At 60.0% G+C, this 57,671-nt stretch carries 47 protein-coding genes and 1 riboswitch (1 of these 48 running past the window's edge); of the genes, 20 read left to right on the top strand and 27 right to left on the bottom strand.

Translation table 11 applies throughout. From position 1 onward, the window contains the following. The 3 genes from BLW03_RS02850 to hemW form a co-directional block, all read right to left on the bottom strand. Positions 1-2,427: the 5' portion of a TonB-dependent receptor gene (locus tag BLW03_RS02850; protein WP_074652256.1), read on the bottom strand. The gene continues 15 nt to the left of window position 1, outside the view; 2,427 of the gene's 2,442 nt are visible here — the first part of the coding sequence; the start codon lies at positions 2,425-2,427; its stop codon lies beyond the left edge, outside the window. Positions 2,428-2,457: 30 nt separating this feature from the next. After that, a riboswitch (cobalamin riboswitch) is annotated at positions 2,458-2,672 on the bottom strand. Positions 2,673-2,739: 67 nt separating this feature from the next. Next, positions 2,740-3,792 (bottom strand): threonine aldolase family protein, encoded by a 1,053-nt coding sequence (locus BLW03_RS02855; RefSeq protein ID WP_074652257.1) that lies wholly within the window; start codon positions 3,790-3,792, stop codon positions 2,740-2,742. Positions 3,793-3,819: 27 nt separating this feature from the next. Then, on the bottom strand, positions 3,820-5,022 hold the full coding sequence (gene hemW / locus BLW03_RS02860; RefSeq protein WP_074652258.1) for a radical SAM family heme chaperone HemW: 1,203 nt from the start codon (positions 5,020-5,022) through the stop codon (positions 3,820-3,822). An 87-nt stretch (positions 5,023-5,109) separates the two neighbouring features. On the opposite strand from hemW, the gene BLW03_RS02865 reads away from it, so the two are divergent. The 4 genes from BLW03_RS02865 to BLW03_RS20765 all read left to right on the top strand — a co-directional run bounded on the left by BLW03_RS02865 (position 5,110) and on the right by BLW03_RS20765 (position 11,099). Further along, complete coding sequence (locus BLW03_RS02865; RefSeq protein WP_074652259.1) at positions 5,110-7,107, top strand: ABC transporter ATP-binding protein; 1,998 nt, start codon at positions 5,110-5,112, stop codon at positions 7,105-7,107. A gap of 42 nt (positions 7,108-7,149) precedes the next feature. After that, entirely contained in the window at positions 7,150-8,376 is a 1,227-nt protein-coding gene (gene lpxB / locus BLW03_RS02870) for a lipid-A-disaccharide synthase (protein ID WP_074652260.1), read from the top strand. 56 nt (positions 8,377-8,432) lie between these two features. After that, complete coding sequence (locus tag BLW03_RS02875; protein WP_074652261.1) at positions 8,433-10,415, top strand: M1 family aminopeptidase; 1,983 nt, start codon at positions 8,433-8,435, stop codon at positions 10,413-10,415. Positions 10,416-10,949: 534 nt separating this feature from the next. Beyond that, positions 10,950-11,099, top strand: coding sequence for a hypothetical protein (locus BLW03_RS20765; RefSeq protein WP_212733118.1), 150 nt, complete (start codon positions 10,950-10,952; stop codon positions 11,097-11,099). Between the two features lie 70 nt (positions 11,100-11,169). Here the strand turns inward: BLW03_RS20765 and BLW03_RS02885 are convergent, their stop codons facing one another. Beyond that, a complete protein-coding gene (locus BLW03_RS02885; RefSeq protein WP_074655729.1) occupies positions 11,170-12,270 on the bottom strand; it encodes a phospholipase D-like domain-containing protein in 1,101 nt (366 codons plus the stop codon). A gap of 153 nt (positions 12,271-12,423) precedes the next feature. Between BLW03_RS02885 and BLW03_RS02890 the strand changes: the two genes are divergently transcribed. Continuing rightward, positions 12,424-13,530, top strand: coding sequence for a hypothetical protein (locus tag BLW03_RS02890; RefSeq protein WP_074652263.1), 1,107 nt, complete (start codon positions 12,424-12,426; stop codon positions 13,528-13,530). 127 nt (positions 13,531-13,657) lie between these two features. Here BLW03_RS02890 and BLW03_RS02895 read toward each other — a convergent pair whose 3' ends face one another. After that, positions 13,658-15,472, bottom strand: coding sequence for an ABC transporter ATP-binding protein (locus tag BLW03_RS02895; RefSeq protein WP_074652264.1), 1,815 nt, complete (start codon positions 15,470-15,472; stop codon positions 13,658-13,660). A gap of 221 nt (positions 15,473-15,693) precedes the next feature. Then, the gene (locus BLW03_RS02900) at positions 15,694-16,761 is read right to left on the bottom strand and encodes a PLP-dependent cysteine synthase family protein (RefSeq protein ID WP_074652265.1); all 1,068 of its coding nucleotides are present in this window, start codon (positions 16,759-16,761) and stop codon (positions 15,694-15,696) included. A 62-nt stretch (positions 16,762-16,823) separates the two neighbouring features. On the opposite strand from BLW03_RS02900, the gene BLW03_RS02905 reads away from it, so the two are divergent. Next, complete coding sequence (locus tag BLW03_RS02905) at positions 16,824-17,384, top strand: Lrp/AsnC family transcriptional regulator (protein WP_083350278.1); 561 nt, start codon at positions 16,824-16,826, stop codon at positions 17,382-17,384. A 23-nt stretch (positions 17,385-17,407) separates the two neighbouring features. After that, positions 17,408-17,842, top strand: coding sequence for an NUDIX hydrolase (locus BLW03_RS02910; protein WP_074655731.1), 435 nt, complete (start codon positions 17,408-17,410; stop codon positions 17,840-17,842). A 115-nt stretch (positions 17,843-17,957) separates the two neighbouring features. Here the strand turns inward: BLW03_RS02910 and rho are convergent, their stop codons facing one another. From rho to BLW03_RS02925, 3 genes are all read right to left on the bottom strand, one after another. Next, complete coding sequence (gene rho / locus BLW03_RS02915) at positions 17,958-19,208, bottom strand: transcription termination factor Rho (protein WP_074652266.1); 1,251 nt, start codon at positions 19,206-19,208, stop codon at positions 17,958-17,960. 234 nt (positions 19,209-19,442) lie between these two features. Then, positions 19,443-19,670: a hypothetical protein gene (locus BLW03_RS02920; protein ID WP_014786149.1), complete on the bottom strand. Its 228-nt coding sequence runs from the start codon at positions 19,668-19,670 to the stop codon at positions 19,443-19,445. A 425-nt stretch (positions 19,671-20,095) separates the two neighbouring features. Then, positions 20,096-21,685 (bottom strand): YifB family Mg chelatase-like AAA ATPase, encoded by a 1,590-nt coding sequence (locus BLW03_RS02925; RefSeq protein ID WP_074652267.1) that lies wholly within the window; start codon positions 21,683-21,685, stop codon positions 20,096-20,098. A 112-nt stretch (positions 21,686-21,797) separates the two neighbouring features. Here BLW03_RS02925 and BLW03_RS02930 point away from each other — a divergent pair, with 112 nt between their 5' ends. From BLW03_RS02930 to BLW03_RS02945, 4 genes are all read left to right on the top strand, one after another. Continuing rightward, on the top strand, positions 21,798-22,709 hold the full coding sequence (locus BLW03_RS02930; protein WP_074652268.1) for a HEAT repeat domain-containing protein: 912 nt from the start codon (positions 21,798-21,800) through the stop codon (positions 22,707-22,709). Beyond that, complete coding sequence (locus tag BLW03_RS02935; protein WP_074652269.1) at positions 22,706-23,059, top strand: MmcQ/YjbR family DNA-binding protein; 354 nt, start codon at positions 22,706-22,708, stop codon at positions 23,057-23,059. The genes BLW03_RS02930 and BLW03_RS02935 overlap by 4 nt, the downstream gene beginning before the upstream one ends. A gap of 51 nt (positions 23,060-23,110) precedes the next feature. Then, entirely contained in the window at positions 23,111-24,541 is a 1,431-nt protein-coding gene (locus tag BLW03_RS02940; protein ID WP_074652270.1) for an L-serine ammonia-lyase, read from the top strand. 641 nt (positions 24,542-25,182) lie between these two features. Further along, on the top strand, positions 25,183-25,905 hold the full coding sequence (locus BLW03_RS02945) for an RsmE family RNA methyltransferase (RefSeq protein ID WP_074652271.1): 723 nt from the start codon (positions 25,183-25,185) through the stop codon (positions 25,903-25,905). 134 nt (positions 25,906-26,039) lie between these two features. On the opposite strand, the gene BLW03_RS02950 is transcribed toward BLW03_RS02945, so the two are convergent. The 4 genes from BLW03_RS02950 to hrcA all read right to left on the bottom strand — a co-directional run bounded on the left by BLW03_RS02950 (position 26,040) and on the right by hrcA (position 29,283). After that, complete coding sequence (locus BLW03_RS02950) at positions 26,040-26,240, bottom strand: hypothetical protein (RefSeq protein ID WP_074652272.1); 201 nt, start codon at positions 26,238-26,240, stop codon at positions 26,040-26,042. A gap of 4 nt (positions 26,241-26,244) precedes the next feature. Then, positions 26,245-27,393, bottom strand: coding sequence for a molecular chaperone DnaJ (gene dnaJ, locus BLW03_RS02955; protein ID WP_170834938.1), 1,149 nt, complete (start codon positions 27,391-27,393; stop codon positions 26,245-26,247). 129 nt (positions 27,394-27,522) lie between these two features. Next, positions 27,523-28,092 (bottom strand): nucleotide exchange factor GrpE, encoded by a 570-nt coding sequence (locus BLW03_RS02960; RefSeq protein WP_432279812.1) that lies wholly within the window; start codon positions 28,090-28,092, stop codon positions 27,523-27,525. A gap of 99 nt (positions 28,093-28,191) precedes the next feature. Continuing rightward, positions 28,192-29,283 carry a heat-inducible transcriptional repressor HrcA gene (hrcA, locus tag BLW03_RS02965; protein ID WP_074652274.1) on the bottom strand — a complete coding sequence of 364 codons (1,092 nt, stop codon included), beginning with the start codon at positions 29,281-29,283 and terminating at the stop codon, positions 28,192-28,194. Positions 29,284-29,426: 143 nt separating this feature from the next. On the opposite strand from hrcA, the gene BLW03_RS02970 reads away from it, so the two are divergent. Then, positions 29,427-30,191, top strand: a complete 765-nt coding sequence (locus BLW03_RS02970; protein WP_074652275.1) for a hypothetical protein — start codon at positions 29,427-29,429, stop codon at positions 30,189-30,191. Positions 30,192-30,200: 9 nt separating this feature from the next. Next, positions 30,201-30,731 carry a YceI family protein gene (locus BLW03_RS02975; RefSeq protein WP_074652276.1) on the top strand — a complete coding sequence of 177 codons (531 nt, stop codon included), beginning with the start codon at positions 30,201-30,203 and terminating at the stop codon, positions 30,729-30,731. Between the two features lie 3 nt (positions 30,732-30,734). Here the strand turns inward: BLW03_RS02975 and BLW03_RS02980 are convergent, their stop codons facing one another. Beyond that, positions 30,735-31,565 carry an Mrp/NBP35 family ATP-binding protein gene (locus tag BLW03_RS02980; protein ID WP_074652277.1) on the bottom strand — a complete coding sequence of 277 codons (831 nt, stop codon included), beginning with the start codon at positions 31,563-31,565 and terminating at the stop codon, positions 30,735-30,737. Between the two features lie 38 nt (positions 31,566-31,603). On the opposite strand from BLW03_RS02980, the gene BLW03_RS02985 reads away from it, so the two are divergent. After that, complete coding sequence (locus BLW03_RS02985; RefSeq protein ID WP_074652278.1) at positions 31,604-31,888, top strand: hypothetical protein; 285 nt, start codon at positions 31,604-31,606, stop codon at positions 31,886-31,888. Between the two features lie 25 nt (positions 31,889-31,913). Here BLW03_RS02985 and BLW03_RS02990 read toward each other — a convergent pair whose 3' ends face one another. Then, on the bottom strand, positions 31,914-32,432 hold the full coding sequence (locus BLW03_RS02990; RefSeq protein WP_074652279.1) for an acyl-CoA thioesterase: 519 nt from the start codon (positions 32,430-32,432) through the stop codon (positions 31,914-31,916). A gap of 62 nt (positions 32,433-32,494) precedes the next feature. On the opposite strand from BLW03_RS02990, the gene BLW03_RS02995 reads away from it, so the two are divergent. The 4 genes from BLW03_RS02995 (at position 32,495) to BLW03_RS03010 (ending at position 38,271) form a co-directional block, all read left to right on the top strand. After that, positions 32,495-32,806, top strand: a complete 312-nt coding sequence (locus tag BLW03_RS02995; protein WP_074652280.1) for a tetratricopeptide repeat protein — start codon at positions 32,495-32,497, stop codon at positions 32,804-32,806. A gap of 125 nt (positions 32,807-32,931) precedes the next feature. Next, positions 32,932-34,464 carry a magnesium chelatase ATPase subunit I gene (locus BLW03_RS03000; protein WP_074652281.1) on the top strand — a complete coding sequence of 511 codons (1,533 nt, stop codon included), beginning with the start codon at positions 32,932-32,934 and terminating at the stop codon, positions 34,462-34,464. Between the two features lie 183 nt (positions 34,465-34,647). Then, complete coding sequence (locus BLW03_RS03005; protein ID WP_074652282.1) at positions 34,648-35,898, top strand: vWA domain-containing protein; 1,251 nt, start codon at positions 34,648-34,650, stop codon at positions 35,896-35,898. A gap of 249 nt (positions 35,899-36,147) precedes the next feature. Further along, the gene (locus BLW03_RS03010) at positions 36,148-38,271 is read left to right on the top strand and encodes a catalase (RefSeq protein WP_074652283.1); all 2,124 of its coding nucleotides are present in this window, start codon (positions 36,148-36,150) and stop codon (positions 38,269-38,271) included. A gap of 50 nt (positions 38,272-38,321) precedes the next feature. On the opposite strand, the gene BLW03_RS03015 is transcribed toward BLW03_RS03010, so the two are convergent. From BLW03_RS03015 to BLW03_RS03050, 8 genes are all read right to left on the bottom strand, one after another. Next, a complete protein-coding gene (locus BLW03_RS03015; protein ID WP_083350280.1) occupies positions 38,322-39,845 on the bottom strand; it encodes a deoxyribodipyrimidine photo-lyase in 1,524 nt (507 codons plus the stop codon). 150 nt (positions 39,846-39,995) lie between these two features. Next, entirely contained in the window at positions 39,996-40,562 is a 567-nt protein-coding gene (locus tag BLW03_RS03020; protein WP_074652284.1) for an NUDIX domain-containing protein, read from the bottom strand. A gap of 173 nt (positions 40,563-40,735) precedes the next feature. Further along, positions 40,736-42,256 (bottom strand): GAF domain-containing protein, encoded by a 1,521-nt coding sequence (locus tag BLW03_RS03025; RefSeq protein WP_074652285.1) that lies wholly within the window; start codon positions 42,254-42,256, stop codon positions 40,736-40,738. Positions 42,257-42,352: 96 nt separating this feature from the next. After that, a complete protein-coding gene (locus tag BLW03_RS03030) occupies positions 42,353-44,344 on the bottom strand; it encodes a PAS domain S-box protein (protein WP_083350281.1) in 1,992 nt (663 codons plus the stop codon). Between the two features lie 410 nt (positions 44,345-44,754). After that, a complete protein-coding gene (locus BLW03_RS03035) occupies positions 44,755-46,704 on the bottom strand; it encodes a CocE/NonD family hydrolase (RefSeq protein WP_074652287.1) in 1,950 nt (649 codons plus the stop codon). 43 nt (positions 46,705-46,747) lie between these two features. Beyond that, entirely contained in the window at positions 46,748-47,005 is a 258-nt protein-coding gene (locus BLW03_RS03040) for a CDGSH iron-sulfur domain-containing protein (RefSeq protein ID WP_074655734.1), read from the bottom strand. A gap of 158 nt (positions 47,006-47,163) precedes the next feature. Then, on the bottom strand, positions 47,164-47,520 hold the full coding sequence (locus BLW03_RS03045; protein WP_212733119.1) for a hypothetical protein: 357 nt from the start codon (positions 47,518-47,520) through the stop codon (positions 47,164-47,166). Positions 47,521-47,802: 282 nt separating this feature from the next. Continuing rightward, on the bottom strand, positions 47,803-49,323 hold the full coding sequence (locus BLW03_RS03050) for a sigma-54-dependent transcriptional regulator (protein WP_244501934.1): 1,521 nt from the start codon (positions 49,321-49,323) through the stop codon (positions 47,803-47,805). Between the two features lie 263 nt (positions 49,324-49,586). On the opposite strand from BLW03_RS03050, the gene rph reads away from it, so the two are divergent. Then, the gene (rph, locus tag BLW03_RS03055; RefSeq protein WP_074652289.1) at positions 49,587-50,342 is read left to right on the top strand and encodes a ribonuclease PH; all 756 of its coding nucleotides are present in this window, start codon (positions 49,587-49,589) and stop codon (positions 50,340-50,342) included. Between the two features lie 128 nt (positions 50,343-50,470). Next, positions 50,471-51,478, top strand: a complete 1,008-nt coding sequence (locus BLW03_RS03060; RefSeq protein WP_074652290.1) for a tagatose 1,6-diphosphate aldolase — start codon at positions 50,471-50,473, stop codon at positions 51,476-51,478. A gap of 342 nt (positions 51,479-51,820) precedes the next feature. Here BLW03_RS03060 and guaA read toward each other — a convergent pair whose 3' ends face one another. The 4 genes from guaA to leuS all read right to left on the bottom strand — a co-directional run bounded on the left by guaA (position 51,821) and on the right by leuS (position 57,215). Continuing rightward, the gene (guaA, locus tag BLW03_RS03065) at positions 51,821-53,404 is read right to left on the bottom strand and encodes a glutamine-hydrolyzing GMP synthase (RefSeq protein WP_074652291.1); all 1,584 of its coding nucleotides are present in this window, start codon (positions 53,402-53,404) and stop codon (positions 51,821-51,823) included. A gap of 86 nt (positions 53,405-53,490) precedes the next feature. Beyond that, positions 53,491-53,664, bottom strand: coding sequence for a hypothetical protein (locus tag BLW03_RS20540; RefSeq protein ID WP_170834940.1), 174 nt, complete (start codon positions 53,662-53,664; stop codon positions 53,491-53,493). A gap of 63 nt (positions 53,665-53,727) precedes the next feature. After that, the gene (locus BLW03_RS03070) at positions 53,728-54,675 is read right to left on the bottom strand and encodes a hypothetical protein (protein WP_074652292.1); all 948 of its coding nucleotides are present in this window, start codon (positions 54,673-54,675) and stop codon (positions 53,728-53,730) included. Then, the gene (gene leuS, locus BLW03_RS03075) at positions 54,675-57,215 is read right to left on the bottom strand and encodes a leucine--tRNA ligase (RefSeq protein WP_083350283.1); all 2,541 of its coding nucleotides are present in this window, start codon (positions 57,213-57,215) and stop codon (positions 54,675-54,677) included. Before leuS ends, BLW03_RS03070 begins: the two co-directional genes overlap by 1 nt. Positions 57,216-57,671 lie beyond the last annotated feature (456 nt).

Raw genomic sequence — 57,671 nt, forward strand, 5'->3', positions numbered from 1 at the left:
TCGGACTTTTACACCGGCCCGCACGGTCAGCGGCAGGCCGGGATAGCCGAACGCGCCGATGTGCTGGTTGTTCAGCAGGTTTTCAGCCTGCGTGAAGATCGCTACGGACGGCTTCAGCTGATATGTAACGTTCGCGTCCAGCTTGGTGAAGCCGCAAGCCAGGTTACGGTTTGGCAGCAGCAGCGAATTATCGAAAGTGGAGCTGGAAAAAGCGTCGATGAAGGTGGAGTCATCCGACCGCGAGGACACCGCTCCTTTCAACGATGCGCTCAACTTGTCCGCCGTGTACTGCACTACGAAGAAGCCGGTGTTTGGCGCGCGCCGGAAGGGGCGTTGCCCAACCAGCGGCGAGCTGACACCGATCGCGATCCCCGGATACTTCGGGTTTACTGTCGCCGCTCCGCCCAGTGCCTGCAAGGCATCGGTCGAAAACGACTGCTTCACCGATGCATCCAGATAGGTATAACCAGCGCGCACAAATAGACGCTGCGAGATCTGATACTGCAGCTCCGCTTCAATGCCCTGCCCCTGGGTGGACAGTGAGTTCAGGTAGAAGCCGTAGAGTGCTGCGGGAAGCGTCTGGTTGAAATACTGGTTATAGAGCGAAGTCGAGACATACTCGATCCCGCGACCGTAAGTGCTGTGGAAGTAAGTCAGGTGCAAGATCGCACGATCACTGTAGATGTTCTGACTGATTCCACCCTCATAAGTCCGGCTGCGCTGCGCACCGATGGGACTTACATGGAACCTTGCGATATCGGCGGTGTCTTGGATCGCCTGCAGCGATGCATACAGCGATGAAAGCTGCGTGGACAGATTTGGCTCCTGTACGCCCTTTGCAAAGTTCGCACGCAGACGCGTGCCATGAAACCAGCCGCGACCGGGTTGAATGGCATAGTACGCGAGCCCAAGCTGAGGCTCGCCCTCAGTGCCATACAGTGAGTTACGCTGGATAGCGCCGCCCAGAGTATAGAAGAGCCGGTGCCCAATGCCGCCCTGCATCTGCAAGGTGTAGTCATAGTTGCTGCGACCAACCTGTTGATTGGTCCCAAAGACCGGGTAGCGATACGAGCCACGCTCATCCTGAAAGCGGAAACCACCGACAACCGTGAAGTGTTCGTTGAATTTATAGTCCGTGCGATAGCCGAGCCCGTTGCGATTGGATACCAGTTCATAGCGCGTCGGGAACGGGTCATACCCGACAATGCTGCTGCCCGTGGCCGAAGTCCCGTTCGCGCCCTTAATGGTCACAACCTTGCCATAGTAGTCGCCGAAGCCGTCGGGCGTGCCGTTGCTGGCGAACTGCTGAGACTGCTCCCGCTTGCGCGCGCCGATGTAACGGAAGCTGTTGTGCCATCCGCTGCGTCGCGTGTCGTCGATCACGCCGGAGATATAGGTATCCTGATCGCCCTGCTTACCGACCTGCGTCAATCCCTGGAAGTCATAAGGACCCGGCAGGCCGGTTGCCGATACGCCATTGCGAACGGTGCCCCGAATGCTTGTGCTTCCGGTGAAGCTGTAGCCAAGATTGGCCGCAGCCGTTGCTGCATAATACCGATCATTCGCAAGCGCATTGGAACTATCGAACCGCGAGAAAGCCGTGTAGTAATCGGCCTTGCCATAAGTTCCGGAAAGCGTCGCCTCATTCCGCCACGTGTGTAAGTTGCCGGCGTCGCCGGAGTACGTCAGGATCGGCCGAATGGATGTCCCATGCGGCGTCTCAAAACGCACGACACCAGCGCGAGCGTCAGTGCCGTAGAGAACGCTGTCGGGTCCGCGATGCGACTCAAGCGCACGAACTGCAGTGGAAGAGACAGTCCCAAAATCAAAGACACCGCCGACGTCATTCGCCGGCACATCGTCGATGACAACCTTGTTAGCGTCGGAGTTACCGCCACGCACAAACAAGGACGTTGCACCACCATACTGGCCCGTCTGCACGACGGAGACGCCGGGCTGCAGACGTAACTCCTGGGAGATATCGACGCGGGTACTGAGATCCTGCATGGGAATCAGCGTGACGCTGCCACTCGTCTGCTCGATTGCGGTGGGTACACCCGTGGCGGTTACGGTGATCTCGCTGCGGACGGGGTTGATCGTCAGTTGCAGATCTCGTGAGACGACGTCCAGTGGCCGGCCATAGAAGGGATCGCTGACCTGCACGGCAAAGGCCTGGGCGCTTGCCAGCAGCAGGAAGCGGCCATCATCCGCAGAGCGAATTTCGTAAGTGCCATCCGGCAACGTAACGGTGGATGCGACAACCTGCGTGCCCCTAATCAACTGGACGCGTGCGGATGGGATGGCGCGTCCAAGCGGATCGCGGACGCTGCCGCGAACGATAACGGCATGTGCTGTGAGTGATGTGGTGAATAGAACGGTGGCGAGCCACGCGCATGTGTGCGCGCGTCGCTTAGCGATGCGATGCATTTGAATCTCCTACGCTCCCCCTCGGGGCGTGGTTTGCTGTCAGCATCGGAATCGGTCTCCTGACTTACACGCTTGCGCAGGGCCTCGGTGGTGCTGCGCTGTTCGCCTTCCCGCTTTCGCAGTGACGACCGGCGCCTCGAAGCTCTGCGTCCTCCTAAAACTCTAGGAGAGCGCAATCACAGTTGCGGGGCAGTGGCGGACTTTCACCGCGCTTCCCATTGCATTCCAATGCGGTTGGCGTCTAAGTGGAACAGGGCGCCTTGGCGCGGTCTGTAAATGGGTGCAGAAGTACAGTTTACGCGCCCTTCACACTCAGGCCGCGGCGAATGTATCCAGTGCCACCGTGGACAGGATCTCCCCCGCACGCAGGCACGCTGCCGCGTCCACATCACGATGCGTCACCAGCCGCACGCTGTGCGTGCTGAGCGCGCTGGCGAGAACGCCCCTCCGCTTCAACGCAGCCACATAACCAGGAGCATCAAAAGTCGTCGTGAAGATCACGATGTTTGTCTCGACATCCGCAGGGTTGATCGTGATGCCTTCAATCTTCGCGAGTGCCTGTGCCAACTGTTTCGCGGTGGCATGATCTTCGTGCAGACGCTTCGGCATCTCCTCCAACGCGATCAGACCGGCCGCTGCCAGGATGCCCGCCTGGCGCATGCCGCCACCCAGAGCCTTGCGGACCATGCGTGCCTGCCGGATGAACTCCGCAGTGCCCACCAGCAGCGATCCCACGGGCGCGCACAAGCCCTTTGACAGGCAGAAGTTCACCGAGTCGTAGCCTTCCGTCAGCGTTGCAACGTCCGTCTCCAGAGCAGCCGCCGCATTGAAAATACGAGCACCATCCAGGTGAATCGGGAGCCCTCGATCATGTGCACCATCGCGCACCTCACGCATCACCGACAGCGGCGTCACAGTGCCGCCCGCCATATTGTGTGTGTTTTCCACCCAGATCAGGCCGGTCTGCGCCTTGTAATAGAGTCCCGTGGTCGCAAGCGCGGGCTCAATGTCCTTCCAACGCAGGATGCCGCGCTGCCCGGCAACCGTACGCAACTGGCAGCCGCTGAACATCGCGGCCATCCCCATCTCCCAATCCATGACATGCGCGCGGGACTCGCAGACGACTTCCTTACCCGGCTGCGTGTGCAGGCGTAGCGCGATCTGGTTGCCCATCGAACCGGTCGGCACAAAGATGGAGGCTTCACGTCCGAAGATCTCGGCGGCACGCGCCTCCAGCTTGTTGATCGTCGGGTCCTCACTGTAGACGTCGTCACCGACCTCGGCATTCGCCATGGCAGAGCGCATCTCGGGTGTCGGCTTGGTCACGGTGTCGCTACGAAGGTCGATGATGCTCTCGGTGCTCATGGTTCTCCTAAGGTCTTTGATCCTGCTCTAGACGGCGACTGGTTCTCCGGCGAGTAGCTCACCAAAGATGCTCGACGAGACAATGCGACCCGCCTGGGTCAATGCCACACGGTCCTGCGTGACGCTCATCAAACCTGAATCGGCAAGGGTGCGCGACGTTTCAACCATCGCATCAACCCATGCCGGAGGATAGTCGCGTTGCAGTGTTGGGATCGACACACCATCGATCAGACGCAGGCCGAGGAAGATGCTCTCCTCCCAGGCCTCCAGCGCGTCAACACGCTCGACATCAACGGCATCCGCAGTATTCATATAGCCATCAAGATCATCTGCGTTAGCGAAGCGAACGGCACCGCCGGTGACAGCGTCCAGCAGCATGGAATGCGCATCAAGCCCAAAGCCAAGATACGGTGCGCGTGTCCAGTACTTCAGGTTGTGCCGCGACGCATGGCCGGGACGGGCGAAGTTTGAGATTTCGTACTGTGCCAGTCCTGCGCCGTTCAAAGCCTCACAAGCCTGCGCATAGAGATCAGCGACAAGGGATTCAGTCGGCGCGGCGTTCGCGCCATAGCGCACTCCCGGGCCGATCAGTTCGCGCCCGAGCCTCGAATCTTCATCCACCTCAAGCATGTAGACGGAAACGTGGTCAACACCGCTGTTGATGGCCTGCTGCAGCGACTGCGCCCAGCTCGCTATTGTCTGGTGTGGCAGACCAGCGATCAGGTCCACGTTCAAGTCACGAACACCCGCGGCACGCAGACGCTCAAGCTCCAACAGGCACGAAGATCCGGTATGCGAGCGGCCCACGGCGCGAGACTCCGTATCGACGAAGCTCTGCACGCCCAGCGAGATGCGATTCACGCCGCTCGCAAGCAGCGCGTCCAGCAGCGCATCGGAGATCTGGCCGGGCGCGGCTTCGACAGTAATCTCAGCACTTTTGATGACTTCAAAGCCGGCACGCAGAGATCGGAAGAGCGCCTTCATCTGAGCCGGTTCCAGCAAGGATGGCGTGCCGCCGCCAAGAAAGATCGAATCCACTTGGGAAGGTACGGCCAGTCCGTGCTTTGCCGCGAAATCGTGCGAAGAGGCGACCTCTGAGACAACCTGATCGACGTACGCCGCCATCCGCTCGGGCGGGTACGCATCCGATGCAAAGTTGCAGAAGGTGCACTTGGCCTTGCAGAACGGCACCGACAGGTACAGCCCCAGCGTATTGTCGACAGCGCCCACGCTTCATTTTCCCACGTTGCTGCTCGCCTCCCCGCAGGAAAGCTGCACCGGAGCACGCTCGGCCGACATCTACAATGGGACAGACTCATGGCGAAACGCACCAAAGAAAAGCCCAAGCCCGCAGCGAAGTCCGGCGGCGACGAAGAGGTACTGGGTAAGGCCTATGACAGTCGGCTGATGCGCCGGCTGCTGACGTACATGCGTCCCTACACAGGCCACGCTGTGCTCAGCTTTGCCGCCATCCTGCTGAAGGCTGCCGCGGACGTCGCGGGTCCTTATCTCGTCCTCGTCGCGACCGACCGCTACATGACGGGCCGCTCCACCACCTTTGTGCCGCCCTTCCTGCAGCGCCATCTCAGCACCGCTCCGTTGACGGGCATTACGGAATGCGCCCTGCTCTATATGTGCGCGCTGCTGCTAAGCTACGGCCTGGAGTTCCTGCAAACGTACCTGATGCAGTGGACCGGCCAGCGCATTATGTTCGACATGCGCTCGCAGATCTTTCGCCATCTGCAGCGCATGCATGTCGGTTTCTATGACAAGAATCCCGTCGGCCGACTGGTCACACGCGTCACCAGCGACATTGACGCGCTCAACGAGATGTTCACCAGTGGCGTGCTGGCCATCTTTGAAGATGTGTTCGTGTTGCTCTTCATCGTAGGCATCATGCTTTGGATGAGCTGGCCGCTTGCCCTGCTGACGCTCTCCGTTCTGCCGCTGATCATGTATGCAACCCGGCTCTTCCGCATTGCCGTGCGTGCCAGCTACCGGCGCATCCGCGTCGCCATTGCGAAGATCAATGCGTACACGCAGGAACACGTCAGCGGCATGAGCGTGGTGCAGCTCTTCAACCGTGAAGACCGTGCCTACAAGGATTTCCAAAGTATCAACGCGGAACACCGCGACGCCTTCGTAGACCAGGTGCAGGCATATTCGCTCTACTATCCTGCAGTTGAGCTGCTCAGCAGCATCGCCATCGCCACCGTCATTTGGAAGGGTGGTCTGGGCGTTCTGCACGGCAGCACCTTCTTCGGGCGCACGGTCACGGTCGGCGTTCTGCTCGCCTTCATGCAGTATGCGCAGCGCTTCTTCCGGCCCATCATGGATCTGAGCGAGAAGTACAACATCCTTCAGGCTGCCATGGCCGCCAGCGAACGTGTCTTCAAGCTCATCGATACGGAGCCGGAGATTGTTTCGCCGGAAACCGTCACCGCGACACCCGACAGTGGATCGCCGTGCGCCATCGAATTCCGCGATGTCTGGTTCACCTACCAGACACTCACAGACGAGCAGCGCGACTGGGTCGCCGCTGCTTCAGACGCCGAGTTGGCAGCCTCGACAGACATCGAATGGATCCTGCGTGGCGTTTCCTTCCGGGTGGCGCGGGGTGAGACGGCTGCCATCGTCGGTCACACGGGCGCCGGTAAGACCACCATTACAGCGCTGATGATGCGCTTCTACGACGTGACCCGCGGCGCCGTCCTGATCGATGGTGTCGACGTTCGCGAAGTAGCACTCGATACCCTGCGGAAGCGCTTCGGCGTCGTTCTGCAGGACGCCTTCCTCTTCACCGGTACCGTCCGCTCGAACATCCGGTTGGGCAGCGAGTGGATTACGGACGCCGAAGTCGAGCACGCGGCCGACGAAGTCAACATCGGCGACTTCATCCGCACCATGCCGAAGGGCTTCGATGAGCCCATGCAGGAACGCGGCGCGACCCTCTCCACCGGCCAGAAGCAGCTCATCAGCTTCGCCCGTGCCCTGGCTCACCGCCCCGAAATCCTGATCCTGGACGAGGCCACCAGTTCCGTCGACACCGATACCGAACTGCGCGTCCGGCTTGCCCTGCAGCGCATGATCACCGGCCGTACCTCCGTCGTCATCGCGCACCGCCTCTCCACCATCCAGCGCGCAGACACCATCCTGGTCATGCACAAGGGCCAACTCCGCGAGAGCGGCACGCACAATGAACTGCTCACCGAGCGCGGCCTCTACTGGCGGCTCTACCGCCTGCAATACAAGGATCAGGAAGATACCGTGATTCCCATTCCTGCGGAACCGCTTCGACTGCAGCCGGGTGATTAGCGCCTCAGCGCATCCTGCAAGCCGCAGCTAAACTACACCTGCGTGCTAAAGACTCCACTTATCTTTCTCTCGGCCGGCGAAGCCAGCGGCGACCACTACGGCGCGGAACTCATCGCAGCCGTAAAAGCCGTCCTGCCACAGGCAGGCTTCACCGGCCTGGGTGGAGCTGCCATGGAAGCCGAGGGACAGCAGCGCGTCGTCCGTGCGGAAGATGTCGCCGTCATGGGCATCACGGAGATCCTGCGACACATTCCGCGAATTCTCGGCAGCTACTTCCGACTGGTCAAGGCCATCAAGAAGAATCGGCCCGACGTCGCCGTTCTGATCGATTTCCCCGACGTGAACTTCCGGCTCGCCAAGCACCTCAAGCGGCTCGGTGTGCCGGTCATCTGGTTTGTCAGCCCGCAGCTCTGGGCCTGGAAGCGCAGCCGCCTGCGCTGGGTGCAGCAACGCGTGTGGAAGATGCTGACCATCTTCCCGTTCGAAGAAACCTTCTATGCCAACCGAGGCGTCACGGCGGAGTTTGTCGGGCATCCACTCGCGGAACAAGCATTGCCGACGATCTCTCGCGAGGTATATGCCCGGGAGCAAGGTCTCTCTGAAGTAAAGCAGTGGGTCGCTTTGTTGCCAGGCAGCCGCGGTGGCGAGATCGACGCCAACCTCCCCGCCCTGCTGAGTGCCACCGCCCTGCTCGGACCGGCATACGAGTACCTGCTGCCAGTAGCACCCACTGTGAGTCGCGCGCGACGCCATGCAATGGAAGTTGCAACGAACGCGTCCGGTGTAAGGCTCGTATCGGACGCCCGCGCTGCACTCCTCCATAGCCGGGCAGCCGCAGTAGCCAGCGGCACCGCTACTGTGCAGGCCGCCGTTATAGGCACACCATTCGTCCTTGTCTATCGAGTCTCCAATCTCACCTTCAAGGCAGCCAAGCGCCTTGTCCGCTACCCCGTCGAAATCCATGCCGAGGAAGATGTCCGTGGCAATCTTCCCATCGGCATGGTCAACCTCGTTGCAGGCAGACGGGTGGTGCCTGAGCTTCTTCAAGAACACTTCACCGGCGATGCTGTCGCTGCTGCCCTGAAGCCGCTCCTCGAAGAGTCACCGGAGCGTGCGGCCCAGATCGCAGCACTCGCCGAAGTCCGTCACAGGCTGCAGTCGCCCAGCAGTCGCACCGGCATCGAGAGCCTGCGTAACGCCGTACTGGAAGCTCTTGAACTGCCAGCACCTGACCTCTCATACGCGGCGTCATCATCTGCGTCTAAATAACGGACAGCCCGGAATGGGCTACCCTTGCTCAGCTCCAACGAAGGACCCCCGCCAGCATGTTCGCGATCCGCAAGTTTGTAGTCGCCACCAGCGCCGCCGCTCTCACCCTCACTGCCGCCGCCCAGACCAGCGGAACGCGTCAGCCTCTGCAGGTGACTGGATACACCATTGACGCGCAGCTTGATCCCGTCGCCCAGCGCCTGACGGCTACTGCTGCCGTGACCTTCTTGGCGGTGCAGGATCTGACCTCCGCGACCTTCGAACTGAACAACGGCCTCCGCATCACGAAGATCACCGGTGCCGACGGCAAGACACTCGACAGCGATCGGGATGCTCGACGCTCCACCGTAACGGTGTCACTCCCGACGACGATTCCAAGCGGAACATCCTCAACCTTTACTTTCACTTATGCCGGCATACTGAAAGAAGCAGATACCAGTCCGGTGGAAGGCATCAAGACCGCAGCGCTGGCCAGTCCCGTCTCGATGCTGCTTTATCCCGGTCGCTGGTTCCCCATGGTTGGGCTGTACACCAATCGCTTCACGATGAATCTGCACGCGACGGTGCCGGCCGATGAGACGGCGGTCGGTAGCGGTTTCACCGGCAAGAAGTCGGTGCCGGGCAACAAGACCGAATTCGACTTCGCGTGGATGAAGCCGGGCTTCCCCGGCACGCTCATCGCAGGCAAGTTTCTGCCGCCGGCACGGGTCTCCGGGTCGAACCAGATCTCCATCTACGTCACCGAGCCGCATAAGGCTGCAGCAGCGGACTATGCAGCCGTGGCCGCCCAGCAGCAGGAATACTTCACCACGACCTTCGGCCAGCCGGAGAGCGGCAAACTGCAGATCGTGGAACTGCCCGATGACGCTGTGTCGGCGTCCTGGGGGCCTGAGATCGCCGCGATTGCCGGCAACCGCATCGGCGATAAGAACAGCCATCGCCTGCTGGCCAACACCATCAGCCGGCAGTGGTGGGGATCGGAAATCTCACCTGCAAGCCTGAACGATGCCTGGATCACCAACGGCATGGCGCGTTACTCCGAGCTGATGAACCTTGAGGAGACGGGCGGCAAGACCGCGTTGCAGAATGCCATCCCCGACATCGAAGCTGGCGCGCTCGCCTACGACACGGCACCCCTGACGACACTGGCTCGCGTTGATCCCTTCTCACCGCAGTTCCAGTCCATGACGCTCGAAAAGGGCGCCATGGTCTTCCACATGCTCCGCTACCAGCTTGGCGACGACAAGTTTCTCGCGTTTCTTAAGGGCCTGCTGTCGCAATACACCGACAAGCCTGTCCGCTCCGCTGACCTGGAAGAGGTCGCCAAGGCGCAGGGTGGCGAGGGCATCAACCTGACCCCGTTCTTCGCGCAATGGCTTGACGGCACAGGCGCACCGGCGTTTCAGGACAAGTTCACGATCTACCGTCTTGGCTCCAACAAGGGCTTCCGCACCATTGGATCGGTCTCGCAGGATCTTGACCTCTTCCGTATGCCAATCGACCTGCGCGTGGAGACGGACGGCAAGACCGAGACACGCAAGATCGATGTCACCGGCACCGACTCGGCGTATACCATTGAAACTTTTGGCCGGCCGCGCCGCATCGCAATCGATCCTGACAACTGGGTGCTCAAGAGCACGCCGGACCTCGCCGTCCGCGTCGCCGTTCTGAAAGGCCAGCAACTCGTCGCGCAGGGTGATTTGATCGGCGCGCTGGCGGAGTATCAGAAGGCGCTCGACAGCAACAAGAACTCGGCTCTCGCGAACTACCGCATTGCGGAGATCTTCTTCACGCAGCGGAACTACCAGTCGTCCGCCAACAGCTATCGCGATGCGCTGCGTGGCGATGGCGAGCCGCGCTGGACTCAGGTCTGGAGCCATATCGGTCTGGGCAAGATCTTTGACCTGACCGGCCAGCGCGACCGCGCTGTGCAGGAGTATCGCCTGGCGGTGCAGACCAACGACAACACCCAGGGCGCCATCAACGAAGCGCGTGCGCTGTTGCAGAAGCCATTTGAACGCGCGCGGTCGATGGATTAACCGATCTGGCCGATTGAAATCACTTGTCGGGTCATCCGCTGCCGGTGCTTTAGGTTGCCATGAGCAAGCGGTCCGTAGGTCTGCGAACGCAACGCGCTTGTTGCGGAGTGGCATGCACGAAGCCATGCCCCTCCGGAAACAGGACAGTCCTCTCATCAGACCACGCGAATATCCGAATTGGTCGGACACCGCCGACATCGAAGTGTAGGTTTGTTCCCGTGTCCTCTGCAGTGGTTTCTTCCCTGCGAGGGACGACCGTTGATCGTTCCCACCTTCGAGTCAGATCAATGTCGCGATCTAACGCACCAGGCCAAGCAACACCAATTGCAAATCTTGAATCCGCTCGGCGCTTCACGCGTCTAGATGTGTGTTGGTTTTGGAACCAGCGGGCCACTCGAGAACCCGCAGCTCCTTACCGCAATGGCACAAGGCCAAACACGCCGGGCGATGAACGGAGCCGGCGCGATGCTCTTCCCTAAAGCCGTGGGTACCGGTCGCGACCGCTCGACGACTATGCCCAACAGGGTGTCTCCAATGGTTCTTCGTAATGCTGCACTTCTGCTCGCACTCACGCTTCCGGTAGCCGCACTTGCGCAGGAGCATGACCGCTCCCCGCACACACATGACAGCTCGCCGCGCACGCATGACAGTTCGCCACGTCCCACGGGCCAGCCAACGCGCTAAAGGTAGTGACAGACATCAGAAAAGGGCATGGCCGACGCCATGCCCTTTTGCTTGCATCGAAGCAAAAACTCTAGTCTTCCTTGCGCAGCAGTTGCATCTGCGCTGCCTGCGCGGCCATGTCGCGCAGCGCCAGCAGAACGGCATCGTGGATCTCCTCGCGAAAGGCATCCCGCACCGTCTGGGCGACCTCTCCCGGCTCGAACGGAACATCGCTGGTCCGGCGGTCGAACACCCTCTCCAGCACTTGCTCTACAACAGGCTTCACGTTGATGTGCTTCGCGACGATCTTTGCGACGCGGCGCACCGGGATGTCCATCGCGGTCTCCATGGAGTCCTGAACGGCCGGCTGTGCCTTCTGCCAATCGTTTTCGAAAATGCTGATCATCTTCTTGACTGCCGGCCCATCGGTGAAGATGACGCCGATCTCGCGGCGTGCTTCCAGCTCCAGCTTTCGGAGACTCTGGCTTCCAAGAAATGCCGTTTTACCGTCCCGCAGAATGGCACGCGCATGCAGCCGCATACTCATGGTGCGCAGCGGCAGAGCACTCGCCCGGGGAGACGCCCGGCCGATGATGCGGACATCCACGCCGTCCGCCATCTTGTCCCGCAGAAGTTTGACGAAATCCGGATCGCTGATCTTCATCTCGTACAGCAGCAGTTGCTTCTTCGCGCCCTTGATGAACGCCGTCAGCTCCTTGCGAGCGTTCGTCGGGCTGACCACCAGGTCATGCACGGTCGAGGTGAAGGGTGTCCGGTGCGAATCGCTCTCAAACAGCTTTACCGCCTCTGCAACAATGGCCGGCGTCGTGATGCGCGCGCCAAACGAACGGCTGAGCGTGATGTCCATGTGCGTGTAGTTAAACGCAAGCAGGAACAATTCCTTGCGGTCAATGATGAACATCTTGCCGTGATAACGAACCAGGTCATCCGCCGTTCGCGTAACGGTGATGCCGCGCTCCAGCAGACGCATCTCCAGCTTGCGAAGATTCTTTTCCTCGCCGCGATTGGTAAACGCGATCAGCGCCTGCACGGTCACGCCGCGCTGGACGGCCTCCACGAGCGCCCGCTCGATCTCGCTGCGGTCGTATCGGAAGATGAGGATCAGAATGCTCGTCTTCGCGCTTCGCAACGCAGTCAAAAGGGGCTCGATGCCGTCATCCGGCTGTACCATCAGCTTCACTTGTATCTTGTTCTCCTGCTGCCGACCGGCACAGCGTCTTCCTTGATGAGGATGCAGAACAGGTAGTGGAAGATGTTTTCCTTGTGTCGCGCATCGCACTTCTCTCGAAATGCTTCTTATGCTCTAGGCAATATTGGAGAACTCATGTTTCGTTTGACTCGCCTTTCGCACCTCGCCATCACCTGTACGCTCGCAGCGGCTTCGTTCCAGAGCTTTGTGAATGCCACGCCCGCACGCGCGGCCATCGTTGCGCAGGATGACGCCGGATCACAGAAACCTGCGGCAAAGGAAAAAGACAACGACCGCGACGTTCGCGGCAACGCTGCCTTGTGGGCCCAGATCCGAAACCCCGTGATGTGGCGCCAGCCCGCGAGCATCTCCGGGCTGGATCTGTTCTATGGTCAGGGTGGCAAGGAGAAGCAGCCCAGGCCGCCCTTCGTTTTCGAGTCAGAGGATATGGACGGAACCAATCCAAAGATCGATGTCCGTGACGCGGACGATAAGAAGTGGCGCGTGAAGTCGGGTGAAGAGGCGCGGCCCGAGATCGTTGCATCCCGGCTGCTCTGGGCCATGGGCTACTTCGTCAACGACGATTACTTCGTGTCGACCGGCACGGTCGGCGGCATGAAGGCGAAGCGTGGCTCGAAGGAATGGAAGGCCGGCCAGTTGGAGGAAGTGCGTTTCGCACGCAAACCTTCCGGGCAGAACAAGGTCGGTATCTGGGAGTGGAAGACCAACCCCTTCTACGGCAAACGCGAGTTCAACGGTCTGCGCGTCATGATGGCCGTGATGAATAACTGGGATCTGAAGGACGTCAACAACGCGGTCTATACCGACAAGAAGAACAACCAGCAGATTTTTCTGGTGAACGACGTTGGCGCCAGTTTCGGCTCGAACGGTGTGGGCTGGACCAAGTCGGGATCCAAGGGGAACGTCGACAGTTTCAAGGAGTCGAAGTTCGTCACACGCTTGACGGACAGTGAGGTTGACTTCGGGACACCAAGGCGCCCCACAGGCATGCTGATTGCGACTGCAGGCCTTACCGCCAAGTCGTTCGCCATGCGCGCTGATCTGGACTGGATCGGGCATAACGTGCCGCGTGAGGACGCAAGGTGGATCGGCAGCATGCTCGCACAGTTAAGCCACCAGCAACTGACAGACGCGTTCCGCGCGGGCGGCTTCCCTGCCGATGCGACTCAGGAATATGTCCGTGTCGTGGAATCACGCATCGCAGAGTTGAAGAAGCTGTAGCCGCAGCGACCCAAATAGGAAGAGCCCCGAACGCTCACCGCGTTCGGGCCTCTTCTTTTGCGTGGTCACCGATCTGGAGCCGTCATCCTGCAACGTGGCAGCGGATAACAGTGTGAGCGAAGGAGCCTCAAACCAGCAAAGCTGACTTCTCGTCATCCGCATGCGCCTGTGTCTCGTTCAGTTCCTGGTAAAGCCCACCTGCGACGATCAATTGGTCGTGTGTGCCGTTCTCCACTACGCGTCCATCCTGCAACACGTAAATGCAGTTCGCGTTGCGAACGGTCGATAGTCGATGCGCGATGACGATTGCCGTCTTGCCCTTCATGAGGCGATCCAGCGCCTCAAAAACAAGGTGTTCGCTATTGGCATCGAGCGCCGACGTCGGCTCATCCAGGATCAGGATGCGGCTGTTCCGAACCATCGCACGAGCGATGGCGATACGCTGCCGCTGTCCGCCGGAAAGAAGAATGCCGCGCTCCCCAACCACCGTGTCGAACTTCTGCGGCAGGCACTCGATAAACTCATCAGCATTCGCGTCCTTCGCTGCCTGCACGATCTCCGCGTGCGTCGCCTCAGGCCGGCCATAGGCGATGTTGTCCCAGATGGATCCGCTAAACAGCACGGTGTCCTGCAGCACAAAGCTCAACTGCTCGCGCAACGACTTCTGCTTGACCTTGCTCACATCCTGTCCGTCAATGCGGACTATGCCTTTCTGCGGCTCGTAAAAACGGGCAATCAGGTTGATCAGCGTGGTCTTGCCTGAGCCCGTCGGGCCGACGATTGCAACCACAGAACCCGGTTCGACACGCATCGTCACATCGTGCAGAATCTCGCGGTCGCTGTTGTAGGAGAAGCTCACATCTTCCAGGTCGATGCGGCCCTCAGTGATGCGTAGATCCTTTGCGCCGGGCGCATCGCGCATCTCTTCACTGTTGCCAATGATCTCCTGGATGCGCTCATAGCCGATGTCGGCCTTCGAGTACGAATCCATAATCTTACTGATGTCCTGCATGGGCTTGTACATGCCCGCGATGTACGCGATGAAGATGTAGATTTTGCCGCCGGTCATGTTGGAGTCAAGCGCGAGCTTGCCGCCGAAGTACAGCACAGCGCAGGTGCCAAGGGCCGTGACAATGTTGACGATTGGAACCAGCTTCGCCTTTAGCGTCCGCGCCTTCAGGGAGGCTTCGACTGTCTCCAGGCTCTCGCCCTCGAGGCGATCGATCTCATATTGCTCGCGCGAGAAGGCCTTCACCACGCGGATGGAGCCAAGCACCTCCTGGACCACGGAGATCATCTTGCCTTCCTGCTTGCGGACGGCGCGTGATGCCTTCTTCACCTTGCGCGTATAGGTGTAAACGATAGCGAAGAGCAAGGGCACGACCGCAAGGGCGATCAGCGTGAGCTGCCAGCTCAGGTAGAACAGCACACCGATCATGCCGAAGATCGTTGCGATATCGACCAGGATGCTCAAGAGGCCGGAGACGATGAAGCTCTGGATGGAATCGATGTCCGTTGTGACGCGGCTGATCAGATCGCCCGTCTGGCTGGTGTCGTGGTACGACAGCGACAGCCGTTGCACCTGCGCATACAGCGTGCGGCGAAGGTCATGCGTCACCCACTGGCCTACGCTGGTCGTCGTGTACTTCTCCCAATATGAACAGAAGGCGTCCACAATCGCGATGACGACCACCGCGATGCAGGCAAACATCAGGATCTGGTGTGGCTCGGTGCCGGCCGTGCGCTTGATGAAGGCGAAGAGCCATCCATGCGACGCCTTATGCGCAATGACGTTGTCGAGCACAATCTTGAGCGGCCATGGCGCGGCTACGTCTGCTATGCTTTCGCCCGCAATGGCAACCAGCCCAAGGATCAGTGCGCGGCGATGAGGCCGCAGAAGCTCTTTAATGGTGACACGGCGCGTTTCCGGCTTTTCGGGCATCCTGCTCTGCAATCTCCTGCTGCGGCGTCCGGCCACAGTCTATGAATCCCGTTTCAGATGCAGCTGATGAGCAGTATCTCGCGGCGATGCTATTCCACGCGTTCCGAAGCCGTCATTAAAAAACGGGCGACTCCGAATGCTTCATGGATCCTTAAGCCTACCTTGGCTAGGACGTCACCGTGAGAGATGGTGTTGTCTTCCTGCACGGACTTCGAATGCCATCACGACCGCGACGGCCAGCCACACCGCGGGATGACGCGCAGATCCAATAGTTCAAGATCAGGTGTCATGTAGTTCTCGCGCACCGGTTCTTCACGTAAAAGGCCTGTACTCAGATACTTCTTATTGTCATCGCAGAAGATGGTCGCCACAGTCGGAGACCCCTCAAAGCGCATCGCGGCCGTAACAGCCGCCAGGAAGTTGCAGCCGGATGAGATGCCGACCGCCAGCCCCAGCTTGCTGGCAAGCATCTGCGCCATCAGGATGGAGTCGCCGTCGTGAATCGCGATGACGTCCTCCACCTCACTCAACCGAACGATCTCCGGAATGAACTCATCACTGATGCCCTGGATGCGATGAGATCCAACCTTGTAGCCGGTCGTCAGCGTGGGGCTTTCCGCCGGCTCGACAGGGTGACACGGCACGCCTGGCCAAGCAGCCTGCAGAGCCTGCGAGACGCCCATGATGGTGCCGCCAGTGCCCACGCCCGCGACGAACGCGTCCGGCACCAGGCCGGCGTAGCGCATCTGGGCGATGATCTCCGGCCCGGTTCCCTGCGCGTGCGCTTCCACGTTCGCTTCGTTCTCAAACTGCCGCGGCAGGAAGACCGCGTTCTGTTCTTCGGCCAGCCTTCGGCAGCAATCGATGCTTCCCAGAAAGCCACCCTGCTCCTTGCTGATGCTTACAACCTCAGCGCCATAGCTGCGAATCAGGTCCATGCGCTCGCGGCTCATCCAGTCCGGCATGTAAATGACAACCTTGTGCCCGAGCGCGGAGCCAATCGCGGCAAACGCGATGCCGGTGTTGCCGCTCGTTGCCTCAACGATCCGATCCCCCGGACGCAGCGAACCATCTTCGTAAGCCCGCTCAAGGATGTGCAGCGCCATGCGGTCCTTGATGGAGCCGCTCAGGTTCAGGTGTTCCGCCTTGGCGCAAACCGTACCCGTGCGGCCGCGAAAGCGATAGTCGATGCACAGCATCGGCGTGTTCCCCACCAGCTCGCGGAGCGCCGTCAAGCGGTGACGCGTGTACTCAGGGAGGGAAACTTGCTGCAGGCTGTCGACGGGCATGGAAGAATGCTACAAAGCTCTGTGCTGCCAATCTATGACACTTGTAAGGTGAAATGCCGATTATGCCGACCAATGTAATGCTCGTGAGAGCTCCACGCAGATCTGCAAAAGCCATCGCGCCGGTGCGAACTCCCGCAGCGGAGTCCGAATCGCCTTCGCTCGATGCCATCGATCATGCCCTGATTGAAGAGCTGCAGGACAACGCGCGCATCTCCTTTGCGGAGCTGGCGCGACGCGTCCACCTGTCGAAGCCGGCTGTCATGGAACGCGTTCGGCGGCTCGAGAGCACCGGCGTCATCCTCCGCTACCGCACAGAGGTCGATCCATCGAAGCTCGGCCTCACTGTTCGCGCCTTCGTGAAGATCACAGTCGCCGGCGACCGCCTCGCAAACTTTGCGCGGGTCGCCCGCTCCGTCCCCGAGGTCGTCGAGTGCCATCGCGTCACTGGCAACGAAAGCTTCCTGGTACAGGTGGTCGTCCGCGACATGAATCACCTCGAAACGGTGATCGACGCTCTAATGCCTTACCTTGCGACCAACACCAGCATGGTACTGAATTCACCCGTGCAGTCGGCACGCATCCCATTGCCGGCGCCGCAGCCGAAACGCGGTACACGCCGTTGACTGCGGCAGGTGAGCCCGAAGCCATGCCACGCCGTGCAGCGCGCACCCTGCTGCTGGATCCTCAGGATCGCGTCCTGCTCATCCGGTATGACAGCGACGGCTATATCTTCTGGGTGACGCCCGGCGGTGCCGTGGAGCCGGGCGAGACTGACGTTGAAGCCGCGGCACGCGAATTGATGGAAGAGCTTCGGATCACCGCCGAGCTCTACGGCCCCGTACACAGCACGACCAGCAGTTTTCACCACGAGGGCCGCTACGTCGAGAACACCGACATCTTCTTCGCCACACGCTCCGCCACAACAGACGCACCACAGTGCCATGCCGTCAGCCTCTTCGAGAAAAACGCGATGCGGCACGCTCGCTGGTGGTCGTTGCAGGATTTGCAGGAGGCAAGCGAGGATGTCTTTCCGAAGGATCTTGCAGAGATCGTCGCGCGTGTAAGCCCCCTGTTGCGTTGACCACGATGCTTCCGTCGGAACGCAGCGAAGGGATCTGCTTCCCGTCCATGCCGGCTGGTTTGCCTGGCTCGGACGAAAAGCAGATCCCTCCGCTTTTGTCAGGACTTGCTGTGGCTTACAGCGAGCTCATGTTGTGCAGGAACTCCTGGTTGTTGCGGGTCTTGCTGAGCTTGTCGGTCAGCAGTTCCATCGCTTCCACTGGCGACAACGGATTCAGCACCTTGCGCAGAATCCATGTACGCTGCAGGTCTTCCTTCGGGATCAGCAACTCTTCCTTACGCGTACCGCTGCGCTGGATGTCGATTGCCGGGAAGACGCGCTTGTCGACCAGCTTGCGGTCCAGGATGACTTCCATGTTGCCGGTGCCCTTGAACTCTTCGAAGATGACTTCGTCCATGCGCGATCCGGTATCGACGAGTGCCGTCGCCATGATTGTGAGCGAACCACCCTCTTCAATGTTGCGAGCCGCGCCGAAGAAGCGCTTCGGGCGCTGCAGCGCATTCGAGTCCACACCGCCGGAAAGCACCTTGCCCGAGGGCGGCACAATCGTGTTGTAGGCGCGTGCGAGACGCGTGATCGAGTCAAGCAGAATCACAACGTCGCGCTTGTGCTCGACGAGGCGCTTGGCCTTCTCGATGACCATCTCCGCCACCTGTACGTGACGTGCCGCGGGCTCGTCGAAGGTCGAGGAGATGACCTCACCCTTCACCGAACGCTGCATGTCCGTGACTTCTTCCGGACGCTCATCGATCAGCAGGACGATCAGCACGACTTCCGGGTGATTCGTCGTGATGGAGTTCGCGATCGACTGCAGCAGAACCGTCTTGCCGGTGCGCGGCGGAGCGACGATCAGGCCACGCTGGCCCTTGCCCACGGGCGTCAGCAGGTCCATGACGCGGCCGGAGATGTTCTCGCGGACCGTCTCCATCTTGACGCGCTCTTCGGCATACAGCGGCGTCAGGTTGTCGAACAGAATCTTGTTGCGCGTCTCTTCGGGCGATTCAAAGTTGATCGCCTCGATCTTGACCAGCGCGAAGTACTTTTCACCCTCGTGCGGCGGGCGCACGTTACCGCTAATGGTGTCACCGGTCTTCAGATCGAACTTGCGGATCTGCGACGGCGAGACGTAAATGTCGTCGGGACCAGGCAGGTAGTTGTAGTCGGGCGAGCGAAGGAAGCCGTAGCCGTCGGGGAGGATCTCGAGGACGCCTTCTGCGAAGATGTGCCCCTCTTTTTCGCTCTGGGCCTGGAGGATCTTGAAGATCAGATCCTGCTTGCGCAAGGCGCTTGTGCCCTGGATTTCAAGGCCGCGTGCGAGCTTTCCGAGTTCGGCAATGCTCTTTTCTTTAAGTTCTGAAATGGTCATGGATACCTGTGTGCGTACGTCCGTTTTTTCTAGGAGCGGGGTGTGACGGGAAGGGATTCGGTGCGGAGGGTGTTGCGGGCTGGTGCGGTTGTTGTTACTGCAAAAGACAGCAGTTCTGCAAACGGCAGTGCGGCACTCTCAACTTTGGGTGGTGATGCTAAAGACAGTACTACGAAATCCGCTCCGCGAACATCACCCATGTGACATTCGCGGGGCGGGGCCACCGCACAGCGGTTACGCTGCGCGGCGCTCTTCGATGGTCTCCAGAACTGCAGCCGGCTCAGGTCCGGTCTTCAGATCGGACGGAGCCTGCTCATGGAAACGCTCCAGAACTTCGTTCGTCGTGTCCTGCAGACGGGTGTTGGGCTTGTGCAGCTTGCGGGTCGCCTTGCTGGCGAGCTGACAAAGCTGGTAGCGGTTCTGGACGTGGGTTAGAGCGCCAAAAATCAAATCGGAGCGCATGGTTCTCCTTGTGTAATGTGCGACTTCAAGCAGGAGCCGCGGACAGCTGCCGGACTGGCGTTGCTCAAATGTCCGGATCACTCATTGGACGGCTTGCCCCCATCAGGGGATTCACCGTATGAAAGTCTTGGCAAAGAGAGCCGCACGGCGTTACCCGCCGTCTGGCGTCCGCTTCAGTTCTCTTTGCGGTTAGGGATCGACGCGCCGGTCTTCCGCGCTTGTTCTCGGGCTGAATCAGCCCTTATGTGGGATTCCCCAGCGTCCGGCCTGGATGCCGCTGGTTGGAGGATAATTCCGAGGGCAAACAGAACACACCCTGCACAATCGTCTCCATGAGCACCATAATCGCTTCAATCCGCAAGCGCAATACTTTTTTTTGGACCCTCGATTTCACGATCTCCCGAATTACGGAGAATTGCCTCCCGTCAGGACCAGTAGCTCCGGTCCAGCGTCCGGTACTGGATCGCCTCGGCGATGTGTTTCACTGCGATATCGTGCGCGCCCTCCAGGTCCGCGATGGTGCGCGACACCTTCAGAATGCGATCGTGCGCGCGCGCACTCAGGCCCTGCTGCTGCATGGCGCGCTCCAGCAGCCTCTCGGCATCGCTCGACAGCTCACAGAAGACGCGGATCTGCTGGGACGTCATCTGCGCATTGGCGAAGATCGGTCGATGCTTGCGCGTCGTCGGCGCGGCCTCTCCCACGCGGGCAAAACGGTTCGCCTGCCGCTCACGGGCAGCCAGCACGCGCTCACGGATTTTCAGGGAGCTCTCGCCCTCGGCGCCCTGCCGCAGCTCCTTATACTGCACTGCCGGTACCTCGATGTGAATGTCGATACGGTCCAGCAGCGGACCGCTGACTTTCGAGACGTACCGCTGGATCATGGGAGGCGTGCACATGCAGTCGCGACTCTTGTCATTGAAGTAGCCACACGGACAAGGGTTCATTGCCGCCAGCAACATGAACTGCGCCGGAAAGCTCAGTGACATCGCCGCGCGAGAGATCGTCACCGTGCCATCCTCCAGCGGCTGGCGAAGAACTTCCAGCACGTTACGCGGAAACTCCGGCAGCTCGTCGAGGAACAGAAGACCGTTGTGCGCCAGCGACACCTCACCCGGCCGCGGCACCATGCCACCGCCGATGAGGCCCGCATCACTGATGGTGTGGTGCGGTGCGCGGAAGGGGCGATGCGCCACCAGGCCCTCGCTGGGATCGAGCACGCCCGCCACCGAGTGAATCTTCGTTGTCTCCAACGCTTCTTCGAAACGCAGCGGAGACAGGATCGAAGGCAGCCGCTTCGCAAGCATCGTCTTGCCGCTGCCCGGCGGCCCGATCATCAGGAGGTTATGGCCGCCCGCCGCGGCAACCTCCATGGCGCGCTTCGCAGTGTGCTGACCGCGCACATCCTTGAAGTCGAACGGAAAGTGTTGCAGCTCATTCAGCACTTCCGCTGCCTGCACACGCAGTGGCTGCGCATGGGAGCCATCGAAGGCGAAGGCGTTCACCAGGTCCAGGACCTCGCGCAGCGTCCGCACCGGATACACGTCAACACCGTTGACCACAGCGGCCTCGCGCGCATTCTGCGCCGGCAGCACCACGTTGCGAATGCCCTTCTCCTTCGCCATCACCGCCATCGGCAGTACGCCAGGCACCGCACGCAACGAGCCATCAAGGCCAAGCTCGCCCACCAGCAGAAAGTTCGTCAGGTCCCGGTTATGCAGCGCGCCATAAGCCCCCAGGATGCCGACGGCAATCGGCAGATCGAAGCCGGAACCTTCCTTCTTTAAACCAGCAGGCGCAAGGTTTATCGTGATGCGCGTGGGTGGCATGTCAAAGCCGCTGTTCTTGATGGCCGCACGGACACGGTCGCGACTTTCACGCACGGCTGCGTCAGGCAGACCAACCGTGCTGAAGGTCGCGTCGTTGCCATCCACTACGCCGGAAAAGTCGACCTCGACATCGATCAGGTGGGCGTCAATTCCATACACTGCGGCGCTGCGCGCTTTGAACAGCATCCGTTGCGAGACCTGATTTTGGGAATTTGGTTATGGTGCCGGAGCGCAGTGTAGCGCATCCTAAGTGTGTTGCTACACCCTCCAGCACACACATCCCGTTGAAAGGAAACACATGCGTTACCTCTGTACTCCCTTTGTGTTGCTTGCACTCTTCTCCACACTTTCTCTGCCGACACTTCACGCACAGGCTGCTAATCCCGATGCCGGCATCGTGGGAGATGCTCCCGACCTTAGCCCCGCTGCTCTGGTCAACGCAGCGTGGACCCGTCTTGAGAACGGCGTAACCGGCACCAAGAATACGGACACGCGCATCGCCGCCATCAGCGGTCTGTCGCTGCTCGGCGGCCAGGCTCGCGCGGAACGCCTGGTGGGCAATGCCATGCACGATCCCGATATCGACGTGCGCCTTGCCGCTATCGTCGCTGCAGGTGAAATGGCGAGGAACGGGTCGCGCGAATTCCCTACCGAGATTCGCAACCAGTTGAACGACGCCGACCCCAAGGTCGCGTTCACTGCAGCCAGCACGTTGTGGAAGCTGAACGATCCCTCCGGCGAAGACATCCTGCTCGCCGTTGCACAGGGTGAGCGCTCCGGCGACTACAACTTCTGGAAGGGCAGCAAGCACAACGCCAGCCGCACACTGCACAGCCCCTCAGCGCTTGCGAAGATCGCGGCGCAGCAGAGCATGGTCATCCTGGTGCCGCCCGTCGGCATGGGCATGGGAGCTTATGGCTACCTGAAGAGCACCGGCGGCACATCGCCTCAGGTCACTGCGATTACGCAGATCGCCAAGGAACACACTGATCCTTCGAAGAAGGCTCTCATTGAAGCGACGAAGACGAAGGATGCCGGCGGACGCCTCGCAGCCGCCGAAGCACTTGCCACCTACACCGGGATGGACACACGCGATGCTCTCCGCGCCCTGCTGACGGACGGTAAGGACAACGTGCGCTTCACTGCGAGCGCAGCCTACATCCACAACGTCGGCACGGCCGCCACGACGGGTGCAAAGAAGAAGAAATGACAAACAAGGAAGCCATCGACCGCTTTCGCCGCATCGCTCTCGGTCTGCCCGGCGCAGCCGAGGGCAGCCATGCCGGGGCCGTCGACTTCCGCGTCAACCATCGCATCTTCGTCACGCTCGCCTACGCGGCTCGCAACCAGGGCACACTCAAACTCACCCTTGGCCAGCAGGCCGACTTCCTTGCAGAGCGAAGCGACGTCTTTGAAGCCGTTCATGGCGGTTGGGGCCGCATGGGCATGACCTTTATCCGGCTCGACGCGGAAGAAGACATCCTCATCGGCGCCATCACCACGGCCTATCGCAATGTAGCGAGCAAGCCCCTGGCTAAGAAGCGCGCCACGAAGAAATAACAAGCGACTGCTCTGGAGAGATCCTCCTTCCAGAAGCCTAGAATCGCATCTGTGACAAGTCTCTTCGAACTCTTCAAGATCGGCATCGGCCCCTCCAGTTCACACACCGTTGCTCCCATGCGCGCAGCACTCGCCTTCCTCCGTGGCCTGCAGCGCGGCAAGGTCTTTGACCGGGTGACACGTGTTCGCATCGACCTCTACGGATCGCTCGCACTCACGGGCATCGGGCACGGCACAGATTCCGCCGTGCTGACCGGACTCGCGGGTGAGACACCAGACACGATCGAGCCCGCGCGGCATCAAGCCATCCTGAAGGAAGCGACTGGCGGCTCACTCACACTCAACGGCTCGCGACAGATCGCCTTCGTGCGTGAGCGCGACCTTCTTTTCCATAAGAATCAGATGTATCCCGATGCGGACCTGCCAACGCATCCCAACGGTGTCCGCTTCACCGCCTTCGACGAGACCGGCACCACGCTGGCCGAAGAGGTCTTCTACTCCATCGGTGGCGGCTTCATCGTCACAGCCGAACGCTTCTCTACCAGCGGCGCGGCAACGCCAGAGTCTTCACGCGTGATTCCGTACCCATTTCGCAGTGCCGCCGAACTCCTGGAAGTTGCAGCAGCGAATAACCTCACCATCGCGGATCTCGTTTTAGCCAATGAGATCGCGATGCTCGCCGATGAGAAGATCCTTCGCCCGCGCATCCCCATGACGGGCGACGCACACACCGATGTTCGCAATGGCATCCTGGCGCTGTGGGCAGTGATGGCGGACTCCATCGAACGCGGCCAGCGCAACGACGGTATCCTCCCCGGCGGCCTCAGCGTGCGGCGCCGCGCGCCACGCCTGACTGCGCGCCTGGGACAGAAGCCTGCAGGGGATCCGCTTGGCCCGTTGGACTGGGTAACAGTCTTCGCGATGGCGGTGAACGAAGAGAACGCCGCCGGTGGTCGCGTCGTCACATCTCCTACGAATGGTGCAGCCGGCGTCGTGCCCGCAGTCGCGCGCTACTATCGCGACTTCATCGCGAACGCAGATGACGACGGGCTCCTGCGATACTTCCTTACCGCCGCTGCGATCGGCATCCTGTACAAAGAGAACGCTTCTATCAGTGGTGCTGAAGTTGGTTGCCAGGGTGAAGTCGGCGTTGCGTGCAGCATGGCTGCTGGTGGCCTGGTTGCCGCGCTTGGCGGTACGAACCTGCAGGTGGAACATGCTGCGGAGATCGGGATGGAACACAACCTTGGCATGACCTGCGATCCCATCGGCGGTCTTGTGCAAATCCCCTGCATCGAACGCAACGCGATGGGGGCGGTGAAGGCCGTGAACGCAACGCGCATGGCGATGAACGAAACCGACGAGCACAAGGTCTCCCTCGATCAGGTGATCAAGACGATGTACCTGACCGGCCTCGATATGCAGTCGCGCTACAAGGAAACGTCTCTCGCAGGGCTCGCGCTGAACATCATCGAGTGCTGACAAAACCATGATGAACACTGGTGATTCGCGATGGTGAGAGATTGCATCGCAGACCATCGCGGGCTTCCCTTCGCGTCGTGAAAGTGAAGCACGTCTCGTTGAGCGTCGTGCGCGGCGTGCGTGTTGCGCAACGTGTCCTGCGCCGCTTGAAAGAAATGGACTCAAGCAAGAGGATGCCTTCGCACTTTTTTGTTGACACTCTTCTCACGTGCTTCTATACATTCGTTAGCTGCACAACACGTTGCAGCGCGCATGTCTTCTCACTCAGGGAGAGTAGAGCGACGGCACAATGCAAAGCGGTGGCAAAGGCCGCAATGCAACAAGGCAAAGCAAGTCTCATCGGGGAGCGCGCAAGCGCTCCCCGACTTGCGTTTGCAGCAAGCTCCTAACACGGGTTCTTCCCTTTGCGAAACGAAGACGGGAACGAAGTCTCGCAGGGTTGTGGCTCCTTCGTGCGCCATGTTCGAGGCGGCGAGAGTGCTTATGATTCGAAGGACTTGTCTTTCGCTTGACCATCACGACACCACCGTCATCGGCTGAAGCTTGTTCCAAGGACGCTCGATATCGCACAGGCGTAAGCTGTGCCCTTCCGCCCCTCTGGCTTTTATCCATCCGCCCACACTCTCGATACACTGCTACTGATGACGCGCCGCAGATGGATCGCCGACCAGTGGAACAATAACCGTACCGAAGCCTCGCTCCTCGGCGATCAGGCCACACACCTTGCGCGTGTCCTGCGCGCACAGCCGGGACAGATCTTCGATGTCGTCGCCGACGGCTTCCTCCACCGAGCTGAAGTTGCCAGCGTTCACGAAGACAAAGTTGTTTTCACATTGCATGAAGAGCATGAAGCGGACTCTGCTCAGCCCGTGCGACTGCTCCTTGCAGTCTTCAAGTTCGACCACCTGGAATGGGGTATCGAGAAGGCGACCGAACTTGGTGCGGCACGCATCACGCCGGTGCTTGCACGCCGCACGGAAAAGCACCTGGCTCTTGCCGCGGCGAAGCGTGTCGAGCGCTGGCGTCGCATCGTGCGCGAGGCGTCGCAGCAGTCGCGCCGCAGCGATGTACCGGAGGTCGATGACCCTGCGACCCTGAAACAGTTGCTGAAGTCGATTGATGAGCCGGTGAAGCTGCTGCTCGCGGAGACGGAGGAAGAGAACACGCTTCGCGCTGCATTGGAAGCCGCACCGCAGGGCTCCAGCATCGCGCTCGCGATCGGCCCCGAAGGGGGATGGGCGCCGGATGAGATGCAGCTCTTCCGCGACAGCGGCTGGCAGCACGTCACACTTGGCCCACGCATCCTGCGTGCGGAGACCGCTGCCATCGCGGCGCTCGCCATCACCTCTGCCTTGCGGTCGTGAAGATCCAAGGCGAGAAGTTCCTCAGAGGCTAAAGCCTGACTTCCCGGCAACAGAAAAGGCATGGCTGAAAGCCATGCCCATCGGAACCGTTCCACCTGCGATGCACGACCTGAGGCGTTGATCGCCCAAAGCAGCTACTCTTCGTGGACGAAGATCAATCCCATCGCAACCACCAGGCATAAAACACCGCCCGCCAACGGCATGGCATGAAACGTCCAGTGGGGCGGATGACCAAAAGTCACCTCGCCCCATCCGGGCTCGCGTACCGCGCCGAAGCGCAGCAGCAGTGTCATGCCTAAAAGCGCGAGGGCGAGTTGTCCGATTCGCAACGCCATTGACTTAGCTGAAGATGTCCTTCACGCGATCCATAATGCCATGTGAGGTTGGTGCGTTGTCCACCTTCATGGTGTCTGCAAGTTGCCGCAGCAGTTCTTTCTGCTGCTTCGAGAGCTTGCCCGGCGTCTGCACACGCACCTCCACGATCAGGTCGCCCTTGCCGTGGCTGTTCAGGTGTGGCACACCCTTGCTCTTGATGCGGAAGGTCTTGCCGCTCTGTGTGCCTTCCGGCACCTTCAGCAGCGCGGAACCTTCCAGCGTCTCGATCTCAAGCTCATCGCCAAGCGCTGCCTGCGGAAAGCTGACCGGCACAACACAATGCAGGTCATCACCATCACGCTGAAAGAACTTGTGGGCCTTCACGCTCAGCACCACGTACAAATCGCCGCTCGGCCCGCCAAGCTTGCCTGCCTCGCCTTCGCCCTGGTACCGGATGCGTGTGCCATCTTCCACGCCTGCCGGCACCTTCACCGTAATGGTGTGCTCGCGCTGCACACGGCTCTCGCCATGGCAGGTCTTGCAGGGATCGGTGATGGTGACGCCGCTGCCTTCGCATTTGGGGCATGCGCGAGCTACGGAGAAGAAGCCCTGCTGGTACCGCACCTGTCCCGCGCCGCGGCACTGTGAGCACGTTGCCGGCTGCTTGCCGTTGGCGGAACCCGTGCCGTTGCAGTCATCGCACGCTTCGCTGCGCTTGATGCGGATGTCCTGCTCCTTGCCGAAGACCGCCTCTTCAAATTCGAGAGTCATGTCATAGCGAAGGTCGCGTCCACGCTGCGCGCGACTGCCCTTGCGCGCGCCGCCGCCACCGCCGAACATCTCGCCAAAGATGTCGCCAAAGATGTCGCCCAGATCCTGCGGATCGCCGCTGAAGCCGCCAGGAAAACCACCGCCCTGCGGAGCTCCGCGACCACCGCCAAACGCGTCGTGACCATAGCGGTCATAGGCGGCACGCTTCTGCGGATCGCTGAGGACACCGTAGGCCTCGGAGCACTCCTTGAACTTTTCTTCTGCCGTATGATCCCCGGGATTTCGGTCCGGATGGAACTGCATCGCCAGCTTGCGATACGCAGTCTTGATCTCCGAATCGGACGAGGTCTTTGTGACCTGCAATATCTCGTAATAATCAGCCTTCACCGTGGCTCCTGCCAAAGCTATCTCCTCAGCTTGCGACGCGATTCGTGCCGGCGCATGTTGCGAAACACTGCTCCTCACCAAGGCACCATGAGGAGATAAAAGTACGGTACGCGGCGGGCTTGTGCCATGCCGTAAGCCGCAAAATTAAGCTGCGTGCGTGCTGCTGTTCACCGCGACGCGAACCAGCGCGGGGCGCAGCAGGCGTTCTTTGATGCGATAGCCACGACGTACCTCGTCGACCACAGCGCCGTCCGGGAACTCGGCCGTCTCGACCGATCCCAGTGCTTCCATGGAACGCGGATCGAACTGCTGACCGGCGGTCTCGACGGCAACCACGCCCAGGTTGCGGACGGCATCGTCAAACTGCTTCGCAATAAGCTCAATACCCGCACGAAACTGCTCCGGCGATCCCTGCGACTTCAGCGCAAGATGGAAGTTATCCAGCACGCCCAGGAAACCTTCCGCCGCGTTGCCCACCGCGTAGTCACGGAAGTCCGCACGCTCTTTCGCTTCACGCTTGCGAGCATTATCGAACTCCGCCTGCAGCCGCGCCATGCGGTCGATCAGCTGGTCGCGCTCGCCCTTGATCTGGTCGAACTCTGCCTGCGTCACCGTAATTACCTCGGCATCGCTGGCGGCCATCGTCTCATCGGCCTCAGCAGCTGCCATCATCTCGGCGTCGGTCGCCGCTTCTGTCTGTTCTGTTCCGTTCATGCCCATCCACTTCCTGTATCGATCTGAAATCATGTCCTGCCCTGCTCTGCCAGCCCGCCACGCAGCCATCGCGTGAGGTGCGCCAGCCAAACCCAACTCTTATGATTGCCCGGCAGCGTCCGCGGATTCTCCGCCCACCGACTGCGCAAACAACTGCGCTACATACCCCACTGCATTGATGGTGTTTTCGTAGTGCATGCGCTGCGTCCCAATGACGCCCACCGTCCCGCGACGCGTCCCGTCCACCATCGCCGGCGCCGCAATCAAGACCAGCCCCTGCATCTCCGGCGCACGTTCCTCCATATCGAAGACCACACGAACGCTCCGCTCATGCGAGTCGACATACGCCGTCAACAATGTCACCAATCGTTCCTTCGCTTCCAGCGCCGCCAGCATCTCGCGCAGACGCACACGGTCTGTATCGGCACCACCCAGAAGGTTCGACACACCCTCGATATACAGCGTTTGCTCCGAACCGCGATCGTCCGGCACCACGCGCGACCAAAGCTCTTCCGCCGACTGCATCATCCGCTGATACTCACTGCGCTCACGCTCCGCGCGCGACAGTATCTCCGAACGCACACGCTCCACGCTCCAGCCACGGAAGTTCTCGTTCAGATAGCGTGCGGCACTCTCCAACTCACTCGTTGCAAGATCGTTCGCCAGCAACAACACGCGATCGCGGACCGCTCCACTGCGCGTGACAACGACTGCAAGCACCTTGCGCTGCGCCAGCCGCTGAAAGTGCACGTGCTCCAACTGGTCGCCGGCCTGCACCGTCGCCAGCGCAACACCCACACTGCTCGACAGCAGGGCCAGTACCTGCGACGTGCGTTCAAGAAATGCGTCGGCACCAGCGACACCAAACAGATGCGCGTCAATCTGCGTGCGCGACTGCTCCGGCAGCAGCCTGGGGGCGATACGATTTGCTCCGCGGATCTGCTCCACGTGCAAGCGGAAGGCGCGCGCCGTCGGGATGCGTCCCGCCGAAGTGTGCGGCTGCTCCAACATCCCCGCGTCTGCAAGCTCCACCATGGTGTTGCGCACCGTTGCAGAACTCAGGCCGCTGACGCTGGCAATCGCCTGCGATGCCACGGGCTCGCCCGTCTGCACGTACAGCTCAATCGCCGCAGACAGAATCGCCCGCTGCCGCGCGTGCAACTCCCAGCCGGTCTCGCGCAGATCTGCCATACAAATATTCTAACGCGGCTCTTTGCAAAATATGAGTCTGCAAGACGCAGATGTCCGACAACACTCCCGGCTCCTTCAGGACGACTTAAGCGGTAGCGGCTACGCTGGCACCATCGCACGCTGACAAATTCAGGGAGTTCCCTTTGCGCCTTCCAACGCCGTCCACCTCGCACCGCCTTTGCACAGCGGTCTTTCTACCCCTGCTGACGATCAGTGCGCTGTCGGCCCAGTCAATTCAGCTGCAGTCACCGAAAGAACGCATTCTGCTCGCGGAGCTGCCACGCATCGACGACCTGCCGGACGCGCCGTCCGCCGCTTTCCTGCAGGCAGCTCAAACGGTTCCACTCCAGCAGCGGCCGCAGCCGGGCGCCGAGCCTTCAACCTCAGCGCCTCCGTCACTGGACGACCTTGGACTCGCACCCGCCCAACAGCGCGCCGACCCTGACCTGCAGAAGAAGCTCGACCGACGGACGGAGATGCTGAAGATCCATCAGCGGCTCGGCATCATTACGCTGGCGCCGCTCGCCGCCGCCTGCCTCAGTTCCGCCCTGGCACCGCCAGATCCCCGCAACGGCAATGGCAATACCGTAGGCAGAGACATCCACCTAAGTCTGGGCTCGCTTGCCGTCATGTCCTACGGCGCAACTGCGTATTACGCGATTCGCGCGCCGAAGATCGACGACGGTCATGCGCGCGGCGGCATCAAGTGGCACAAGTACCTGATCTACGTGCATGCGCCGGGCATGGTGCTGACGCCGATCCTGGGCGCCATGGCCTTCCAGCAAGCCAACAATGGCGAGAAGGTCCACGGCATCGCGAGTGCGCACGCCGCGGTCGCGTGGACCACCGTCGCCTCGTACAGCGCGGCGATCCTTGCCGTCTCCTGGCCGCTCACACACAAGAACTAAGGACAATCCATGCGACTCGCGCCCGCACTGCTCTGCCTCTTCGCCGCCACAGCCGCGGCGCAGACGGATCGTACCTGGAAACTGACAAAGGCCTCGCTGACCTATCACATGTCGCACCCGGTGCATGAGGTGGATGGCACCAGTCACTCGGCGCTGGGCAAGGGCGTCTGCCACGCCGGCACATGCGACTTCCTCATTGCAGTGCCGGTGAAGACCTTCGACTCCGGCGATTCCAATCGTGATCTGCACATGCTGCAGGTCACGCGCGGTGCAGAGTTCCCGCTGGTCACCGTTCGCGTCCGTATCGCGGAAGATCGCCTTCAGCAACCAACACTGGATTGCGATCTTGAGGTCACCTTCTCGGGCAACACCGCGCACTACGCACATGTGCCGTTTCAGCAAACGGTCACAGGAGAAGACCACCACATTACGGGGACTGTTCCAGCGACCGTCGCCGACTTCAAAATCCCGCCGCCCTCGTTCCTGATGATGCCCATCAAGAACGAGATCCCGATCAAAGTTGATATGACCTGGCGATGACGCCTAGCTGATTTCGAGGACGTCCTTCGACTCTTCCAGCACGTCGTCCGCGCGGTCGATGACTTCCTTCGCAATGTCGAAGTAAGCCTTCGCGCGAGCATCCTCCGGTCCGCCGAGAGCCACCGGCAGACCGCGATCGCCACCCTGCCGGATCGCCGGATCCAGATCGACCGATCCCAGGAACGGCAGGTTGTACTGGCGAGCCGTCGCAGCCGTGCCGCCTGCGCCGAAAACGTCGAGGACCTCCCCGTTCGGCAGACGCATCTGCGACATGTTCTCAATCAGGCCGAGCACTTCCACATTCACCTGGTGGAACATCTCCAGCGCCTTGCGTGCATCCTGCAGCGCAACGCCGCTGCCAGTCGAAACGACCACCGCACCCGTCAGCGGCACCGTCTGCACCAGCGAGATGACGACATCGCCCGTGCCCGGCGGCAGATCAACGATCAGGTAATCCAGCTCGCCCCACTTCACCTGCTGCAGGAACTGGCGAATGATCTGGTGCAGCATCGGTCCGCGCATTACCAGCGGCTTATCGCCGGGCGAGATCAGGCCCACCGAGATGAACTTCACGCCAAAGCTCTCCAGCGGTTCCATCATGCTGTCATCGGTCACCGAAGGCTGACGCGTCTGTCCCATCATCATGGGCACATTCGGCCCGTAGATGTCCGCATCGATCAAGCCCACGCGGTGCCCCAGCTTCGCCAGCGCAATTGACAGATTTACCGCAACTGTCGTCTTACCAACGCCGCCCTTACCACTGCCCACTGCGATGACTGCGTGAATTCCCGGAAGTGCTTGCGGCCCCTGCTGAGCCTGTCCTGCCTGTGCCATAACCTTTTACCTTCTTGTTCCTATGGTATTGCTTCGGTGTGAGCGGACAAAACTGGTACACTCGCGTCGCGGAGGCGACGACGCATGACGAATCTGCAGCTTCTGCTGGCTATTGGGATGCCCAGCCTGCTGATTCTTGTCATATCGCACTCAGCCGGACCAACCTCTCCTCGTTGCGGTCTGACGTCACGGCACACCGCGCCGAAATGATTCAAATCCGCGTTGACATCAATCGTGACATGACGCAGTTGCGCGATTCCATCCATCGCGACACGATCTCCCTGCGCGAGCGAGTCGCGGTCGTCGAAGCAGAAAACACTTAGCCCCGCACAGAATGCGGACTCGCAGCTAAGCGTGCCAGTCCATCGTCAGCACCTTGCGAAGCTCGCGCTTGCGCGTCGTCTCTTCCGCACGATTCTCCCGTCGCCGCTGCGCATCGTCATAGCGCCGCTTCTGGTGTTCCGTCTCCGGGATCACCGGTTCCACGGGCACGGGCGTTCCCGTCTGATCGACCGCGACGTAAGTCACGTAAGCCGTCGAGACGTGGCGCAACTGCCGTGTCTTGGGGTCTTCCACCATGGCCTTCACGCCTACTTCCATGCTGGTCTTGAAGGCGCGATTCACGCTCGCTTTCAGGATCAGCAGGTCGCCGATGTGGACCGGCGCAACGAAGTCCAGGTGATCCATGCTGGCCGTGACCACTGCGGTGGAACGAGCATGGCGGTACGCCGCAACGGCGCCCACCAGGTCGATAAACTGCATCAACCGGCCGCCAAACAGGTTACCCAGCGAGTTCGAGTCGCCGGGAAAGATCACCTCGCTGCGCTCTGCCTGCGAGTCGAAGACCGTTCTGTGCTGTTCATCCATCGTTGTCCAGTGTACTTCCGCGCCATTTGCTTCCGGCGGCCATTCGGGCGTCCAATAGCCCCATGGACAAGATCGCGATGCTCACCGAAATCCTCGCCGCAAACCCCGCAGACAGTTTTGCCCGCTATGGCCTGGCCATGGAGCACCTGTCGCAGGGCAACAACGACGCGGCACTCGCCGAGTTCACAGCCACCACCGAGCACAATCCCGACTACGTACCCGCCTACCAGATGAGCGGACAGACGCTGGCCAAGCTGCATCGCAATGACGACGCCGTGGCTCGCCTGAAAGACGGCCTGGCCGCCGCAGCCCGCACGCGCAACACGCATGCCGCATCCGAGATGCAAGCACTGCTGGACGAGTTGGAAGCGTAAGGCCAGGGACGCGTACTTCGGTGCCTGTGGACGCGCCGAAACCGGCCGGTTGGATCTGGTAGGCGCGCGAAAGCCATCGTGGCTTGCGACCAAACCGGCCCGGCACCACTCATATACTCATACCGATGGCTAAACAGCATTCGCTCCCGTCCGATCTGCCGCAAACGTTAGGTGCACTCCGCACGTCCGCGTGGACCTTTGAGCGGGTCACGCGCTCCGTGAAAGACGAGCTTCGCGAAAACCTCATAGCCAAACTGCGCGCAAAGGAGACCATCTTCCCCGGCGTCGTCGGCTATGAAGATACGGTCGTCCCGCAGATTGTCAATGCTGTGCTCTCGCGCCATAACTTCATCCTGCTGGGTCTGCGCGGGCAGGCGAAGAGCCGCATCCTGCGCGGCCTGACCACGCTGCTGGATGACGTGGTGCCCTACGTCGCTGGATCAGAGATTCGCGACAACCCGTACAAGCCACTCTCGCAGTACTCTCGCGACCTGATCGCGGCCAAGGGTGACGCAACGCCCATCGCATGGCTCACGCCGGATGAGCGCTACGTCGAAAAACTTGCAACACCGGACGTCACCGTCGCCGACCTCATCGGCGATGTCGACCCCATCAAGGCAGCGCGCAGCGGCGAACAGCTCTCGAGCGAGCTGACCATGCACTACGGTTTGCTGCCCCGCGCTAACCGTGGCATCTTCGCCATCAACGAAGCACCCGATCTCGCCGGCAAGATCCAGGTCGCGCTCTTCAACATCATGCAGGAGGGCGACGTGCAGATTAAGGGCTACCCCGTCCGCCTGCAGCTTGATGTCGCCATCACCTTCTCCGCCAATCCCGAGGACTACACAGCCCGCGGCAAGATCGTGACACCGCTCAAGGACCGCATCGGTTCCGAGATCCGCACACACTATCTCGACTCGCTTGAGCAGGCTATCTCTGTCACTGAGCAGGAGGCGTGGTCCACCCGCGCCGCACTCGACATCGACGTCCCCCGCTATATTCGCGAGACGGTCGAACAGATCGCCTTCGTTGCGCGTGAAGACAAGCGCGTCGATAAGCGCTCCGGTGTCTCCCAGCGTCTGCCTATATCCGTGATGGAACTCGTCATCTCCAACGCAGAGCGCCGCGCCCTCACCCACGGCGAGACCGTCGCAGTCCCCCGCATCGGCGATATCTATACGTCGCTGCCGGGCATTACTGGCAAGATCGAACTCGAGTACGAGGGCGAAATGCGCGGCGCCGACACCGTCGTTCGCGACATCATCCTCACAGCAGTCAAGCGCACCTTCGACGGCTACTTCGCAGAAGCCAACACACAGCAGATCGAACAGTGGTTCAACCTCGGCGGTACGGTGCAGCTTTCGGACGCGGTCTCTGCCGAACAGTCACTCAAAGAACTGCAGCAGATCCAGGGACTCTTCGATAAGCTGAAACCGCTGTCACTCGAGAAGCGCGCCGGCAACGAAGCCCTTGTCTCCGCAGCCGAATTCCTCCTCGAAGGCATGACCGCCCACAAGCGGATCAGCCGCAACGAAGAGCGCAGTTTCACCGCCAGCGAGAAGCAGACACGCAAAGAACGCGCGCAGAACTTTGGAGAAGACATCCGCGACCGCGAGCGGGACGACTACCGCAACCGCTCCAAGCGCGGCTTTAACTAAGCACCCTTCACATCGTCTGTCATCTTGAGCGAAGCGAGAGATTTTGACGATGTCCGCACCACCACACTGGCCCGAGGCTTTCGGGGAAAACTCCGGGACCGCAGGGCAAGTCCACCAACGTCCGATCAACCGCGTGCACAAGCTGACTCGCTGACTTGCTGACTCGCTGACTAGCTGGCACCCATGAAGCGCACACGCTACACGAAATTCAACGGCAACTTTGCGGACGGCATCGGCCTCGATGACCTGATGGAAGCGCTCAGCGACTTCATGCTTGACTCCGGCTTCCAGGATCCCTTCTCGCAGTTCCAGGAACTCAACGGCGAACACACGCTTGAGAACCTGCGCGAAGCCCTGAGGCAGGTGATGGAGTCTGGCGACTTCCTCGACGAAGAAGCCCAGCAGCAGTACGACGACATGAACGAGCAGCAGCGCGAACAAATGCTCGACACCCTCGTCGAACGCATGCAGGCCGGCGACTACATCCAGCAGCAGGCTGGCGAAGCCTCCGAGATGCAGGGCCAGACGTCCACCGGCGAGATTGCGCAGCCCGCGCCGCCACAGGGCGAAGCCCGCTTTCACGTCACCGATAAGAGCATGGACTTCCTCAGCTACAAGTCCCTGCGCCACCTGCTCGGCGGCATGGGACGCAGCGTCAGCGGGCGCCACGACACCAACTACGAAGCCAGCGGCATCGAGTCCAGCGGCAGCACGAAGCAGTACGAGTTCGGAGACGTCATGAACCTCGACGTCAACGCCACACTCTCAAGCGCCATGCAACGCGAAGGCCTCACGCTGCCACTCAACGTCGAGTACGGCGACCTCATCATCAACCAGAGCGAGTACCAGTCATCCTGCGCAACCGTGGTCATGCTGGACTGCTCGCACTCGATGATCCTCTACGGCGAAGACCGCTTCACGCCCGCCAAGCGCGTCGCCATGGCGCTCTCGCACCTCATCCGAACCCAGTTCCCGGGCGACTCGTTGCACCTGGTTCTCTTCCACGACTCCGCAGAAGAGCTGCCCATCCAGCAGGTCGCGCGCGTGAAGGTCGGCCCGTACTACACCAACACCCGCGAAGGCCTACGCCTCGCCCGCCGCATCCTGTCGCGCAGCAACAAGGACATGAAGCAGATCGTGATGATCACGGACGGCAAACCCTCCGCGCTCACACTCGACGATGGCCGCATCTACCGCAACGCCTTCGGCCTCGACCCCATGGTCATCGCCGAAACGCTGGAAGAAGTAAGCCGCTGCAAGCGCGCCAACATCGTCATCAACACGTTCATGCTCGCGCAGGACTTCGCACTGATGCAGTTCGTACAGAAAGTAAGCGCCATGTGCCGCGGCAAAGCCTACTTCACCAGCCCCGACAAGCTGGGCAGTTACGTCCTGCAGGACTTCATGAACCGCCGCATGAAGACGATCCACTAGCACTCGACATCCAGCGCACGGTTCACACGACACACACGGCTACGCGATGGCACTACGCAGGCGGTGGCACGATGCTCGCGCACGAGGCGGCCGTTGGCCCGCTACACTCGCCACCACTGCGCACCCAGAATTGCCCCCTAAGTCTGCTACCAGCCACAGCTCCCACATTCCACGCCATTTCATTCAGGCGGCCAGCGTCGGCGCGCGCCCCCGGCATCAAACCTCCTGTCGCATCCCCCAGGAGAATCAATGCTGAAGTCCGATACAGACAAGAAGGTCACGCCCACCACCGCAGCCGTACTTGAGAGCGACACCGTCGGCCATGAAGTTGGCAATGGTGGCGAGTTGCACCAGGTAGCCGGTGGCACGCATCCCGCCATGCGCACGCAGGGCGGCGTCATCATTCATGACGATGAGAACCAGCTCAAGGCCGGCGACCGCGGCCCATCCCTTGCCGAAGACCACTTCTATCTTGAGAAGACCCAGCACTTCGACCATGAGCGCATTCCTGAGCGCATCGTTCATGCTCGCGGATATGGCGCACGCGGCTTCTTCGAACTGACCGACTCCCTCGCCGGCATCACCAAGGCGAAGATCTTCAATGAGACCGGCATCAAGACACCCGTCTTCGTACGCTTCTCCACCGTCGCCGGCAACATGGGCTCGTTCGACGCAGCACGCGACGTGCGCGGCTTTGCCGTGAAGTTCTACACGAATGAAGGCAACTGGGATCTTGTCGGCAATAACATTCCCGTCTTCTTCATCCAGGACGCCATCAAGTTCACCGACCTCATCCACTCCGTCAAGCAGGAGCCCGACCGCGGATTCCCGCAGGCCGCCTCCGCACACGACACCTTCTGGGACTTCGCCTCGCTCACGCCCGAATCCACACACATGCTGATGTGGGTCATGAGCGATCGTGCGATTCCCCGCTCCTTCCGCATGATGGAAGGCTTCGGCGTCCACACCTTCCGGCTGATCAACGAAGCCGGCGAGTCGACCTACGTGAAGTTCCACTGGCGCCCCAAGCTTGGCACGCAATCCCTCATCTGGGATGAAGCCGTCAAGATCAACGGCGCCGACCCCGACTTCCATCGCCGCGATCTTTGGGACTCCATCGAAGAAGGCGCCTTCCCCGAGTGGGAGCTCGGCGTGCAGCTCTTCGATGAGGACTTCGCCAACAAGTTCGACTTCGACATTCTCGACTCCACGAAGCTGATCCCGGAAGAGATCCTGCCGCTGCGCATCATCGGCCGCATGGTGCTCGACCGCAACGTCGACAACTACTTTGCAGAGACCGAGCAGGTCGCCTTCTGCGTCCGCGACGTCGTTCCCGGCATCGACTTCACCAACGACCCCCTGCTGCAGGGCCGCATCCTCAGCTACGTCGACACGCAGATCTCTCGCCTCGGCGGCCCGAACTATAAGCAGATCCCGGTGAACATGCCCAAAGGCATCGGCTGCCCGGTGATGAACATGCAGCGCGACGGTCATATGACCATCTCGCCGCAGAAGGGCCGCGTCTCGTACTCGCCCAGTTCGCTTGAGGTCGATACCCCGCGCCAGGACCCTAGCGCCAACTCAACCTTCCACGAAGCCATCGCAGGCGACAAGCTGCGCGTCCGTGCGGAGTCGTTCGGTGACCACTTCTCGCAGGCACTGCAGTTCTTCAACTCGCAGACCGAGACGGAGCAGAACCACATCATCTCCGCCTTTATCTTCGAATTATCGAAGGTTGAGACGCTCCCCGTGCGCCAGCGTGTCGTGGCACAGCTTGCCAACGTCGATCAGACCATCGCAGACCGCGTCGCCGCAGGCCTTGGCATGAAGTCCACTCCAGCTGCCTTCCCAACAGGAGTCGCTGCACGGACCGACCTCAAGCCCTCGCCTGCACTCAGCATCCTCGCCAAGGCACCGGCAACCCTGAAGGGTCGCAAAGTCGGCTGCCTCGTAGCTGATGGCACCGATCTGGAAATGGTGAAGTCGCTCAAGGCAGCGGCAAAGCGGCTGGGCGCGGACTTCGCGGTCATCGCGCCCAAGGTCGGGGGCGCTACCAGCGCCGACGGCAAGACGATCGAAGGCGACTTTCAGCTCGCAGGCGGTCCGTCCGTACTCTTCGACACGGTCTTCCTCGCACTCAGCGAAGACGGTGCCAAGACGCTCAGCAAGGAGTCCGCAGCAGTGCAGTGGGTCTCCGACGCCTTCGCCCACCTGAAGGTCATCGGCACCACCGCAGGCGCCAAGGCGCTCCTCACCCGCGCCGGCGTAACTCCCGACGCAGGCATCATCACCGACGACGCAGAAGCCTACCTGAAGGCGGCCGCAGCAGGCCGCACCTGGGATCGCGAACCCAACGTCCGCACCATCTACTAAATCCGCAACACGCAACGCGAAGAGCCTCCCGGAAGGGAGGCTCTTCTCATCTACAGAGCAGCGTTCTGCGCGATGTAGTCCTTTGACTTGAACTTCTTTCCCGTACTCGCTCCACTCATATAACGGATCTTTCCAAACACCTTTCGCTCACCCCAGGGTCGATCGAACTTGCCGTACATTGCCCACGCAATCCCGGCATATCCGCCGGGATCACGACCGTCGAGGAAGTACTTATCGTTCAGGTAAATGGCCGTCTTCATCGCCTCGGCATTGCTGGGAGACCACTCGAGGATCTTCTTCGCCCAATACATACGCATGTAGTTGTGCATCCATCCACGACGCACCATCTGCCGCTGCGCTGCATTCCACAGTTCATCGTAGGTCTCGGCATGCTCCATCTGCTGCACGGTGTACGTGGGGTCGCGCACATCGTGGGCATGCTTCTCTACCGTCGTCACAGCCCACGGCTCGGCGCACTGCGGATCGTCGTAATGCGGGTTGTACTTCACAAAATTCACGCATAGCTCGCGCCACGTCACCATCTCATCCAGAAAGCTATCCGCGCTCTCACGCCATGACGGATTCTTCGCCACCGCGGCTTCAATCTCCATCAGAATGCGCAGAGGACTCACATGCCCATAGTGGAGATAGGGACTAAGCAGCGAAGTGCCATCCACCTCCGGATGGTTGCGTCTCTCCGCATACTCGCCAAGCATCTTCGTCACGAACAACTTCAGGCGTGCCTGTGCCGCGTGGGCTCCTCCCACCAGGTCGGGTGCCGCCCCCACACTACGATCAAGGTCTTTCCATCCCGCCGTCATATCTGCCGCAGGATCATCCGCGACAAAACTCTTCGGCCTCTTCCACGCATGCAGCGCCCGGGGATTTTCATAAGGTTCCACATACTCCGGTACCATCCGCCACAGCCGTGTGCGAATCGTGTAAGCCGCATACTGCGCCTTCTCAAAGCGCTTCATGGGCACGATCACATCCGCATCCACCGTCCAGAAAGGCACCTTGATACCCTTTGCAACATGCTGCCGCCAACCCTCCGGCACGCGCATCGGGTTCTCGTCCCCGATCACGATGGCAGCCTCAACATCCCGGAACATGCGCAGCCAGTCCTCACGCGGCGCATTGCGTAAGACAAAGCTCACGTTGCGTTTCGCCAGGTCTGCTTCCACATCACGCAATCCCTGGTTCAGAAATACGTAGTGCCGCAGGTTTGCATGGGGAAAGTTGCTGATGCCCGCAAAGTACACGACCACCGGCAGTCCAAGCGCGTTCGCCACCGCCACGGCGCAGTCCAAAGCAGCATTGTCCACGCCTCGCTGCGCGCGCTGCATCCAGTAAACGACCGTCTTGCCGTTTGTATCCGGCGGCCCATCACGCCGAACCGTCACACGATCATTGCCCGCAAGCACGCGGAGCGCCTGTGGCAGGTCCGCATGCAGTGCGCGCGCAGCGGCCTCTTCGCGCGCCGCGCGTTCCGCACCCTGGCCGTCGGGCCGTGCTCTACCGGAAATTGCCTTCTTGCCCCGCGGCGCAGAGGCTCGCACACTCACGCTATCCATCTCGTCTGACGCTCACCATGAATCGATGCTACGCACCACCGAGCCAAAGGGTGAGGCACGCACTTCATACGGTGAACACGCGAACGATTCCGCTTAGCCTGCCGCAACAGACCAATGAGTGCGCGCTCAGCACATCAAAATCGACACAAATTAAACCGAGGCTCGCCGCGACCACACCAGGTAAGTCCCCCACGCCGCCAGCGTGCAGTTATCTTCCACGCGCCCATCCAGGATCATCCGCTCGAACTCTTCGACGCTCACGCGATGCGCGGTCAGGCCGTGCTCTTCCGCTTCCAGGGCGGTCTCACCCTGCGTCAGGTCCACCGCCAGCCAGACATGGTGCCGCTGACGCATGGCGCCGTACGCAATCCAGTTCGCACCAATCTTTGTCAGCGTGCCGGCACTCAAACCGGTCTCCTCCTGCAGTTCGCCACGAGCCAGCGCTTCCACGTCGACATCCTCGCCCTGCTCCCAGCCGCCCTGCGGGAACTCGTAGAAGCTGCCCTCCACGCAGTAGCGGTACTGATGAACGAGTGTCAGAAAGTCGCCGTTCGCGGTTCGCTCCAGCGGAATCACGATGCACGCGGGATCCTTGTCCAGCACACCGTACAAACCACGCACGCCATCCGTACGCTCAATGATGTCTTCCCGCACACGCGACCACTTGTTCTGATACACCGTGCGACTGCTGATGGTTTTGATTGGGGGCTCTTCCATGGGTGTTCACATTGTAAGCAACTCCCTGGGCTTCTCCGATGATCAGTCAGCCGACTATTCCGCTCCACCTGTGCGCGCTGCAGTTCGCGTTGGGCAACGCCGCTTCGCACGCGGCTCGGTTACTATGTCTCTGACCTTCGCGTAATGTACCGGTGAGCCTTGCCGATACCCTCTCACTTCCCGTACATCACGACCGTGACAAGATTCCGAAGTTCTTGAGCTGCCCGAATCTCGTTTTTTGACCATGGGAGAGATTGACCGGTCATCTGTTCCTTCCAGGCTTCGAAAGATTTGCGCGGTCCAACGCGGAAGCCGTCGTCAGAAGGCACTACCGGCTTCTCAGGGTTACCTCCCCATAGAACGGTCCGTGCTACCTCAGATCGGAAGAAGAAGATATAGGTTGCTGGTTCCCGCTGGATCAGCAGTGCGATAAGACCCGATGCGGTGTCGCGCATCGCCTCAGTCAGCGGGAAGTGATTCTTTAGGGAGCGCGTTACGAATGTGCTTGCCATGCCTGCGGACTGCAATTGACGAATCAGTTGCATGAGATCGTCGTAGCCCGGCGTCGTACCCAGTAAGTGAGTCTTTTCGCCCAGGACCACAGCAACGCCGTCCGCCGGTATTAGATCAAGCAGGGTTGGTGAGTAGTTCACCAGGCCCAGCAGCGGGTTGGCCGAACCAGCCATCAGTTCCAAAAAGCTTGCCTGCATCGACGTAGCGTGTGACTGATAGGCAGACGACTCCAGTGTCTCGCGTCGTGAGATTTCTCCGGAAAGCACTTGCCCGATGAACGTGCAGGCCTTCCGAACCTCATAGCTGACGAACTTAGGCGCTTGATGATGGCACGCAATCAGTCCCCACAATCTGCCGTCGAGAATGATGGAGACCGACATTGAGGCTGCGACGCCCATGTTTTTCAGATATTCGCAGTGAGTGGGAGACACGCTGCGAAGTGCCGCAAAGCTCAGGTCTGCCGGGCGGCCGCTGTCCGGGTTGATGACAGGAATAATCGCAGCAGGAGTGTAGTCGACGTCCACGATGTTCCGTATGGGATTCAGTAGATACAGCCTTCTCGCTTGTTCCGGAATGTCGCTGGCGGGATACCATAGGCCGAGGAATGAGTCGACCCCTTCGGCCACCGTTTCGGCCACCACTTCGCCTTCGTTGCTCTCGGCAAACCGATAGATCATGACACGATCGAAGCCGGTCATAGACCGTATGCCCTGCGTTGACTCACGCAGCATTTCAGCCAGAGAACTTGTGGCGTGCAGTTTCGATGTCAGATGGGAAACCCTCTTATAGAAATCCAGAAACCTCGCGCCTGCCGTGAGCGAAGCCGCTTCAAGTTCAAGGTAGGAGAAACCATCATGACGGTGCACGAACCCGTCGAATTGCGACTCCGTGTTTGAAGCAAACAGACCGAGTTCTACAGGGTTGTTGTCGCGCGGGTCTACCGAGTCTAGGGCGAACCGGACTTTAGCAATTTGACTCGTATCCAGGAAGCTTGAGATATCCTTTCCAAGAAGTTGGTCAACCGGCTTGCCGAGCATCCATTCGGCGTTCTCGCTGACTTGAGCGATGATGAGCTCTGGTTCTCGTAAAACGAACAGGAGTCCGTGGGGCTGGATTGCACCCGGTATATGTATGGGCTCTCTGGCACAGGCTTCGAGGTCTACTACAACTTCATCAGTCATTGTGTGATGTTCCTTTCCGTCCGAGAACGCTCCATCTTCGCGGGACTACGCTGCTCTGAAGGAAACCAAGTAACACATACACGGATCGGCATCGTATTAGGAAGAAATCGCCTTGTTCGGCTCGTACGGGAAAAGAATTGAAAAGACGGTTCCATGTCTGTTCGGTTCCGTCGAACTCTTCAGTGAGATTCGCCCTTCATGCTTCGCAATAAGGTCCTTTGCTATCCAGAGTCCAAGTCCCGTGCCCGTAATACCCTTTGTTGTGTAGAACGGCTCGAAGATGCGATGCCGTGTCTCGAGCGGGATGCCATGTCCACTGTCTGCGATCGTGATCCGGATGCCGCGATGTTTGCGGTATCTCCACGTAACCGAATTACGCAGGCGGACGCGCAGGCGTGTCCCAGGTTCGGAAGCTTCGACAGCGTTCGCGATTAGATTGGATAGCGCCTGGCGGATGTCTCCAGCAAGGCAAGTGAGTTGCTCTGTCCTCTCGTACTCACGCCGAACGACGATGCCTGCCGATGTAAGCCTGGGTCGATAGAACGACAAGATCGAATCCAGCAGTTCAGCCATACGCGTTGGAACCGGAGACGTTGCTTGATTGTGGAAGCGAAGCGTATGAGTTGTGATTTCTGTAACGCGCGCCAATTCTTCCTGTGCCGTGCGCACATACTCCTGGGAGGTTTTTGTGAGTGATGGCTGCGTTCCTAAGAGGTACAGCAGGTTCGTAACGGATGCCAGTGGATTATTGATTTCATGAGAGATGCTTGACGCGAGACGCCCGACCGCTGCCAGCTTTTCCGTCTGACGGATGGCTTCTTCACTGCGTTTCTGCTGGGCTATGTCCGTGGAACTACCAATCCACTCCATCGTTTCGCCGGTGTCACTGATACGCGGGACAGCCCGATGAAGAAACCAGATGAATTCGCCGTCATGCCGGCGTAACCGATACTCCACGATGAAGGTGTGCTGCTGAGCGACCGCTTCCCTCCAGACTTTGACGGAGCGCTCCAGGTCTTCCGGATGGATAAACTGGAACCATCCTTGTCCATAACAGGCGCTCGCTTCCACTCCTAAAAACCTCGCGCAGGCCTGGCTGACGAACTCGCACTCTCCATACTTGTTCGAAGTCCATAAGAGTTGTGGAATGGACTCCGTAAGAAAATGGAGACGCGATTCTTTCAGTGCGATCTCTTCCCTCATCTGGGTTTGCTCAGTCGTGTCGCGCTGAATCGCCATCCAGTGCGTGTACCACCCCTTATCATCTGCAATTGGCACGATTGAGAGATCGACCGTAAACTCTGAGCCATCTTTTCTGTAGTTCGTCATCTCCTCACGGATCGGCTTCCACGAATTGAGAGCAGTACGGATCCGATCCAGAGCTGCGCGATCCGTTTTTGGGCCTTGCAGTATTCGCGGAGTTTGGCCGAGGACTTCGCTGGCCGTGTAGCCGGTCATCTTTTCGAAAGCCTGGTTGACGTAAAGGATTCGAGGTCCCGGCAGGTCGACTGGCTCAGCGTCAGTGATTAGAAAGACGTCTTCAGCTCTTTCCACTGCAGTGAAAAGTAGCCGCATCATGTCGTTATCTGCTCGCTCTGCATTCAGTTGGCGTTGGACATCATCGTGACGTTGGATGGCGAGGTCGCCTAATTTCTGCTGGGTCACATTGACGGAGAATCCGACGACGCCAATGGGGGCGCCCTCGCCGTCTCTCAGCAGCGAAAGCGATAGGTGGATGTAGATAGAGTCCCCGGATCGTGTTCGATTTCTCTGCTCACCATGGAACTCGCCCGTAGCGAGCACCGTTGGAAACACCTGTTCGTAGAGCAGGTGCCGATCTTCCTGGGGATAGAGAATCGAGACGCTCCTCCCGATCAATTCCTCCGGTGAGTACCCGTAGATCTGTGAGGAGGCGCGATTACACCCTGTCACGATCCCCTCAAGATCCGTAACGATGATGGAGTCATGCATCTGGTCGAGGATGGCTGGCTGCAGAAACATCCAGTCAGCAGCGCTCGAGTGGGGCACACCCGAAATTACGGACCGATCGTTCCCGCGAGTTGCACGTTCTCTTGCGTCACGCTTCATGATGCCCCCTGATGCATCGTCAGAGAAGACAACGGTGCGTAATCGAGCAACAGTAAATGACTTTAAGCCACTGCGCTACAACGATTTAGCGGGTATCCGAGATAAACGTGGGTTCTGTCTCGCATAGTAATCGTCCTTAAGCCCCGTTACCCCTTGCACTATCTGCGAACTCTCGACTTGAAGACTGCACCTCAAGACGATCAAGTGGGAATGCTTGACAGGCACGATACAATTAAGACAACGAAACGGGGAGAGCCTAATGGCTCTCCCCGTTTTCTTTTCCGCCGCTAAGTCCTTTGGAATCTAATTTTTGCGTGTAACTCCAGTGGAATCTAATTTTTGCAAAAACGGGAATCGTCAACCTCTTTGGAATCTGATATTTAGGGGAAACAGGGGGAGGGGTACCCTCCTTACTTCTGACCGCTGCTCTGCTCCGTGTCGACGTCGTTCGAAGCCTTCGCCTCATCCTCGGGCCGTAGAACATCGAGATGCGAAGGATATTTTGGGGTCGCGTAGACGGTGATCGTCGCAGGCTTGTAGCTGCTGAGCGGCGCGGACATAATGTTGGGCACGAACGTCTGCGGGTTCCGGTCGTACAACGGGAACCACGTGGACTGCACCTGCACCATCATCTTGTGGCCCTTGAGGAAGGTGTGGTCAGCGCCATGGAGGCTCCACTTGTACTCTTCCACTGCGCCCGGCTTGATCGCCTCAGGCTTCTCGAAGCTCTTACGATACCGGCCGCGGAAGATCTCATCGACGACCATCAACTGGTAGCCGCCCATGCCTCCGGGTGCGTCGTCCGGATAGACATCGATCAGCTTCACGACCCAGTCGCCGTCGCTGCCGGATGTTGCCGCGAAAATGTCCGCAACGATGTCACCCGTGACCGTCGTATCGCGATCGAGCGCAGGCGATGTGAAGCTCGCCTGGTCAGGTCGCTTGGTAACGAAGCGCTGATCGCTCACCAGCCACGTACGCCAGGTGGAGTTCTGACCGTAGGTGGACTGGATGGGTCGCTCACGATACGGAATTGGATTGGCAGGATCCGAGACGTACTTCGCCATGTAACTCGCCTTGGGTGCGCTGAAGCCGAGCGTGTTGTTCTCGCCCAGGTAGAGCTTGGCGGGCTTGAAGCCAGCCTTCGGAGGCCACTGCGCGTAGTGCTGCCACTGGTTCGATCCGGTACGGAAGCTGGCCGTATCCTCCAGCGCGAAGCCCTTCTTGTCCTTCAAGTAGAGCTCGAAGAAAGGTGCCTCGATGGTCTTGCGATACTCGACGCCGGTTGGCTCGCCAAAGTCGATTGCACCCAGCTTGTTGCTAGGTGAGCCCCAGCCGCCGTGGTTCCACGGTCCCAGCGCGAGGAAGACCTTGTGCTGCGGATCGTTCGGGTCTTCATGCGGTCGCAGCGCGGCGTACTCTGCCTGCGTGCCCCACATGTCCTCCTGGTCCCACCAGCCGCCAGTCTCCAGCGTTGGGACTTCTGGCTTGCCGAGGCGGGATTCAACCGCCATCGCCTTCCAGAACGGCGAGTATTCCGGCTCAGCGAGAAAGCGCTTCGCCGTTGGAAGTTCGGTCATCTTCGCGTCGGCCGCGGCGTTGGCGAAGTTGCCCTGCTTCAGGAAGTAGTCGTACGTGTCGCCCTCGTAGCTGACGCGCTGATCGTCCTTCGCGCGCTCGAGTTGCAGCACGTAATCGTAACCGTAAGTCTGACGAAAGGCTCCATTGTGGAAGAAGTCATCGCCGAGCCAAATGTCAGTCATCGGAGCCTGCGGCGAGATGGACTTCACCGCAGGATGATGATCGATGCCGGCCATCATCGCGAGGAAGCCCGGGTAAGAGACACCGAGCACACCGACGCGGCCGTTGTTGTTGGGCAGGTTCTTCAGCATCCACTCGACCGTGTCGTAAGTGTCGCTGCTCTCGTCCACCAGCTTTGGATTGGCACGATCACCAATCGTATGCACGATAGGCCTGTTCATGACGAACTGGCCCTCACTGCCGTACTTACCGCGGATATCGCCGTAGACGAAGATGTAACCGCTCTGGGCCAGCTCTGGCTTGCTGCGGTTAACACCATCGCTACTGCCGTTCGCGCCGTACGGCGTGCGCGTCATCAGGATCGGCAACGGCTCGCCACTCGCCTCAGAGCCCTGCGGACGCAGGATGACGAGGTGCAGCTTCACACCATCGCGCATCGGCACCATCGCTTCCGTCCGTGTGTAAGGACGGCCAGCCTGTTCCGGGCTGACGAGCGCACCACCCGGCCGGTGGGCCGGCGTCTGTGCGACGGCACTGACAGCAAGCGGAAGCGCGAAGGACAAAGCCGCTGCGGCGACAGCGAGAGAGCGATAACCCATGGTTGAAGCCACTCCTGATGAAAAGGTACCTTGTGAGAACGAACTACTTACCGGTCAGATTGCCCGGCGACGTCATGCACTGAAAGCCAACACGGTTGTGTGCGCCGTCACAGAAGGGACGCTTCTCGCTGGCGCCACAACGGCACAGGGAAATGGCAGGTTTGCCGGTCAGGTCCCACTCCTTGCCATCCGCATCGACCAGAAGGATATGTCCTTCCACGCGCAGAGGTCCGTTGGGTTTGACTGTGATCTTGACTGGTGCTGCCGAGGTCTCGGGGATTGCGGGGGTTGCGATGTCCATGCTGCTCCTGAAGGCCGAACCGAGATACGAAAAGCGCGCGGCAAAGCGCAAGCTTCCCGAACTGCGATTGGGCGTTTTGGGCAGCATAGCAGACCACTAGCATCAGTGAGTCGCACCCCACGCAAGCACGTCCAGCCGTGGACCTCGTGATCTGAGTCTCAGGTTTTCGGTCCCACTTCCGTGTGGCTGATCGTTCGAAGACGGACGCGAAGCGAGTTTGCGAGTTCCTTCATCTGCCGCGCCTTGTCGGCCACCGAAGGTGTCAGAGCCTTCTCGCGGAGTATGAGGTCGCTCTGCAGCAAAAGTCCGGTAATGGTCGATTGCAGCTCCTGCGCGACGGCTGTTGTCGCCTCGCGACGGCCTATCGCTTCGGCCTGCTCTCGCCCTTCCAGCAGGCTTCGCAGAAGTCGCACTGCGCCGTTCACACCAAGGTTCGCGAGGTTGATCTCCAGTGGCACGGCACCCTCCGCGTTCTGCCATACCATCTCGGACGTAGTGATTTCCGCTTCGGACAAGGAGGAGTCGAGCAGAACGACGGTCACTGGATCTCGCCGCAATCTTGCTAATGCTGCTCTGCGGCTTCGGGCGATTTCGACTACAGCATCTGCTTCTCGAGAGAGAGCGCGCGCCAGGTTTTCAGCACCGTCAATTGCGGTGACGATGAGTACAGTCTTTTCCAATTTCCGCCTCACAGCTGGACGGTTCACAAAGTTTGCAGATCTCAATAAGCGGCAGTCTTGGCAGGCTGTGTGGCGCTTTCCTATCGCTCGAACGCGACAGTGAAAGGTCATGACGGTCTAAGAGTCTGTGATGCCATACTCCTTTAGCTTGCGGTAAAGCGTCGTCTTCCCTATCCCGAGTAACTTGGCTGCCATCAGCTTGTCGCCGTGTAACTGCTGGATCGTGTTCAGAATGGCCTCGCGCTCTAATTCAGCGATAGAAACTATCGCAGGTAGCCCCGCTCCGCCACGTGCATTCCCGGATTGGGACCGTCGCTCATCCACCCGTGTCAGATCTCCGGCGAAATCGTCGCTGCCACCGACGCTCTGCATCTGCGTGGGCAGGTCGCCCATGTGGAGAAGCGATCCGCTCGAGAGCGCACACGCACGCTCAACGGCGTTTTCGAGTTCACGAACGTTGCCAGGCCAACTGTAATGCGACATCACCCGCATAGCTTCTGGTGTGAAGCGATAGCCGATTGCGCTCTCTCGGCGCATTCGCTCCAGAAAGTGCTCGGCCAACAGCGGTATGTCTTCGCGCCGCTCACGCAAGGGTGGCATACGCAGACCCACTACGTTCAAGCGGTAATAAAGATCCTTGCGAAACAGCCCCTGGTCGACCAGCGACGAGAGGTTGCGGCTGCAACCAGCGAGGATCCGCACGGTTAGCGGGGCCCCCTGCCGCGCCCCCGGCGGCCGCACCTCCCGCTCCTGGAGCGCGCGCAATAGCTTAGCCTGGATGTCCAGCGGCATCTCGCTGACCTGATCCAGGAACAGCGTTCCGCCTTCCTCTGAGGTCAGAAGAGCGTCCTTGCTACGATCGAAGCCGGTGTAGGCACTCCGTGAGTAGCCGAAGAGTTCGCTTTCCAGAACGGCAGGCGCTAACTGACCGCACTCGACAACAGCGAACCTGCGAGTGCTGTTGGGACCGGTCGTATGGATAGTTCGCGCGACAGTTTCCTTGCCTGTGCCGTTCTCTCCCGCAATGAGGACAGGGTGCGCCGATAGCGCAACCTTCGCCACGATGCGATAGAGCTTCTCCATCACAGGAGACGAACCCACAAGGTGGCCGTGCCCCTTCTGCTCCCGAAGATTTTGCTGAACACGCCGACTTTCCAGCTCAAAGCTCCGACGCTGTCCCGCCCGTTCCAGCACGCCGGTCAGCTCGTCCATGGCGAATGGCTTCGTCAGGTAATCCGTCGCACCCAGGCGAATGGCATCCACTGCGGAAGCGACTGTTGCGAACGCCGTCATTACCACGATGGACGATCGTGGACGCTTGATACGGATCTCCTCCAAGAGCGAGAGGCCGCCAGCAGGCATCTTGAGATCCATCAGCACGACGTCGATGGCATGCAGTCGAACGGCCTCGCGAGCCTCGTCGGCCGAATTCGCCGCATGCACGGCAAAGCCCATTCCTGCCGCAATCTCACAGCATGCCTTCAAGACAGGAGGGTCATCATCCAACACCAGCAACTGCACTTTCGCGGCGTGAGCGTTCACGCCAATCGGATCGTCCGATAGCGGGAAGCGCAGTGAGGCCGCCGTCTGCTTGCCAAGCGGAGAAAGATTAGTCAATTCACCCGAAAATTCCGACACGGTCCTCCAATCTTTTAGGTTTGCGATTCGTTCAGGGCGAAATTGCTCTGTCACGACGCCGGTTCGGCTAAATGTTTGTCCGCGTGTTTTGGTGTCTGACATTCCTTGGTGTTACCTATATCCCATTTTGGATCTCATTGGTAAGTCTGCAAAGTAACCCGAATACGGAAGTCGCGACGAGCCGCCGGCCTACACTGTGCTAATTCAGGGTTCCCAAATTGGGACTGATAGCACCATCTGCCCTCGTGCGAGATACTGGAAGGGTGACTTCTTCCACCGAACTCCCGCAGACCATCTTTCGTTCCGGTGACCGCAAGGCCAATTCCCTCCGCCCTACGCGCCTGATTCCCAACTTCGTTGCAACTGCAGAAGGGTCAGTGTTGATTGAGGTAGGCAATACTCGGGTCTTATGCAATGCCACCGTCGAGTCCAGCGTTCCCGGTTGGCTACGGAACAGCGGCAAGGGATGGGTGACCGCCGAATACAGCATGCTGCCTCGCGCCACACTGACGCGCACCCCTCGGGAGAGTGAGCGAGGCAAGATCGGTGGCAGAACGCACGAAATCCAGCGCTTGATTGGTCGCTCCCTGCGCAGCGTGGTTGACCTGAAGGCTCTCGGCGAACGCTCCATCATTCTGGATTGCGATGTCCTGCAGGCCGACGGGGGCACCCGTACCGCCGCCATTACCGGTGCCTGTGCCGCACTTGCATTGGCGTTGAATCGTTTAGTCGCCGCAGGCACGCTTCCCAAATCCCCCATGAAGGAACTGGTCGCCGCGACGTCTGTTGGCATCGTGGAAGGCAGTGTGCTCCTCGATCTTGCTTACGAGGAAGACTCGCAGGCTGAGGTCGACATGAACGTAGTCATGACAGCATCAGGCGGTTTGGTTGAGACGCAAGCTACCGCCGAGCGCGAGCCGTATACCCGCGCTCAGTTGAGCCTGATGCTGGACTATGCCGAGGCTGGCATTCGCGACCTGGTCGTGCTGCAACAGCAACTTCTACAGGGTCCGGCGTGACATGAGCTCGCATCGAGGGTGCGATTAACGACCCCACCCAACGATAATCGAAACTGACAGGTGCCAAGCGAAACATTCGCTGGCTAGAATGAGGGTGTTTGATATCCCCAAAAGGAACGCCAATTCGCATGAAGCCATCTCCAGGAAAACTAGCCGGTCTCAAGGCTGTCTCTGATTCGCGCGGAGTCGTCGCAGCCGCGGCCATGGACCAGCGTGGATCGCTGCAGAAGTCGATCGGTGCCGCACGCGGCTCGGAAGCCAGCGGCGACGATCTGGTTGTCTTCAAGGAACTGGTGACCAAGGTGCTGACCCGTTACGCTTCGGCCATCCTGCTGGACCCGGAGTACGGTCTTCCTGCGTCGCGGATGCGGAACGATGCGGGGTTGTTGCTGGCTTACGAGAAGACCGGTTATGACGCTGCCACGGCCGGCCGTCTGCCCGATCTGCTGGACCTGTGGAGCGTTCGCCGCCTGAAGGAAGCCGGCGCGGACTGCGTCAAGATTCTGCTTTATTACACGCCATACGAGGATGCGCGCGTCAACGATCTAAAGCACGCGTGGATCGAGCGCATCGGCGATGAGTGCCGTTACCACGACATCCCCTTCTTCATGGAGCCCATCGGCTACGACGAAAATGGCAAGGGTGAGAAGACGCTCGAGTACGCGCGCAAGAAGCCCTCCGTCGTCACCAAGACAATGGAAGAGTTCGGCAAGGAGCGCTACGGCATCGACATCCTCAAGGTCGAAGTTCCGGTTGAGATGGGCTTCGTCTCCGGCACTACATCCTTCAAGGGTGAGGCAGCCTACACCCGCGAGCAGGCAGCACAGCTCTTCCGTGATGCCGAGTCTGCAACCGACAAGCCGTTCATCTATCTCTCAGCTGGTGTGACGAATCCCGTCTTCATCGAGACCTTGGCACTTGCAGGCGAGAGTGGCACCAAGTTCAGCGGCGTCCTCTGTGGCCGCGCCACCTGGTACGACGGCATCAAGATCTACGCGCAGCAGGGTGCAGCAGCCTTCGAAGCATGGCTCAACACCACCGGCGTAGAGAACATCAAGAACGTCAACGAAGCCCTGAAGGTTGCAACGCCCTGGTACAGGAAGATGGGCTTCAACTCCATGGAAGAACTCGGCTAAGCATCGTCGGCTTCACATCATCCGGCGCGGCTATCCGTTGATGGCCGCGCCGGATTGCGTTTCGGTAGTCCTCTGCATGTTTTGCGCAGCCCTGGGCCGTGGTGTCTCGTAGAAGCTGAAGCCTGGGTCGTCTATGACCAGGTATACGCGACAACGTTCCTAAGTAGGAACATAGCCTTGCGATCGCTCGCGCCGTACACCGGCAAGGTCGACGCGGTGTCGCATCCTGGGACGCACACCACCGACGTGACCGTCACCTTCTTCGCGAACGACAAGGACTGAGCCGAGACAAATAGGAAGCAAGCAAAAAGTCCTGATCGACTGATCAGGACTTCGTTGTGCCTATTCCCACTCGATCGTGCCCGGTGGCTTCGACGTTATGTCATAAACCACGCGGTTAATGCCGCGAACTTCATTCACAATGCGGCTGCTGATGGTCTTCAGGACCTCGTACGGCAGAGGTACCCAGTCGGCAGTCATGCCATCTTCGCTATGTACCGCGCGGATCGCGCAAGTGTAGGCGTATGTCCGCTGGTCGCCCATCACACCGACAGACTTCACCGGAAGCAGAACTGCGAAGCTCTGCCAGATCTTCTTGTACAGGCCGGCCTTCTTGATCTCGTAGACGACAATGTCGTCCGCGTTCTGCAGGATCTCCACTCGTTCCGGGGTGATCTCGCCGACGATGCGTACGGCAAGACCCGGTCCTGGGAACGGCTGGCGATCCAGCACATCGTCCGGCATGCCAAGGTCGCGGCCTACTCGGCGAACTTCATCCTTGAACAGGTCACGCAGCGGCTCGATGAGCTTGAGCTTCATGTTCTCGGGCAGGCCACCCACGTTGTGATGGCTCTTGATGGTCTGCGACGGTCCCTTGACGCTGGAGGACTCGATGACATCCGGGTACAGAGTTCCCTGAACCAGCCACGCGATCTCGTTGCCGGTCGCGTCGTGCTGCAGTTCACCGTGCTTCTCCTGTTCTTTCAGGATGCGGGCTGCTTCATCATCGAAGACCGTGATGAATTCGCGACCGATGATCTTGCGCTTGGTTTCAGGATCTGTAATACCACCAAGCTGCTGCAGGAAGCGCTTCGACGCGTCGACCGCAACAACCTTAAGGCCCAGCTTCTCGCGCATGTTCGCCTGCACCTGTGCGAACTCGTTCTTACGCAGTACACCGTTGTTTACGAAGATGCAAGTCAGCCGATCACCAATGGCTTTCGAAACCAGGACTGCTGCTACCGCGGAATCCACACCGCCCGAAAGCGCACAGATCGCATGACCTGAACCCACCTGCTTGCGGATCGCGTCAACGGTCGTCTCGACGAAGTGAGCGGGCGTCCAGTTCGCCTGGGCGCCGCAGATGTTGAGCACGAAGTTCTTGAGCAGCGCAGTTCCCTGCTTACTATGTGCTACCTCGGGGTGCCACTGCACCGCGTACATCCGCGTCGCTTCATTGGCGATGGAGGCGAGCGCAGTCTCCGTCTTCGCGGCGACGTTGAAGCCTGTCGGCAGATCGACGACGCTGTCGCCGTGTGACATCCACACCTGCAACTCGTCGGGAAGATCAGCGAAGAGCTTATTTGTCTGGACGACATCGACCACGGCATCGCCATACTCACGCTTGTCTGACGGCACAACCTTGCCACCGAGATGATGCGCCATAAACTGCATGCCGTAGCAGATCCCGAGCACAGGCAAGCCAAGATCCAGCACCGCAGCGTCAGCCTTTGGCGCGTCTGCGTCATACACAGAACTCGGTCCACCAGAGAGCACGATGCCAATGGGGTTGAGCGCTGTGATGGCATCCAGCGGGGCCGTGCAAGGCAGGACTACGGAAAATACATTGAACTCACGGACGCGACGCGCAATCAGCTGCGTGTACTGCGCACCGAAATCGAGGATAACGACGGTTGAACTGTCCACACATCGATTGTACCGGCGCGCGCAGGGCGAAGCACCTGTGGAAGCGCGGCTATCGGCCTCTTCCTGAAGCCGCGCTGAATGCCACGCTATTCCGACTTATCTTTGGTGCGCGTGTTCGTGACACCGGTTACGATGCCAGCACCAACCATCACCACCACCAGGCCGATAATCCAGTGCTGCGGAACGTGCGCCAGGTGCAGCAGATAGGCAGCGCCAATGATGACCACCAGATAGCCAAAAACGTACAGACCAAACGACATGGATGTAACCCTCGCGTGCAGAGTGTAGCAACAGACGCTGTGATGCGGTCTGCGCTGCGGAAGTCACTCGGAAGAAACGGCTTCTTTGCTCACAGCGTCCGAGTTTGCCTGCCACAGCCGCAGGTAGCTGCTGATCCGCGAAACATGAAAGAAGTCTGAAGTCAGGAAATACCAGACAGCGATGACACAGTTCCACCAGAAAAGAAACTCATCGGTGATTTCCGTCTGAAATGGCAGCGGACAGGCTGAGAAGACCAACGCCAGCACCAGCAGAGCAATCTTGACGATGCTCAGGACCATGTTGATCTCCACCAGTCCACCGCGCATGCGGCCAACCCGCAGCGAATCCCGCAGGCTGGCGACCGTGCCTTCTCCCTTCATCGCGGAGAGCAGTGGCGCGAGGCTAAAGACCCATCCAACGGCTGCTGTGATGACGAACAGCCCAAGGGACAACACGATGACGCCGCCGACGTAGGCCATCATGGCTGGATCGCCACCGGCTGCGATCGGCTTTAGGATCGCCCACTCAGCCAGCGCCCTCACGCCCAGCCACCAGAGGCCGAACGACAAGGCCAGAGGGATGACGCGCAGGAGTTGGAGGAGCATCAGCGTTCCGGCGCGTGGCTTCAGCATACGATCCATACGCTTCAGCAACAACGTGCGACCGACACCGGAGACCACAGCCCAGACCACCAGTACCAGTGGTGCAAGCCAGAGCGCCGAGCGATAGATTCCGGGGCCGACCACTTGCGCGAACGCTGCGATGGTTGTCGAAGCCTTCATCGGATCGGTGAGTAACTGGTTCACCGTGACGTCTTCGATGCCCGTTGCACGCCACGGCACCGCGGCAAAGACCTTCACAGCCTCGCGATACATCAACAGTAGCGCCGGAACGCCAAAGACCCAGCGCCAAGCGACTTCAATGGCCGTCAACGAGGGGCGCGCGCGTACCCACGACAGGTTCCCGACGAATCCCTGCGTGGCGCGCTGCTGGGGAGCCTGCGTCACCATCAGCCCTTCACGACGAAGTTCACCAGCTTGCCAGGAACCGCGACGACCTTGACGATCTGCTTCCCCTCCAGCCGCGCCGTCACCTTCTCGTTCGCATGCGCCGCAGCCTTGATGGCCTCGACGTCTGCCTCGGCTGCCACCTTGATGACGGCCACGAGCTTGCCGTTCACCTGCACCGGAATCTCGATCTCGTTCTCACGAGCCAATTCCGCATCGGCCACAGGCCATGGCTGACGGAAGACGATACCGTCATGGCCCAACTCGGTCCACAACTCCTGCGCCAGGAACGGAGCGAAAGGCGCGAGCATCAGCGTCAACACTCGGAAGACCTCGCGCTGCGTCGCCGGCGAGATATCACCGTTGTCCATCGCCGCTTCGTTTGTCACGATCTCGTTGACGAGGATCATGATGCTCGCAATGCAGGTATTGAAGTGCCAGCGTCCACTGAAGTCCTGGGTCAGCTTCGCAATGGTCTGGTGCAACGTGCGCAGCAGCTTCTGGCCGTCGACAGACAAGCCTTCCAGCGTCTGCGTGTGCTCACTCGCGCGCATCGCGGGAGCGTACTTCGTAGCCAGGCGATGGATGCGCGACAGGAAGCGATAGACGCCGGCAACACCCTCCTCCTGCCACTCCAGATCACGGTCCGGTGGAGCAGCGAAGAGCGAATACATGCGCGTCGCATCCGCGCCATACTTCGCAATCATGTCGTCAGGCGAGACTACGTTTCCCTTGCTCTTCGACATCTTCGCGCCGTTCTTGATCACCATGCCCTGCGTGAACAGGCGCGTCGCAGGCTCGCTGTTGTTGATGAGGCCGATGTCGCGCATCACCTTCGTCCAGTAGCGCGAGTAGATCAGGTGAAGGATCGCGTGCTCGACGCCACCGATGTACTGATCGATCGGGAACCAGTAGTTCGCAGCCTCACTCGCAAACGGAGCTTTGTCGTTCTTCGCGTCCGTGTAGCGATAGAAGTACCAGCTCGAATCCACGAAAGTATCCATCGTGTCGGTCTCGCGACGCGCGGGCCCATCGCACTGCGGACAAGTGGTATTCACAAACTCCGGCACACGCGCCAGCGGCGATCCGTCGACATCCGCCAGGTCGATGTTCTCCGGCAGCAGCACCGGCAACTGGTCTTCCGGCACCGGCTGCATCCCGCACTTGTCGCAGTACACAACGGGAATCGGCGTGCCCCAATACCGCTGGCGCGAGACGCCCCAGTCCTTCAGGCGATAGGTCGTCGTGGCCTTGCCGAAGCCATTTGCCTCGGCATACTTCGCCATCTTCTCCTGCGCTTCCAGAGCAGCCTCACCGGTCCACTCGCCACTGTCGATCAGCACGGCCTCAGCCTTGCCGGTATATGGCAAGGCGACGTCGTCGGTGTCGATGTTCGCAGCGACGACGCGCTTGATCGGCAGGTCATACTTCGTCGCAAACTCAAAGTCACGCTCATCGTGCGCAGGCACGGACATGATGGCGCCTGTGCCGTAGTCGGCGAGGATATAGTTCGCGCACCAGATCGGCATCTGCTCGCCCGTGAACGGGTTCGTCGCATACTTGCCGGTGAAGACACCGTGCTTCGGCAGCTCACCCAGCATGTCCGTATCGCGAGCGGTCTTCTGCTCCGCGATCATCGCGTCGAGAGCCTCGCCAAGGTGCGCGTCTTCGACCGCGAAGGCCTTCGCCAGCGCATGCTCCGGCGCCAACTGGATCGACGTTGCACCAAAGATCGTATCGATGCGCGTCGTGAAGACGGTGATCGTATCCTGCGTGCCGGTGACGTGGAACTGCACCTCCGCGCCTTCGCTGCGGCCGATCCAGTTGCGCTGCATGGTGCGGACCTTCTCCGGCCAGCCTTCCATCGTGTCCAGGCCGTCCAGAAGCTCGTCCGCGTACTTCGTAATGCGGAAGAACCACTGCGTCAGGTCGCGCTGCTCGACGAGCACGTCTTCATGACGCCAGCAGCAACCGCTGACGACCTGCTCATTCGCCAGCACCGTATTGCAACTCGGGCACCAGTTCACCTTGCTCTTCCGCCGGAAGGCCAGGTCGCGCTTCAGCATCTCCAGGAAGATCCACTGGTTCCAGCGGTAGTACTCCGGCAGGCACGTCGTAACCTCGCGAGCCCAGTCATAGCTCAGGCCCATGCGCTGCATCTGCTTGCGCATCTCCGCGATGTTGTTCAGCGTCCACTCGCGCGGAGCGGTGTTGTTCTTGATCGCAGCATTCTCAGCGGGCAGGCCGAACGAATCCCAGCCCATGGGATGCAGCACGTTGAAGCCGTTCATCCACTGGTAGCGAGCTAACGCATCGCCAATGCTGTAGTTGCGCACATGGCCCATGTGCAGCTTGCCGGACGGATACGGCAGCATCTCGAGCACGTAGTACTTCGGCTTGCCGCTGCTATGCGGTTCCGCAGCGTACAGCGCAGGATTCGCATCCCAAACGGCCTGCCATCTCGGCTCGATCTCGTTGGGTGTGTAACGCTTTGTCTCTTCGGTCAGTAAGGCAGAAATATTTTCGTCGGGCATCAACTTCATTGTATGGTTCGCTTTCCTAGGCGACGAGTCCGGGAGGGGTACCCCTCCCCCTGAAAACTGTAAAAATTAGATTCCAAAGGAGTTGACGATTCCCGAAACTGCAAAAATTAGATTCAAAAACACTTACACGCAAAAATTAGATAACAAACGAGTTAGCAGCTAAAAACGAAAGCGGAAGGGCTTTCAGCCCCTCCGCTTGCGGTGTATCTGTACTCATTGAGTGTATCGCGCGTGTCAAGGGTTTGTGTCGTCGAACAGCAACCAAGAGCCCCGTCCGGCGTCGGCTGTCCGCACCTCGCGCGGCACCCTGGCTTGGTCAATCTTTTAGGAGACACGCATGGATGCCGCGCTGTCGGCGCACGACTCCCCGCCCAGTGCACGGGCGTGACAACGAGGTCCGCTGCCACACAGCATCATTCAAGCGAAAGGCCCTCTCAACGAACCGCGTATCTCCGC

The organism is Terriglobus roseus, assembly GCF_900105625.1.
Taxonomy (GTDB): domain Bacteria; phylum Acidobacteriota; class Terriglobia; order Terriglobales; family Acidobacteriaceae; genus Terriglobus; species Terriglobus roseus_B.

Coding starts and splice junctions, on each gene's coding strand:
- BLW03_RS02855 (WP_074652257.1), bottom strand. CDS start 3,792: ATGAGCACCGAGAGCATCATCGACCTTCGTAGCGACACCGTGACCAAG.
- BLW03_RS02865 (WP_074652259.1), top strand. CDS start 5,110: ATGGCGAAACGCACCAAAGAAAAGCCCAAGCCCGCAGCGAAGTCCGGC.
- BLW03_RS02875 (WP_074652261.1), top strand. CDS start 8,433: ATGTTCGCGATCCGCAAGTTTGTAGTCGCCACCAGCGCCGCCGCTCTC.
- BLW03_RS20765 (WP_212733118.1), top strand. CDS start 10,950: ATGGTTCTTCGTAATGCTGCACTTCTGCTCGCACTCACGCTTCCGGTA.
- BLW03_RS02885 (WP_074655729.1), bottom strand. CDS start 12,270: ATGGTACAGCCGGATGACGGCATCGAGCCCCTTTTGACTGCGTTGCGA.
- BLW03_RS02890 (WP_074652263.1), top strand. CDS start 12,424: ATGTTTCGTTTGACTCGCCTTTCGCACCTCGCCATCACCTGTACGCTC.
- BLW03_RS02895 (WP_074652264.1), bottom strand. CDS start 15,472: ATGCCCGAAAAGCCGGAAACGCGCCGTGTCACCATTAAAGAGCTTCTG.
- BLW03_RS02900 (WP_074652265.1), bottom strand. CDS start 16,761: ATGCCCGTCGACAGCCTGCAGCAAGTTTCCCTCCCTGAGTACACGCGT.
- BLW03_RS02905 (WP_083350278.1), top strand. CDS start 16,824: ATGCCGACCAATGTAATGCTCGTGAGAGCTCCACGCAGATCTGCAAAA.
- BLW03_RS02910 (WP_074655731.1), top strand. CDS start 17,408: ATGCCACGCCGTGCAGCGCGCACCCTGCTGCTGGATCCTCAGGATCGC.
- rho (WP_074652266.1), bottom strand. CDS start 19,208: ATGACCATTTCAGAACTTAAAGAAAAGAGCATTGCCGAACTCGGAAAG.
- BLW03_RS02920 (WP_014786149.1), bottom strand. CDS start 19,670: ATGCGCTCCGATTTGATTTTTGGCGCTCTAACCCACGTCCAGAACCGC.
- BLW03_RS02925 (WP_074652267.1), bottom strand. CDS start 21,685: ATGCTGTTCAAAGCGCGCAGCGCCGCAGTGTATGGAATTGACGCCCAC.
- BLW03_RS02930 (WP_074652268.1), top strand. CDS start 21,798: ATGCGTTACCTCTGTACTCCCTTTGTGTTGCTTGCACTCTTCTCCACA.
- BLW03_RS02935 (WP_074652269.1), top strand. CDS start 22,706: ATGACAAACAAGGAAGCCATCGACCGCTTTCGCCGCATCGCTCTCGGT.
- BLW03_RS02945 (WP_074652271.1), top strand. CDS start 25,183: ATGACGCGCCGCAGATGGATCGCCGACCAGTGGAACAATAACCGTACC.
- BLW03_RS02950 (WP_074652272.1), bottom strand. CDS start 26,240: ATGGCGTTGCGAATCGGACAACTCGCCCTCGCGCTTTTAGGCATGACA.
- BLW03_RS02960 (WP_432279812.1), bottom strand. CDS start 28,092: ATGAACGGAACAGAACAGACAGAAGCGGCGACCGACGCCGAGATGATG.
- hrcA (WP_074652274.1), bottom strand. CDS start 29,283: ATGGCAGATCTGCGCGAGACCGGCTGGGAGTTGCACGCGCGGCAGCGG.
- BLW03_RS02975 (WP_074652276.1), top strand. CDS start 30,201: ATGCGACTCGCGCCCGCACTGCTCTGCCTCTTCGCCGCCACAGCCGCG.
- BLW03_RS02980 (WP_074652277.1), bottom strand. CDS start 31,565: ATGGCACAGGCAGGACAGGCTCAGCAGGGGCCGCAAGCACTTCCGGGA.
- BLW03_RS02990 (WP_074652279.1), bottom strand. CDS start 32,432: ATGGATGAACAGCACAGAACGGTCTTCGACTCGCAGGCAGAGCGCAGC.
- BLW03_RS02995 (WP_074652280.1), top strand. CDS start 32,495: ATGGACAAGATCGCGATGCTCACCGAAATCCTCGCCGCAAACCCCGCA.
- BLW03_RS03000 (WP_074652281.1), top strand. CDS start 32,932: ATGGCTAAACAGCATTCGCTCCCGTCCGATCTGCCGCAAACGTTAGGT.
- BLW03_RS03005 (WP_074652282.1), top strand. CDS start 34,648: ATGAAGCGCACACGCTACACGAAATTCAACGGCAACTTTGCGGACGGC.
- BLW03_RS03010 (WP_074652283.1), top strand. CDS start 36,148: ATGCTGAAGTCCGATACAGACAAGAAGGTCACGCCCACCACCGCAGCC.
- BLW03_RS03015 (WP_083350280.1), bottom strand. CDS start 39,845: ATGGATAGCGTGAGTGTGCGAGCCTCTGCGCCGCGGGGCAAGAAGGCA.
- BLW03_RS03020 (WP_074652284.1), bottom strand. CDS start 40,562: ATGGAAGAGCCCCCAATCAAAACCATCAGCAGTCGCACGGTGTATCAG.
- BLW03_RS03025 (WP_074652285.1), bottom strand. CDS start 42,256: ATGACTGATGAAGTTGTAGTAGACCTCGAAGCCTGTGCCAGAGAGCCC.
- BLW03_RS03030 (WP_083350281.1), bottom strand. CDS start 44,344: ATGAAGCGTGACGCAAGAGAACGTGCAACTCGCGGGAACGATCGGTCC.
- BLW03_RS03035 (WP_074652287.1), bottom strand. CDS start 46,704: ATGGGTTATCGCTCTCTCGCTGTCGCCGCAGCGGCTTTGTCCTTCGCG.
- BLW03_RS03040 (WP_074655734.1), bottom strand. CDS start 47,005: ATGGACATCGCAACCCCCGCAATCCCCGAGACCTCGGCAGCACCAGTC.
- BLW03_RS03060 (WP_074652290.1), top strand. CDS start 50,471: ATGAAGCCATCTCCAGGAAAACTAGCCGGTCTCAAGGCTGTCTCTGAT.
- BLW03_RS20540 (WP_170834940.1), bottom strand. CDS start 53,664: ATGTCGTTTGGTCTGTACGTTTTTGGCTATCTGGTGGTCATCATTGGC.
- BLW03_RS03070 (WP_074652292.1), bottom strand. CDS start 54,675: ATGGTGACGCAGGCTCCCCAGCAGCGCGCCACGCAGGGATTCGTCGGG.
- leuS (WP_083350283.1), bottom strand. CDS start 57,215: ATGAAGTTGATGCCCGACGAAAATATTTCTGCCTTACTGACCGAAGAG.